Annotated in this window: 54 protein-coding genes (2 of these 54 running past the window's edge); 33 read left to right on the top strand and 21 right to left on the bottom strand. The window is 67.4% G+C overall.

What is annotated here, in order from left to right; genetic code table 11:
• On the top strand, positions 1–618 hold the 3' portion of the coding sequence (locus IHQ52_RS00520) for a GntR family transcriptional regulator (RefSeq protein WP_024499681.1). It extends 126 nt beyond the left edge of the window; 618 of the gene's 744 nt are visible here — the last part of the coding sequence; its start codon lies beyond the left edge, outside the window; its stop codon occupies positions 616–618.
• A 63-nt stretch (positions 619–681) separates the two neighbouring features.
• Here the strand turns inward: IHQ52_RS00520 and IHQ52_RS00515 are convergent, their stop codons facing one another.
• The gene (locus IHQ52_RS00515; protein ID WP_024499682.1) at positions 682–2,145 is read right to left on the bottom strand and encodes an MFS transporter; all 1,464 of its coding nucleotides are present in this window, start codon (positions 2,143–2,145) and stop codon (positions 682–684) included.
• A 95-nt stretch (positions 2,146–2,240) separates the two neighbouring features.
• On the opposite strand from IHQ52_RS00515, the gene IHQ52_RS00510 reads away from it, so the two are divergent.
• Together IHQ52_RS00510 and IHQ52_RS00505 are read left to right on the top strand one after the other, a co-directional pair.
• Positions 2,241–2,744 carry a MarR family winged helix-turn-helix transcriptional regulator gene (locus tag IHQ52_RS00510; protein WP_024499683.1) on the top strand — a complete coding sequence of 168 codons (504 nt, stop codon included), beginning with the start codon at positions 2,241–2,243 and terminating at the stop codon, positions 2,742–2,744.
• Positions 2,741–3,613 (top strand): SDR family oxidoreductase, encoded by an 873-nt coding sequence (locus tag IHQ52_RS00505; RefSeq protein WP_024499684.1) that lies wholly within the window; start codon positions 2,741–2,743, stop codon positions 3,611–3,613. Before IHQ52_RS00510 ends, IHQ52_RS00505 begins: the two co-directional genes overlap by 4 nt.
• 22 nt (positions 3,614–3,635) lie before the next feature.
• Here the strand turns inward: IHQ52_RS00505 and IHQ52_RS00500 are convergent, their stop codons facing one another.
• Positions 3,636–5,057 (bottom strand): FUSC family protein, encoded by a 1,422-nt coding sequence (locus tag IHQ52_RS00500; RefSeq protein ID WP_024499685.1) that lies wholly within the window; start codon positions 5,055–5,057, stop codon positions 3,636–3,638.
• A gap of 71 nt (positions 5,058–5,128) precedes the next feature.
• Here IHQ52_RS00500 and IHQ52_RS00495 point away from each other — a divergent pair, with 71 nt between their 5' ends.
• Positions 5,129–5,680, top strand: coding sequence for a MarR family winged helix-turn-helix transcriptional regulator (locus IHQ52_RS00495; protein WP_024499686.1), 552 nt, complete (start codon positions 5,129–5,131; stop codon positions 5,678–5,680).
• Positions 5,681–5,711: 31 nt separating this feature from the next.
• Here the strand turns inward: IHQ52_RS00495 and IHQ52_RS00490 are convergent, their stop codons facing one another.
• Positions 5,712–6,593 carry a siderophore-interacting protein gene (locus tag IHQ52_RS00490; RefSeq protein ID WP_024499687.1) on the bottom strand — a complete coding sequence of 294 codons (882 nt, stop codon included), beginning with the start codon at positions 6,591–6,593 and terminating at the stop codon, positions 5,712–5,714.
• A gap of 106 nt (positions 6,594–6,699) precedes the next feature.
• On the opposite strand from IHQ52_RS00490, the gene IHQ52_RS00485 reads away from it, so the two are divergent.
• Both IHQ52_RS00485 and IHQ52_RS00480 read left to right on the top strand, forming a co-directional pair.
• Positions 6,700–7,773: an enoyl-CoA hydratase/isomerase family protein gene (locus IHQ52_RS00485; RefSeq protein WP_024499688.1), complete on the top strand. Its 1,074-nt coding sequence runs from the start codon at positions 6,700–6,702 to the stop codon at positions 7,771–7,773.
• Between the two features lie 43 nt (positions 7,774–7,816).
• On the top strand, positions 7,817–8,593 hold the full coding sequence (locus IHQ52_RS00480) for an enoyl-CoA hydratase (RefSeq protein ID WP_006438037.1): 777 nt from the start codon (positions 7,817–7,819) through the stop codon (positions 8,591–8,593).
• A 407-nt stretch (positions 8,594–9,000) separates the two neighbouring features.
• On the opposite strand, the gene IHQ52_RS00475 is transcribed toward IHQ52_RS00480, so the two are convergent.
• Entirely contained in the window at positions 9,001–9,891 is an 891-nt protein-coding gene (locus IHQ52_RS00475; protein ID WP_096274696.1) for a LysR substrate-binding domain-containing protein, read from the bottom strand.
• A 91-nt stretch (positions 9,892–9,982) separates the two neighbouring features.
• On the opposite strand from IHQ52_RS00475, the gene IHQ52_RS00470 reads away from it, so the two are divergent.
• Genes IHQ52_RS00470 through IHQ52_RS00455 form a run of 4 tightly spaced genes read left to right on the top strand, consistent with a single transcriptional unit; the run spans position 9,983 to position 13,473 of the window.
• Entirely contained in the window at positions 9,983–11,218 is a 1,236-nt protein-coding gene (locus tag IHQ52_RS00470) for an acetyl-CoA C-acetyltransferase (RefSeq protein ID WP_096274695.1), read from the top strand.
• Positions 11,215–12,000, top strand: coding sequence for a 3-oxoadipate enol-lactonase (pcaD, locus tag IHQ52_RS00465; RefSeq protein ID WP_096274694.1), 786 nt, complete (start codon positions 11,215–11,217; stop codon positions 11,998–12,000). The genes IHQ52_RS00470 and pcaD overlap by 4 nt, the downstream gene beginning before the upstream one ends.
• Positions 11,997–12,803: a CoA transferase subunit A gene (locus IHQ52_RS00460; RefSeq protein ID WP_096274693.1), complete on the top strand. Its 807-nt coding sequence runs from the start codon at positions 11,997–11,999 to the stop codon at positions 12,801–12,803. Before pcaD ends, IHQ52_RS00460 begins: the two co-directional genes overlap by 4 nt.
• A 16-nt stretch (positions 12,804–12,819) precedes the next feature.
• The gene (locus tag IHQ52_RS00455) at positions 12,820–13,473 is read left to right on the top strand and encodes a 3-oxoacid CoA-transferase subunit B (protein WP_096274692.1); all 654 of its coding nucleotides are present in this window, start codon (positions 12,820–12,822) and stop codon (positions 13,471–13,473) included.
• 12 nt (positions 13,474–13,485) lie between these two features.
• Here IHQ52_RS00455 and IHQ52_RS00450 read toward each other — a convergent pair whose 3' ends face one another.
• The 4 genes from IHQ52_RS00450 to benA all read right to left on the bottom strand — a co-directional run bounded on the left by IHQ52_RS00450 (position 13,486) and on the right by benA (position 21,108).
• Positions 13,486–16,191 (bottom strand): helix-turn-helix transcriptional regulator, encoded by a 2,706-nt coding sequence (locus tag IHQ52_RS00450; RefSeq protein ID WP_096274691.1) that lies wholly within the window; start codon positions 16,189–16,191, stop codon positions 13,486–13,488.
• A 72-nt stretch (positions 16,192–16,263) separates the two neighbouring features.
• Positions 16,264–19,083: a benzoate 1,2-dioxygenase electron transfer component BenC gene (gene benC, locus IHQ52_RS00445; protein ID WP_096274690.1), complete on the bottom strand. Its 2,820-nt coding sequence runs from the start codon at positions 19,081–19,083 to the stop codon at positions 16,264–16,266.
• 44 nt (positions 19,084–19,127) lie between these two features.
• On the bottom strand, positions 19,128–19,685 hold the full coding sequence (gene benB, locus IHQ52_RS00440; protein ID WP_096274689.1) for a benzoate 1,2-dioxygenase small subunit: 558 nt from the start codon (positions 19,683–19,685) through the stop codon (positions 19,128–19,130).
• 31 nt (positions 19,686–19,716) lie between these two features.
• Entirely contained in the window at positions 19,717–21,108 is a 1,392-nt protein-coding gene (gene benA, locus IHQ52_RS00435) for a benzoate 1,2-dioxygenase large subunit (protein WP_096274688.1), read from the bottom strand.
• A 226-nt stretch (positions 21,109–21,334) separates the two neighbouring features.
• Between benA and IHQ52_RS00430 the strand changes: the two genes are divergently transcribed.
• From IHQ52_RS00430 to catC, 4 genes are all read left to right on the top strand, one after another.
• Positions 21,335–22,267, top strand: coding sequence for a LysR family transcriptional regulator (locus IHQ52_RS00430; RefSeq protein WP_096274687.1), 933 nt, complete (start codon positions 21,335–21,337; stop codon positions 22,265–22,267).
• A complete protein-coding gene (locus tag IHQ52_RS00425; protein ID WP_096274686.1) occupies positions 22,264–23,367 on the top strand; it encodes a mandelate racemase/muconate lactonizing enzyme family protein in 1,104 nt (367 codons plus the stop codon). The genes IHQ52_RS00430 and IHQ52_RS00425 overlap by 4 nt, the downstream gene beginning before the upstream one ends.
• A 62-nt stretch (positions 23,368–23,429) precedes the next feature.
• Complete coding sequence (gene catA / locus IHQ52_RS00420; RefSeq protein ID WP_096274685.1) at positions 23,430–24,296, top strand: catechol 1,2-dioxygenase; 867 nt, start codon at positions 23,430–23,432, stop codon at positions 24,294–24,296.
• On the top strand, positions 24,296–24,577 hold the full coding sequence (catC, locus tag IHQ52_RS00415; RefSeq protein ID WP_096274684.1) for a muconolactone Delta-isomerase: 282 nt from the start codon (positions 24,296–24,298) through the stop codon (positions 24,575–24,577). Before catA ends, catC begins: the two co-directional genes overlap by 1 nt.
• Positions 24,578–24,645: 68 nt before the next feature.
• Here catC and IHQ52_RS00410 read toward each other — a convergent pair whose 3' ends face one another.
• Both IHQ52_RS00410 and IHQ52_RS00405 read right to left on the bottom strand, forming a co-directional pair.
• A complete protein-coding gene (locus IHQ52_RS00410; protein WP_096274683.1) occupies positions 24,646–25,521 on the bottom strand; it encodes an alpha/beta fold hydrolase in 876 nt (291 codons plus the stop codon).
• Between the two features lie 23 nt (positions 25,522–25,544).
• Positions 25,545–26,705, bottom strand: coding sequence for a metallophosphoesterase (locus tag IHQ52_RS00405; RefSeq protein ID WP_096274682.1), 1,161 nt, complete (start codon positions 26,703–26,705; stop codon positions 25,545–25,547).
• Between the two features lie 32 nt (positions 26,706–26,737).
• Here IHQ52_RS00405 and IHQ52_RS00400 point away from each other — a divergent pair, with 32 nt between their 5' ends.
• A complete protein-coding gene (locus IHQ52_RS00400) occupies positions 26,738–27,580 on the top strand; it encodes a sulfurtransferase (protein ID WP_096274681.1) in 843 nt (280 codons plus the stop codon).
• A gap of 26 nt (positions 27,581–27,606) precedes the next feature.
• Here the strand turns inward: IHQ52_RS00400 and IHQ52_RS00395 are convergent, their stop codons facing one another.
• From IHQ52_RS00395 to IHQ52_RS00385, 3 genes are read right to left on the bottom strand one after another with little or no spacing between them, the layout of a single operon-like run.
• The gene (locus IHQ52_RS00395; protein ID WP_096274680.1) at positions 27,607–28,650 is read right to left on the bottom strand and encodes a spirocyclase AveC family protein; all 1,044 of its coding nucleotides are present in this window, start codon (positions 28,648–28,650) and stop codon (positions 27,607–27,609) included.
• 35 nt (positions 28,651–28,685) lie between these two features.
• A complete protein-coding gene (locus IHQ52_RS00390; protein ID WP_096275019.1) occupies positions 28,686–28,874 on the bottom strand; it encodes a ferredoxin in 189 nt (62 codons plus the stop codon).
• Positions 28,871–30,355: an aldehyde dehydrogenase family protein gene (locus IHQ52_RS00385; RefSeq protein ID WP_096275020.1), complete on the bottom strand. Its 1,485-nt coding sequence runs from the start codon at positions 30,353–30,355 to the stop codon at positions 28,871–28,873. Before IHQ52_RS00385 ends, IHQ52_RS00390 begins: the two co-directional genes overlap by 4 nt.
• 164 nt (positions 30,356–30,519) lie before the next feature.
• Between IHQ52_RS00385 and IHQ52_RS00380 the strand changes: the two genes are divergently transcribed.
• The 7 genes from IHQ52_RS00380 (at position 30,520) to IHQ52_RS00350 (ending at position 37,236) form a co-directional block, all read left to right on the top strand.
• Positions 30,520–31,326, top strand: a complete 807-nt coding sequence (locus tag IHQ52_RS00380) for a FadR/GntR family transcriptional regulator (protein ID WP_198362475.1) — start codon at positions 30,520–30,522, stop codon at positions 31,324–31,326.
• A 133-nt stretch (positions 31,327–31,459) separates the two neighbouring features.
• A complete protein-coding gene (locus IHQ52_RS00375; protein WP_024499695.1) occupies positions 31,460–32,959 on the top strand; it encodes a class I adenylate-forming enzyme family protein in 1,500 nt (499 codons plus the stop codon).
• Positions 32,956–33,264, top strand: a complete 309-nt coding sequence (locus IHQ52_RS00370) for a hypothetical protein (protein ID WP_024499696.1) — start codon at positions 32,956–32,958, stop codon at positions 33,262–33,264. Before IHQ52_RS00375 ends, IHQ52_RS00370 begins: the two co-directional genes overlap by 4 nt.
• Before the next feature lie 11 nt (positions 33,265–33,275).
• Positions 33,276–34,445, top strand: a complete 1,170-nt coding sequence (locus IHQ52_RS00365) for a thiolase family protein (protein ID WP_035760771.1) — start codon at positions 33,276–33,278, stop codon at positions 34,443–34,445.
• Between the two features lie 51 nt (positions 34,446–34,496).
• On the top strand, positions 34,497–35,675 hold the full coding sequence (locus IHQ52_RS00360) for an acyl-CoA dehydrogenase family protein (protein WP_024499698.1): 1,179 nt from the start codon (positions 34,497–34,499) through the stop codon (positions 35,673–35,675).
• Positions 35,672–36,448 (top strand): SDR family oxidoreductase, encoded by a 777-nt coding sequence (locus IHQ52_RS00355; RefSeq protein ID WP_024499699.1) that lies wholly within the window; start codon positions 35,672–35,674, stop codon positions 36,446–36,448. Before IHQ52_RS00360 ends, IHQ52_RS00355 begins: the two co-directional genes overlap by 4 nt.
• Complete coding sequence (locus IHQ52_RS00350; protein WP_024499700.1) at positions 36,445–37,236, top strand: crotonase/enoyl-CoA hydratase family protein; 792 nt, start codon at positions 36,445–36,447, stop codon at positions 37,234–37,236. The genes IHQ52_RS00355 and IHQ52_RS00350 overlap by 4 nt, the downstream gene beginning before the upstream one ends.
• A gap of 2 nt (positions 37,237–37,238) precedes the next feature.
• On the opposite strand, the gene IHQ52_RS00345 is transcribed toward IHQ52_RS00350, so the two are convergent.
• Complete coding sequence (locus IHQ52_RS00345; RefSeq protein WP_024499701.1) at positions 37,239–38,468, bottom strand: CaiB/BaiF CoA transferase family protein; 1,230 nt, start codon at positions 38,466–38,468, stop codon at positions 37,239–37,241.
• A 2-nt stretch (positions 38,469–38,470) separates the two neighbouring features.
• Positions 38,471–39,568 carry a DUF7065 domain-containing protein gene (locus tag IHQ52_RS00340; RefSeq protein ID WP_024499702.1) on the bottom strand — a complete coding sequence of 366 codons (1,098 nt, stop codon included), beginning with the start codon at positions 39,566–39,568 and terminating at the stop codon, positions 38,471–38,473.
• Positions 39,569–39,761: 193 nt separating this feature from the next.
• On the opposite strand from IHQ52_RS00340, the gene IHQ52_RS00335 reads away from it, so the two are divergent.
• Genes IHQ52_RS00335 through IHQ52_RS00325 form a run of 3 tightly spaced genes read left to right on the top strand, consistent with a single transcriptional unit; the run spans position 39,762 to position 42,401 of the window.
• Positions 39,762–40,916 (top strand): amidohydrolase family protein, encoded by a 1,155-nt coding sequence (locus IHQ52_RS00335; protein ID WP_024499703.1) that lies wholly within the window; start codon positions 39,762–39,764, stop codon positions 40,914–40,916.
• Positions 40,917–40,920: 4 nt separating this feature from the next.
• Positions 40,921–41,160: a hypothetical protein gene (locus tag IHQ52_RS00330; protein ID WP_024499704.1), complete on the top strand. Its 240-nt coding sequence runs from the start codon at positions 40,921–40,923 to the stop codon at positions 41,158–41,160.
• Complete coding sequence (locus IHQ52_RS00325) at positions 41,157–42,401, top strand: FAS1-like dehydratase domain-containing protein (protein ID WP_024499705.1); 1,245 nt, start codon at positions 41,157–41,159, stop codon at positions 42,399–42,401. Before IHQ52_RS00330 ends, IHQ52_RS00325 begins: the two co-directional genes overlap by 4 nt.
• Positions 42,402–42,470: 69 nt before the next feature.
• Here IHQ52_RS00325 and IHQ52_RS00320 read toward each other — a convergent pair whose 3' ends face one another.
• The 6 genes from IHQ52_RS00320 to IHQ52_RS00295 all read right to left on the bottom strand — a co-directional run bounded on the left by IHQ52_RS00320 (position 42,471) and on the right by IHQ52_RS00295 (position 48,553).
• Entirely contained in the window at positions 42,471–43,397 is a 927-nt protein-coding gene (locus IHQ52_RS00320; RefSeq protein ID WP_024499706.1) for an acyl-CoA thioesterase, read from the bottom strand.
• Positions 43,398–43,448: 51 nt separating this feature from the next.
• On the bottom strand, positions 43,449–44,300 hold the full coding sequence (locus IHQ52_RS00315) for a mycofactocin-coupled SDR family oxidoreductase (protein WP_024499707.1): 852 nt from the start codon (positions 44,298–44,300) through the stop codon (positions 43,449–43,451).
• A gap of 112 nt (positions 44,301–44,412) precedes the next feature.
• Positions 44,413–45,618, bottom strand: coding sequence for a thiolase family protein (locus tag IHQ52_RS00310; RefSeq protein ID WP_024499708.1), 1,206 nt, complete (start codon positions 45,616–45,618; stop codon positions 44,413–44,415).
• On the bottom strand, positions 45,618–46,085 hold the full coding sequence (locus IHQ52_RS00305; RefSeq protein ID WP_024499709.1) for a Zn-ribbon domain-containing OB-fold protein: 468 nt from the start codon (positions 46,083–46,085) through the stop codon (positions 45,618–45,620). Before IHQ52_RS00305 ends, IHQ52_RS00310 begins: the two co-directional genes overlap by 1 nt.
• Before the next feature lie 36 nt (positions 46,086–46,121).
• Positions 46,122–47,684, bottom strand: a complete 1,563-nt coding sequence (locus IHQ52_RS00300) for an AMP-binding protein (RefSeq protein WP_024499710.1) — start codon at positions 47,682–47,684, stop codon at positions 46,122–46,124.
• A gap of 74 nt (positions 47,685–47,758) precedes the next feature.
• On the bottom strand, positions 47,759–48,553 hold the full coding sequence (locus IHQ52_RS00295) for an enoyl-CoA hydratase/isomerase family protein (protein WP_024499711.1): 795 nt from the start codon (positions 48,551–48,553) through the stop codon (positions 47,759–47,761).
• A gap of 166 nt (positions 48,554–48,719) precedes the next feature.
• Between IHQ52_RS00295 and IHQ52_RS00290 the strand changes: the two genes are divergently transcribed.
• The 8 genes in view from IHQ52_RS00290 to IHQ52_RS00250 are tightly spaced (at most 7 nt apart) and all read left to right on the top strand, a layout consistent with a single transcriptional unit that may run on beyond the window.
• Positions 48,720–49,622 (top strand): SDR family oxidoreductase, encoded by a 903-nt coding sequence (locus IHQ52_RS00290; RefSeq protein ID WP_024499712.1) that lies wholly within the window; start codon positions 48,720–48,722, stop codon positions 49,620–49,622.
• 1 nt (position 49,623) lies between these two features.
• Complete coding sequence (locus IHQ52_RS00285; protein WP_024499713.1) at positions 49,624–50,154, top strand: FAS1-like dehydratase domain-containing protein; 531 nt, start codon at positions 49,624–49,626, stop codon at positions 50,152–50,154.
• Complete coding sequence (locus IHQ52_RS23560; RefSeq protein WP_024499714.1) at positions 50,151–50,627, top strand: MaoC/PaaZ C-terminal domain-containing protein; 477 nt, start codon at positions 50,151–50,153, stop codon at positions 50,625–50,627. Before IHQ52_RS00285 ends, IHQ52_RS23560 begins: the two co-directional genes overlap by 4 nt.
• A 7-nt stretch (positions 50,628–50,634) precedes the next feature.
• Positions 50,635–51,873 (top strand): cytochrome P450 family protein, encoded by a 1,239-nt coding sequence (locus tag IHQ52_RS00270; RefSeq protein WP_024499715.1) that lies wholly within the window; start codon positions 50,635–50,637, stop codon positions 51,871–51,873.
• A 7-nt stretch (positions 51,874–51,880) separates the two neighbouring features.
• The gene (locus IHQ52_RS00265) at positions 51,881–53,188 is read left to right on the top strand and encodes an FAS1-like dehydratase domain-containing protein (protein ID WP_024499716.1); all 1,308 of its coding nucleotides are present in this window, start codon (positions 51,881–51,883) and stop codon (positions 53,186–53,188) included.
• Positions 53,185–54,060 (top strand): enoyl-CoA hydratase/isomerase family protein, encoded by an 876-nt coding sequence (locus IHQ52_RS00260; RefSeq protein ID WP_193748687.1) that lies wholly within the window; start codon positions 53,185–53,187, stop codon positions 54,058–54,060. Before IHQ52_RS00265 ends, IHQ52_RS00260 begins: the two co-directional genes overlap by 4 nt.
• Positions 54,057–55,526 (top strand): phosphotransferase family protein, encoded by a 1,470-nt coding sequence (locus tag IHQ52_RS00255; RefSeq protein ID WP_051349654.1) that lies wholly within the window; start codon positions 54,057–54,059, stop codon positions 55,524–55,526. Before IHQ52_RS00260 ends, IHQ52_RS00255 begins: the two co-directional genes overlap by 4 nt.
• Positions 55,523–56,910, top strand: partial view of an acyl-CoA dehydrogenase family protein gene (locus IHQ52_RS00250; RefSeq protein WP_024499719.1) — the 5' portion only. The gene runs 769 nt beyond the window's last position; the window shows 1,388 of its 2,157 coding nt (coding positions 1–1,388); it begins with the start codon at positions 55,523–55,525; its stop codon lies off the right edge, out of view. Before IHQ52_RS00255 ends, IHQ52_RS00250 begins: the two co-directional genes overlap by 4 nt.

Raw genomic sequence — 56,910 nt, 5'->3', positions numbered from 1 at the left:
TACGGCCTGAGCAGGCAGACGGTACGCCGCGCCTTTCTCGAGCTGGTCACCGAGGGCTCGGTGTATCGCGTACCCGGCCGTGGGACCTTCGCGACCGAGAACGCCGGTCAGTACCTGCGGCAACTGGGCTCGATCGACGACCTGATGAACCTCTCGACCGACACCGAGATGCAGGTCCTCGAATCACCCTCGCGCCGAGTCGATCTCGAGGCTGCCGGACGCCTGCGGCTCGACACCGACGTCGTCTACCGGATCGTGTTCCAGCGATTCCACGACGGGGTGCCGTTCGTGGTCACGACCGTGTCATGGCCGGAGTCGGTGGCTCGGCTCGTGATCGGTGCGCCCGAGGTGAAGGCCGGTGCGACGAGCGAGCACACGATGATCGGTCTGCTCGAACCGCACCTGCAGTATCCGATCGAGGAATGCGCGCAATCGATCACGGCCACCACCGCCGATGCCGAGACCGCAAGGCGGCTCGGCTGTCCGGTGGGTCACGCCGTGTTGCGCGTCGACCGGCTCTACACCGATTCACGCGGGCGGGCCGTCGAACTCGCGATCAGCTACTTCCTGCCCGAGCACTACACGTACCGCGTGACGCTGCGACGTAGCGGCATGTGAAGCAGACGCGAAGCGGCCCGGTGATCACGAGGACCACCGGGCCGCTTGGCATCTCGGGGAGGGTCAGTGACGGGCGCGTACCGGTTGCTCCTCGACGATGCCCGATGTTCTTCCCTTGGAGGGGATGAGCAGGGTGATCGCCACGCCGACGAAGGCGGCGGCGGCCGCGATCAGGAAGCACCAGGTGAACGTCGACTCGTCGGGGACCTCGGTGCCGCCCAGCGAGATGGTCGCGCTGGCCAGGATGAGGGCCATGACGGCGGAGGCGACGGTGGTGCCCAGCGAGCGCATCAGGCCGTTCAGTCCGACCGCGGCGCCGGCTTCGGTGGCCGGCACCGAACCCATGATCAGGGTCGGCATGGCGGCGTATCCGACGCCCACGCCGATGGCGCAGATGATCGAGGCCAGCATCAGCTTCCACGCCGCGTCCATGAGGAAGAAGGCGAAGAGGTAGCCGCAGCCGAGGATGCCGGCGCCGATGGCGAGGGTGTACTTCGCGCCGATCTTGTTGATCAGCAGGCCCGACAGCGGTGCGAAGAACATCATCATCAGACCGCCGGGCGCCATCCACAGACCCGCAGCCAAAATCGACTGGCCCAGGCCGTAACCGGTCGCCTCGGGCAGCCGCAGCAGCATCGGCAGGATGATCGACTGCGCCATCATGCCGAAACCGATGGCGGCCGCGGCGATGTTCGTCAGCAGGACGGCCGGCCGGGCCGTCGTCCGAAGATCGACCAGGGGCTCCTTCTGGCGGAGCTCGAAGATTCCCCAGACGACGAGGACGGCGATGCCGCCGAGGCCCAGGCCGAGGGTCTTGCCCGAGGTCCAGCCCCAGTCATTGGCCTTCGACACCGCGATCAGGAAGGCCGAGAGGCCGATGGCCAAACCGACGGCACCGGGGATGTCGAGGCGGCCGCCGGCGGAGGTGTTGACCCGCGGGACGAGGAGCAGGACCGCGGCGATGATGAGCACACCGAGGCCGGTCGCGACGTAGAACAGGGCATGCCAGTCCCACGTCTCGACGATCCACGCCGACAGGGGCAGACCGATCGCACCGCCGACGCCGAGCGTCGCACTCATCGCGGCGACGGCCATCGACGTGATGTGGGGCGGGGTGATCTCGCGGATCAAGCTCATGCCGACCGGAATGAAACCCATCGCGAGGCCCTGGACGCCACGACCGATGATCAGCGGAACGAGTGAGTCGCCCACTGCGCACAGCAGCGATCCGAGGGTCAGCAGGACGGCGCTGGCGAGCAGGACGCGCTGCTTGCCGAACATGTCGCCGAGGCGGCCGGCGATGGGCATGGCGACCGCCGCGGCGAGCAGGGTGGCGGTGATGATCCACGACGCATTGCCGATCGAGGTTCCGAGCAGACGCGGAAGATCCGGCTGGATCGGGATGATCAAGGTCTGCATCAGTGACGCGACGAGTCCGCCGAAGCAGAGCGCCACGACGCTGCCGACGGCGCCGGCGGGGGCCTGTTCGGTTCCCTCCTGGGGTAACTGGCCTTGTGTTTCGCTCATATGCGAGACCTCCTTCGAGGTATGCAGCATACATATGTAACGTACATAGGCAAACCGGACAGTAGATTTGTCCTGGTCGATGCGATGGAGGGGCAATGTCCGAGGACCACGAGCCGTGGCAATCGCCGGTACACCGAGACCTGGTGGCCGAGTTGCTGCGTATGTCCCGGCGCAAGGGGCTGCTCCCGCCGTCGGTCGGGCTGGAGAAGTCCGCCTTCGCCATCCTGTGGGTTCTGTCCGACGGTCGGCCGCGCACGCTTCGCCAGCTGACCGAAGAACTCGAACTCGAGCAGTCGACCGTCAATCGGCAGGTCAATGCCGCGATCAAACACGGTTACCTCGAGCGTTTCGAGGTCGAGGACTCGCTCTCCAAGCTGATCCGTCCCACCGATGCGGGACGCGAGGCCTTCCGGCGGGACGGATTGCTTCGTGCCGAGCGACTCGAGCAGGTCTTTGCCGATCTCGCACCGGGCAGCCCGGAGGCGTTGCTCCACGAGTTGCGGGCGTTCAACGACGCCTATGAACGGACGCAGGACCGGCACGGCGCCGGCCAGCGTGACAGCAAGAGCGATCAGAGATTCAAGAGAGGGATGGTATGACCACTGGAGGCGGCACGTACGCGGTGACCGGGTCGGCGTCGGGGATGGGCGCGGCTGTGGCCGAATCCCTACGCGCGGAAGGGCACACGGTGATCGGCGTCGATCTGCGCGATGCCGACGTCGTCGCCGACCTGTCGACCGCGCACGGTCGGCAGAAGGCCGCCGAGGAGGTCCTCGCCAAGGCCGGCGGCACGCTCGACGGGGCGGTCCTCGCCGCCGGGATGGGGCCGAGCAAGGGGCGCGAGCGGATGATCACCGAGGTCAACGTCCTCGGCGTCACCGATCTGCTGACTGCCTGGCGCCCGGCCCTCGCTGCTGCGGACAAGGCGAAAGTGGTTGTCTTCGGCTCCAATTCGACGACCGTGACACCGCTGGTGCCGCGCGGTGCCATCCGGCGGCTCATCAACGGCGACACCGCCGGGGCGACCCGGCAGATCCTGCGACGTCGCGGCGTCACCGCGCCGGTCGCGTACGCGGCATCGAAGATCGCGGTCACCCAGTGGTCACGCTGGCAGGGCACCAAGCCGGAGTGGGCCGGGGAGGGCATCCGGATCAACGTGATCGCGCCCGGCCCGGTGATGACGCCCCTGCTGCGATCCCAGCTCGACAGCCCGCAGGCCAAGAGCGTGAAGTCGTTCCCGGTTCCGGTGCGCGAGTACGGAACCCCGGAGCAGCTCGCCGCGTGGGTGATGATCATGCTGTCGCCGGCCGCCGACTTCATGGCCGGCGCCGTCATCACCGTCGACGGCGGGACCGAGGCTCTGATGCGCACGCGGGACTGGCCGAAGCCGCTGCCGGTACGCGGGATTCCGAAGCTGGTGTGGAAGATGTACCGCGCACCCAAGGACGGGCAGGTCGCACGGTACTAGACCCGCAGTTGTCCGGGGAGCATCACGTGGTGTCGAGGTGGTGCCGGTCGTCGAGGCGGATCGTGACGGCCGCGACCACGACACCGATCATCACGCCCAGGAGGGTGTCGAACACCCGGGTCGCGCCGATGTCGGCACCCACCGGGTTGCCGATGCTGGTGACCAGCAACGCCATTGCCGTGATGGGAACCGAGGCGAGGGCGTAATTGCGGGTCACGACCATCTCGGCGGCACCCTGGCATACGACGATCACCACGACGAGCGGCCAGTATCCGAGTCCGGCGGCGATGATGATCGCCGCGAGTACCGCGCCACCGACATTGCCGACGAGGCGCTGGATGGCTCGCTGAACCGTGTGTCGATAGTTGACTCCCTGCAGCGCGGCGAGCGCACCGATCGACGCCCAAAGCGGGTGGGTGAGACCGGCCGCGGTGGCGAGCCCACCGGCCAGCAGGGACGCGGTGGTCACCCGGGCGACGTTCACTCCGATCTCCCGGTCGGACAATCCCCGGAGTGATTCGCGCAGAGTGTTCTTCGGCGCGGTTCCGGGCATGGTCACGTCGGTGCGCTCGCGCGGGGGAGTGAGGTTCGGCCGCACCTTGCGCAGTTCCGCTTCGAGGTGGGAGAAGTCCTCGCGCCGAGCGGTCAGGGAGTCGTGAGAACCGCTGTCGAGCACCGACTCCGCGGCGTCGAGGAATGAGATCAATTCGGCGACATGGGCGTCGACGCGTCGTGCCGGGGTCCGGGCGATCACCTCGCGTGCCTGCCCGATCGACGCTCGAGCCGCGGCCACCGAGCCCGGACCGTAGTGCTCGATCCCCGACACGGCGGCGAGTGCCCGGGCGACGGCCACCCGCGACGGGCCGTGCGGATGGGACAGTGCGGGCGCCATGGCCACGAGCCAGCCCACGAGCCCGCCGAATGCCGCCGCGACCGTGGCCGTCACGGCGTCGGCTGCGGTGTGGGCGAATCCGGCGGCGCCGGCGGCGGCGAAGATCATGATGGCCGGGCCCGGTCCGGTGATGCGGAACGCCGCGCACAACCAGAAGGCGAGTCCGGCGCCCCCGGAGACGAGCAGGATCTGCGCCCAGATCGACACGCCCAGCACGCCCAGGAGGGCACCCAGAGCGGTGTAGGCGACTATCAGCGACGCCACCCCGGCCAGCCTGCCCGCCATGCGCGGATACGGCTCGTAACGGAGATAGGCCGACGACAGGGTCCCCAGAGCGGCGAAGCCCGCGACCTCGGTATGGCCGATGAGTCCTCCGACGACGAGCGCGATGGCACCGGCGAGGCCGACGCGGAAGCCGATCGCGATCGTCGGGTCCGCCCGCCGGATCTCGAGCGTGCTGCGCCATGCGGACGGCGACACCGAATGGGCGAGCGCCCTCCTCGAGTGCTGCAGGCGACTGCGGCGGGTGGTGCCGCTGAAGGTGGATGGCATTCGACCACCATAATAGTTCTCAAGTAAAATATCTATAAAACAGTTGGAAATGATCGAGTACGATGTGTCACGTGCCAACTCCTTCCGCTGCATCCGGACCCGGTGACCAAGTCCTCCCGGACGCCGTCGACCGGGCCCGCACGGAGTGGGAGGCCCGGTATCCCGAGGTCGACGGCAGGCCCATCGACGTCATCGGTCGCATCACGCGGATCAGTGCCCTCGCGCTGGCGCGTTTCGAGCGCGAACTCGACCCGCGTGGGGTCACCCGCGTCGAATACGACGTCCTGAGTGCGATCGCGCGCGCCGATCACCCGTTGCGCGCCAGCGAGGTCACCTCGGTCACCGGGATCTCCGGGGCGTCGACGACGAAGAACGTGGAGCGCCTGGTCAAGATGGGTTTGGTCGAACGCGAGCGGCTCGAACGTGACGGGCGGGTGGTCCTGCTGTCACTCACCCCCGAAGGACGGGAGCTGGTGGAAGAGCAGTTCCCGCGTCGTCTCGAGTCGGAACGGCAGATGCTCGACGGCCTCGACGACGAGGAGATCGAAACCCTCATCGAGCTGTTGCGGCGGATCACCCGCAACGTGGAGCGCGGTCCCCGAACTCGGGCAGACCGGACCTGAGCAGTGCCGGTTGCGCGGTCCGGATCGTCGGTTACAGGCCGACGCGCTCGAGCGCCTCGTCGAACTCCTCGGACGCCTCTTTCTCGGTCTTGCCGTCGGCGAGCGCCTGCCGGTACACCGCGAACAGTTCGGTGCTGCGCTCGGTATAGCGTCGGGTCCAGCGTTCGCTGTCCGCTCGCCAGTAGCCGATCACGTCGTAGGAATCACGGCCCCATCGCAGCTCGCTGCGCAGATGCTTACGGACGGAACGTGACTCGGCGGCCTCGCCGGCGAACCAGCAGTACGCGGAGGTGTCAGTTGGTGCCGGAAGGTCGAGTTCGGCGACCGTCTGCGCGAGCCGGCTCGGCGTCCGTCCATTGCCGCCGACCAGCGTGATCGTCTCGACCTCCCGCTCGGGTAGGTAGGCGAGGTCGGTCGGCGCCGGCACCTCGACCACCACCGTCACGCCGACGGTCGACGAGAGTTCCTCGAGAATCCGGGCGAGGGCGGGGAGTCCGGCGAGGTCGGCGGCCAGGACGAGTCGGCTCGTACCGGCCGGTGGCGTGAACCAACTACGCGCGTGCGTCAGAACCACCTCATGACCCGGCTCGGCCCGCTGGGCCCACGTGGTCGCCGGTCCCGCGGCGTGGATGACGAAATCGACGACGACGGTGCCGGCCGTGGGGTCGGCTGCGCGGATCGAGTAGTTGCGCCCGGCCGGCGCGGGGTCGGTGTCGTAGTAGGCCCAGGTCCCGTCCCGGCACTCCATGTCCGGGGTCGAGCGGTGCGACTCGAAGGGGAAGTAGATGCCCACCGCCTCGTCGGCGACGCCGGGCAGTCCCAGGCCGGTCAGGTCATCGACGTCGAACGTCAGGCGGCGCAGGTTGGGCGTCAGGTCGTCGACCCCGCGGACGCGTGCTCTCGAGTAGCCCATGAGGCCACCCTAACCTCGTAATGGAGGGGCACCCGGGGTCTGGCCTCTGTTACTAGGATATGCAACCATCTGTGGAGGCCTGTCGGTGTGGAGAGGAGTTTCGGTCGTGTCGGAACAATCAGTGCTGGTCCCGTCTGTCCTGACGGAGGAGAACGGGTCGGCGCGGTCGCTGATCCTCAACCGTCCGAAGTCGATCAACGCGATCGACCACGAGATGGTCACCGAGATCGCGGAACGCCTCGACGCCTGGTCCGGTGACGACGCCGTCGAGGCCGTCGTTCTCTACGGTGCCGGCGAGCGCGGCCTGTGTGCGGGTGGCGACATCGTCGCGATCCATCGCGACGCCTCCGCTCTCAGCGGGAACCCGGACTCGACCGATGTCGACGCGGAGAACTCGCCGTCGGCGAAGTTCTGGTTCGACGAGTACCGGCTCAACGCCGCGATCTCCCGCTACCCGAAGAGCTACGTCGCGATCATGGACGGCATCGTCATGGGCGGCGGCGTCGGCGTCTCCGCACACGGCAACATCCGCATCGTGACCGACCGCACCCGCCTCGCCATGCCCGAGGTCGGCATCGGATTCGTCCCCGATGTCGGTGGCACACACCTGCTCTCGCGTGTTCCCGACGGGCTCGGCCTCTACGCCGGCCTCACCGCGGCTCACCTCCGCGGCGCCGACGCGCTGGCCATGGGTCTCGCCGACCACTTCGTCCCCTCGGACTCGCTGCCCGCGTTCATCGAGGCCATCGGGACCTCCGGGGTCGACGCGGCGATCGAGCAGTACGCCACCGACGCTCCCGCGTCGGAGCTCGCCGCGCAGCGTGACTGGATCGCCGAAGCCTTTGCTGCCGAAACGATCTCGGAGATCATCGACCGTTGCCGCGCAGTCGGCACCGAGGCGGCGGCCAAGACTGCCGACACCATCGCGGCCAAGAGCCCCACCGCACTCGCGGTCACGCTGCGCTCGCTGCGCGAGGCCGCGGCCGACGCGACCCTGGAGGACACATTGGTGCGCGAATACCGCGTATCCCTCCGGTGCCTCCTGCATCCCGACATGGCCGAGGGCATCCGCGCACAGGTCATCGACAAGGACCGCAACCCGAGTTGGGCAGAATTCTCGGAGGCGGGCGTCGACGCGTTCTTCGCGCCGCTGCCGCACGACCTGACGTTCCCTGCCTGACGTCACTGCCTGACCGACCACCACAACCGGAAGAAGGAATCACGTGACCGAATACCAGACCATCCTCGTCGAACGCCGCGGCCGCGTCGGCATCATCACCCTCAACCGCCCGAAGGCGCTCAACGCCCTCAACTCCGAGCTCATGAACGAAGTCGTCGGCGTCGTGAAGGAACTCGACGTCGACCAGGGCATCGGTGCCATCGTGATCACCGGCTCGGAGAAGGCCTTCGCTGCCGGCGCCGACATCAAGGAGATGTCCTCCAAGACCTACGCCGACGTCGTCAACGAGCAGTTCTTCGGCGCCTGGGACGAGCTGGCGCGTGCGCGCACCCCGATCATCGCCGCGGTCACCGGCTACGCGCTCGGCGGCGGCTGTGAGCTCGCGATGCTGTGCGACACCATCATCGCCGGCGACAACGCCGTCTTCGGTCAGCCGGAGATCAACCTCGGTGTCATCCCCGGCATCGGCGGCTCGCAGCGCCTGACCCGCGCCGTCGGCAAGGCCAAGGCGATGGACATGGTCCTGACCGGTCGTCAGATGAAGGTCGACGAGGCCGAGCGTGCGGGCCTGGTCTCGCGTGTCGTGCCCAAGGAGGACGCCCTGGCCACCGCGATCGAGGTGGCCGAGGTCATCGCCTCCAAGTCGCTCATCGCCTCCGCGCTCGCCAAGGACGCGGTCAACCGCGCCTTCGAGTCGAGCCTGGCCGAGGGTGTCCACGCAGAGCGGGTCCTGTTCTACTCGACCTTCGCCACGGACGATCAGACCGAGGGCATGGCCGCCTTCGTCGAGAAGCGGGACCCGAACTTCACGCACCGCTGATAGTTCGCGAACATCGCTGCGTCGCAACCGATCTCTCGCTCCCTGAGGTGCGAGGAGCGATAGCGACGAGCCTCGAAGGGCATGGTGAGAGATTCTCGCCAGGCCCTTCGAGACGCTCGCAAGCTCGCTCCTCAGGGAGCGGGGGTTGCGCTCGCAAGCTCGCTCCTCAGGGAGCACGGGGCGGACGCTCGCAAGCTCGCTCCTCAGGGAGCACGGGGCGGACGCTCGCAAGCTCGCTCCTCAGGGAGCACGGGGCGGACGCTCGCAAGCTCGCTCCTCAGGGAGCACGGGGCGGACGCTCGCAAGCTCGCTCCTCAGGGAGCACGGGGCGGACGCTCGCAAGCTCGCTCCTCAGGGAGTGGGGGTTGCGCTGCGCTGGCTCGCTCGGCAGCGGCTAGATGCGGCGTTCAGGAGAGGCTGCGCAGGACCGCCACGGCCCGGTCGACCAGCGGGGTGCGCCGCGCGGCCGCATATGCCGCCACCAGGTCGACGTGGGCGATCGGTGCGGCCAACGGCCGGTAGACGACGCCGGCCACCCCGAGTGCGGAGGTCGGCTCGGGCACGATGGCCACTCCGAGCCCGGCCGCGACCAGCGTCACCAGCGTCGACGTCTCCTCGACCTCGTGACGGATTCGCGGCACGAAGCCGGCGCGCTCCGCTGCAGCGGCGAGAACCGCGCTGAGGACCGATCTTCCGCCGCCCACATGGGAGATGAAGTCCTCGCTGCGAAGTGCGGCGAGTTCCACGAACTGCTCCTCGGGGGTATCGGCGAGCGGATGATCGGCGGGGAGTGCGACGATCAGCCGGTCCTTCCGGATCGATTCGACGATGAGACCGCGTGTCTCCACGGGCATGCGCAGCAACGCCAGATCGATGTCGCCCGACGCCAGCGCGCCGATCTGTTCGGGTGCCAGCATCTCGCCGCGGACGCTCACGTCCACGTCGGGCAACTCGTCGCGCAGCGCGCGCACGAAACGGGGCAGCAGTGAGTAGGTCGCCGACCCCACGCAGCCGATCGCCAGGTTGCCCTGCCGGCCGTCGGCGATGCGCTGTGCACGACGGGCCGCGGCGTCCACGGAGTCGAGGATCGCCTCGACCTGACGCAGATAGTCCTCACCCGCGGCGGTCAGCTCGACGCGCCGCGTCGACCGGACCAGCAGGGGGACCCCGAGTTCGTCCTCGAGTTGCCGGATCTGCTGGGACAGCGGCGGCTGGGCGATGTGGAGCCGTTGGGCCGCACGGCCGAAGTGCAGTTCCTCGGCGACCGCGCGGAAGTACCGCAGGTGGCGCAGTTCCATGCACCCCACTCTACCGATTGATATGTGTGACATATCAAAAGCCAGCAAATGGATACTTCTCCATATCGCTGCAGCTCACTACCCTTGTGGCATGGCATCCTCTGGCACCTCGGACTCCGACATCGTGATCTGTTCGCCGCTGCGTACGCCCGTCGGCCGCATGGGCGGGGCGCTGTCCACCGTGCCGGTGACCCGATTGGCGACCGATCTGCTGCGGGAACTGACCGCGCGCACCGGGCTGGGTGAGGGAGACATCGACGACGTGATCCTCGGGCAGGGTTACGCGAGCGGGGAGTCGCCGGCGATCGGCCGGATCGCCGCTCTCGACGCCGGGCTCGGTGTCGGCGTCCCGGGCATGCAGGTCGACCGCCGGTGCGGATCGGGTCTGCAGGCCGTCCTCACCGCCGCGTCCTCGGTGGCGACCGGCGGAGCGCGACTCGTGGTCGCCGGCGGCGCCGAATCGATGTCGACGGTCGAACACTACGCACTCGGACTCCGCTCGGGGATCAAGCAGGGCGGCGTCGAGTTGATGGACCGGCTCGACCGCGGTCGTCTCACCGCCGGTGGGGAATCCCACCCCGTCCCCGGCGGGATGATCGAGACCGCCGAGAACCTGCGCGCGAAGTACGGAATCTCCCGTGCCGACCAGGACGAATACGCCGCACGGTCGCACCACCGTGCCGTCGCCGCCCATGAGGAAGGCCGCTTCGCCGACGAACTCGTCGCGGTCACGATTCCCGGACGCCGCGGAAAGCCTGACACCGTCGTCGACCGCGACGAGCATCCGCGCGCCGATGCCACCGCGGACTCGCTCGGGAAGCTGCGTCCCATCCGGCTCAAGGTCGACGCGGAGTCCACGGTCACCGCCGGCAATGCCTCCGGCCAGAACGACGGCGCGGCCATGTGCGTGGTGACCACCCGCTCCCAGGCGCGTCGCCGTGGACTGGAACCCCTTCTCGCACTGCGCTCCTGGGCGGTCACCGGGTGCGCGCCGGAGACCATGGGTCTCGGCCCGGTCGGCGCCACGGCCGCCGCACTCGGCCGCGCCGGGCTCACCCTCGACGAGATCGACCTGATCGAACTCAACGAGGCCTTTGCCGCGCAGGTCCTCGCCTGCCTGGACGAGTGGAAGATCGACGCGAGCGATGAACGCGTGAACCCCAACGGTTCCGGCATCTCCCTGGGTCATCCGATCGGCGCGACTGGCGGCCGCATTCTCGCCACGGCTGCGTACGAGGCCCGACGCCGGGAGGCGCGCTACGTCCTCGAGACCATGTGCATCGGCGGCGGCCAGGGACTCGCCGCGATCTTCGAGGCGACCCGATGAGCGGGCGCGAGACCGGGGCGGTCGAGGTGCACGCCGTCGTCACCGGTCGCGAGAACGGCCCCGCGGTGATCCTCTCGAATTCGCTGGGTTCGACGTACCGGATGTGGGACGCGCAGCTCGCCGCACTCGAGGAACGTTTCCGCGTCGTCCGGTACGACACCCGCGGGCACGGCGAATCCCCGGTTCCCCAGGGGCCGTACACGATCGACGATCTGGCCGACGACGTGATCGCCCTCCTCGATCGACTCGAGATAACGCAGGCACATCTCGTCGGCCTCTCGCTCGGCGGAATGACCATGATGCGGGTCGCCGCACGCAATCCCGAACGGGTACGGCGTCTCGCCGTCCTCTGCACCGGCGCGCAACTCCCCCCGGCCCAGGCCTGGATCGACCGGGCCGCGACGGTCCGGGCACAAGGCACCGGGGCAGTTGCCGAAGCCGTCGTGCAGCGCTGGTTCACCGACGAGTACCGGAGCACATACGAGGCGTCGAGGAAGTATCACGAGGACATGGTGGCCTCGACCCCCGCCGAGGGATACGCCGCGTGCTGCGAGGTGATCGCGGCCATGGATCTGCGGGGTGACCTGCCGTCCATCGTCGCGCCGACTCTTGCCATCGCCGGCGCCGACGACCCGGCCACCCCACCGGCGAAACTCGAGGAGATCGCCGACAACGTGCAGCAGGGCCGTCTGCTCGTGGTGCCGGCCTCGGCGCACCTGGCCAACGCTCAGCGGCCCGACATCATCAACCCCGCACTGATCGAACACCTGGAGCAGCCATGACCATCGACAAGACCGCCGCCACCGGTGCGGTGAGCAAACTGGCCGCGTCGCCGGCGGATGCGGTCGCCGACATCCCCGATGGCGCGAGCCTCGCAGTCGGCGGTTTCGGCCTGGCCGGCATCCCCGGGTTCCTGATCGACGCCCTCCTCGAGCAGGGTGCGAAGAACCTGACGATCGTCTCCAACAACTGCGGTGTCGACGGCGCCGGCCTCGGTCTGCTGCTCGAGGCCCGGCGGATCGACAAGGTGATCGCCTCCTACATCGGCGAGAACAAGGAATTCGGCCGCCAGTTCCTCGCGGGCGAGGTCACCGTGGAACTCACCCCGCAGGGCACTCTGGCCGAGCGTATGCGCGCCGGCGGCAGCGGAATCGGTGCGTTCTTCACCCCGACCGGGGTGGGCACCCTCGTCGAAGAGGGTGGTCTGCCGTGGCGGTACAACCCCGACGGTTCGGTGGCCGAAGCGTCCCCGCCCAAGGAGGTCCGCACCTTCAACGGGGTGGATATGGTCCTCGAGGAGGCCATCGTCACCGACTACGCCCTGATCCGCGCGGCGGTCGTCGACACCGCCGGCAACTGCCGATTCCACGCGGCCGCACGCAACTTCAACCCGCCCGCGGCGATGTCGGGCCGGATCACGATCGTCGAGGCGGAACGGGTCGTCGAGGTCGGCGAGCTCGGTCCCGACGAGATCCACCTGCCGGGGATCTTCGTGAAGCGGATCGTCGAGCTGACCCCCGAACAGGCCGCTCGCAAGGGCATCGAGAAGCGCACCGTCCGCGAGCGTCCCGTCGCGGCGCACTGAGCCAGGAGAATTTCAGATGACTTGGACCCGTACCGAGATGGCCGCCCGCGCGGCCCGGGAACTGACCCGCGGTGACTACGTCAACCTGGGGATCGGTCTGCCGACGATGATCCCCGACCAGATGCCGGACGACTCGGGGATCTACCTGCACGCCGAGAACGGCATCCTCGGCGTCGGGCCTTTCCCGTACGACGACGAGGTCGATCCCGATCTGATCAACGCGGGCAAGCAGACCGTGTCGGTGTTGCCGGGGGCGTCGTACTTCGACTCGGCGACCAGCTTCGCGATGATCCGCGGCGGGCACGTGGACGTCGCCGTCCTCGGCGGCATGCAGGTTGCGATGAACGGCGACCTCGCGAACTGGATGGTTCCCGGCGCACTCGTCAAGGGGATCGGCGGTGCCATGGACCTCGTCAACGGCGCGGGCAAGGTCATCGTCCTGATGGAGCACGTCACCAAGAAGGGTGAGCCCAAGCTCCTCGAGGCGTGCTCGTTACCTCTCACCGGTCGTGGCGTGGTGAGCCGGGTGATCACCGATCTCGGTGTATTCGATGTCGCGGGAACAGGTTTCGAGGTCGTGGAGTTTGCTCCCGGTGTCGATCTCTCGATCGTCGAGGCCAAGACCGGTGCGCCGGTCACCGATCGCACCGCGGTGCACGCCGCGGTCTGAGACGGCGGCCTCTCAACGGCGCGAGGCCGCCAGCTCCGACCGCGACCGCAGTCCGAGTTTCGCGTAGATCCGGGTCAGGTGGTACTGCACGGTCTTCGGCGAGATGAACAGCTCCGCCGCCACCTCGCGGTTGGACAGCCCGCGCGCCACCAGTGCGGTGACGGCCTCCTCCTGCGGGGTGAGTTCGCCGGCGTCTCTCGACGAGCCCCGGTTCTCGGTTCGCGTCCCGGCCAGTCCGCCTGCCTTGAGTTCACGGTCGCAACGGTCGACGTAACTGGCCGCTCCGAGCGAGAGGTAAAGGTCCCGCGCGGTACCGATGACGGCATCGGCGGCGCGGCGTTTACCCGCGCGTCGGAGTGTCTGTCCGTAGGCGAAGTTCACCCGTGCCTGGTCGTAACGCAACCCCAGTCCGTCGAGGAGTTCGAGTCCTTCCTCGAACGTCCTCTTGGCCCCGTGGATGTCTCCGGTGGCACCGAGATGGCGGCCCCGCGCGTACTTCATCCGGGCGGCCGACGACCGGTGGCCGCGTTCGGCGGAACGGGATTCGTAGGTGCGCAGCAACCGGTCGGCATCGTCGAACTGACCCTCGAGAACCTGGGCGTTGGCCAGGACGTCGACCCACGGCCACAGTCCGGGTTCGGAGAGGGCGGGGACGGATTCGGCCATCGTCACCAGCGGTGTGAGAATTCGACGCACCTTGCCGTAATCGGCTGCGGCCTCGGCGAGTTGCGCACGCGCCAGTAAGTCCGGTATCCGCATGATCTCGTAGTCACCGATCGACGTGGCCGATGCGGCGATGCTGCGGTGCGCCTCCTCCCAGTCGCCGCGAAGCGAATGAATCTGCGTCGCAGTCCAGTTCAGCAGCGGTGTGGTGAGTGCGATTCCGCTGCTACGGGCGAGCGCCCGGCCGGCCTCGACGCTGCGCATCGCATCGTCCCAGTCCCCGGTGAGGAACTGCACGCGCGCCAGCCAGGCCAGCGCCCACAACGAGATCCGCGTCGAACCGCCCAGCTGCGCCATCGAGACCGCGGCCTCGAGATTCGTACGCGCGGCGTCGATCTCGTCGAGCCCGAGCTGTAACCAGCCGCGACCCATGACGGCTCGCTGTGCCTGCGCGCCGTAGCGGATGGTCGCCGAGACCGACTCGTACTCGGCGCGTGCGGCCTCCGGCTGACCCGACCACGCCAGGCCGAGACCACGGATGACGGCCGCCTCGACCCGTGCCGCCGATTGGCTCCCGGCCATCTCCATCGCACGATCTGCCCAGGCGACGAGCTCGGATCCCTGGCAGCGCACCAGATTGTGCAGCACGTGGCGTTGCGCGATGAGGGCCGCGACGTCGGGTTCTCGTTCGACGTTGACGATTCCCCAGGCACGGTCGAGGCGGAGCTGTGCCTCCGCGGAACGCCCGCGCAGGATCGCCAGGTAGGCGAGGGTTGCGTTGCGCAGCGGTGTCTCCCGCAGGCTCTCGACGGTCGGGACCAGTGCACCGGCGCCTGTGCAATCGCCTGCGGCCAGAAGCGAATCCACCGCGAGTGTCACCCGCGTGTCGCGTTCGAGCGGGTCGGGGGTCAGCCGACCGGACTGGCGGTAGAGGCCGGCCGCCTCGGCCCAGGCCCCGTCGGCGCCGCGGGCGCGCGCGAGTTCGGCGAGGTCGTCGGCGAGTGCGGCATCGGCGGTCGGCGTCGCGGCAACTCGATGGTGGAGTCGTCGGGCGGGGTCGGCGACGATCTGCGCGGCACGACGATGGGCCTCGCCGACCGCTCCCATCCCGAGGACCTCGAGCACTGCCGCACGGACGAGGGGCGTGACGATCCGAGGTCGTGCCTCGGCCGGTGTCAGCGCCCCGTCACAGGTGACGAGTCCGGTGCGTCGCGCCTCGTCGATGGCGTCGAGCGGGTCGGTGATCCCGGCGAGTTCCACTGCGGTGGAGAGCGGTTCGGCGTCGTCGAGGATGGCGAGCGCCTCGATGAGCGAGCGCGCGGGTACGCCGATGTCGGGCAACCGGTCGCGGACCTGCGCGACGACGTATCGGGGGGCCGGTAGCTGGGCGCCGCTGCGCGACCACGTCCCGGCGGGCACCTCGTCGAGGAGAGCGACGATGTCGCGCGGCTTGCCCGCGGTGTGGCGGGTCAGCTCCTCCCGCATCGCGGGGTGCAGCACGATGCCCCGCCGGCCCGCGATCTCGGCGGTGCCCTGTGGGTCGATGCTCTCGAGCCGCAACTCGTCGAGGGGTTGACCCACCAGACGCGCCCCGGGCCGGGATGTCGTGGCGACGACGAGGACCCGGCAGGCGCGATGGTCGCGGGTGAGCGTGAGCAATGCCTGTAGCGACACCTCGTCCGCGAGATCGGCGTCGTCGATGGCGATGAGCGACGGGGTGTCCGCGGACGGGCCGAGTGCGGCGAGCAGGCCGCCGACCAGAGTTTCGACATCGGTTGTGCCATCGGGTGAGTGATCCTGCAGCAGTTGCCGGACCAGGGCACCCGGCGTCGACGCCTGCCACGGTGACACGCGCGCCCACAGGGTCGCCCCGGTGTCGTCGGTACCGTGCGACTCGGCGCGATGTCGCGCGACCAGATGGGCGAGCAGGGTCGACTTCCCGCTCCCGGGGTCACCGGAGACGGCGAGGAACTCCGCGCCCGTCACGTGCCGCAGCCGCGACCACAGCGCATCGACCTCACGGTCCCGCCCGACGCACACGGCAGTGACCATCATCGCTCCATACTAGGACCCAGGTCACAGACCCCGGGTCGTACCGACTCGCCCTCGTCTTCCCGGCGTGGGTGGTCAGCCCTGGTCGCCGCCGGCGACCGGCAGGACGCTGCCCGTGATGTAGGCCGCCTCCTCCGAGGCGAGGAAGCAGATCGCCGCGGCCTGTTCGTCGAGCGTCCCGTACCGGTTCAGCAGCGACGACGACAACGTCTGATCGATGTGGGCCCGGAACCACCCGGCCTCCACCTCGTTGCGGGGTTCGGGGGTACCGCGGGAGATCCGACGCGGCGGGGCCTCCGTCCCACCCGGGGCGGTCGCGACCACGCGGATGCCGTCCTCGGCGTACTCCATGGCCAGCGAGGCGGTCATCGCGTTGACGGCGCCCTTGGCCGCCGAGTACGGGATGCGGTGGATGCCACGAGTCGCCGCGGAGGAGACGTTGACGATGACCCCGCCGCCGCGTTCGACCATCGACGGAAGCACCGCGCGGCACGAGTAGAGCGCCGTCATCAGTGAGCGGTCGATCTCGGCCCGGATCTGTTCGTGGGTGAACTCGATGAACGGTTTGAAGTTGATCGCCCCGCCGACGTTGTTGATGAGCACGTCCACCCGGCCGTAGGTGCCGATCGCGCGCCGGATCACCGATTCGGCGCCGTCGTAGGTCTCGAGGTCGGCGATCGCCGCCACCGCACCGGGACCGGCGGTCTCGAGGTCGCGGACGACCTCCTCCACCAGTTCCGAACGATCGGCGAGGACGACCCGACCGCCTTCCGCACTGATCCGTCGAGCCGTCTGCTCGCCGATCCCCTGTGCGGCACCGGTGATCACGACGACCTTGTTCGCGAAGCGGCCCGGGGTGACGAAACGCGGCCGGCGCGAGGCCATCTCGTCGGCCATCGCCCGGCGCATCGTCTGCTTGGACCGGTCGGCGTGAGCCGAGATGAGCGCGCGGGCGGCGTCGTGGTCGCCGGACTCGAAGGCCGAGACGATGTCGAGGTGGTCCTGCGCGCACAGCGGGTGGCACCATGTCGCGTTGCGCAGCACCTCGGTCATGCGGCCCTTCACGCCGAGGGCCTTGTAGGCCTCGAGGAGATGGTCGTTGCCGGTCTGGCTGAACAGATAGTCATGGAAGGCCGCGTTTGTCTCGGTGTACTGCGCGGCGTCGACGAAGCGGTCGCCGTCCACGTAGGGGACCGTGGCCTCGGCGAGCAGCCGATAGCCGGTGAGCTGCTGATGGGTCATCCGGCCGAAGGTGAGCTCCAGAGCGCCGAGCTCGAGCGCGGCGCGTGCCTCGAAAAGTGCGTCGGACTCGTGGATCTCGGGGTGTTCCTCGCCGATCTGATAACCCTGTGAGCCGACGACGGTGGGCAGGGGCGGTGCCTCGACGGAGTCGGGTTCGGGTGTGCTGGGCGCGCTCTCGTGGAGTTGTGAGGTGTCGCCGGGCGCGAACAGTTCCTGCCCGGCGATCGACCGTGCGGTCCCGGCGGGACGCAGGGCACCCGCGTCGACGTCGAGTCCGGCATCGCCGGTCTGTCCGTCCCACATCCGTTGCCCACCGATGCGGGCCAGCGAGTCATCTTCGCGCGGTGCGGGTCTCGAGCCGGACCAGGTGTCCAGACCGGTCGGCGGGAAGGCGATCCGGCCGGCGATGGCGCGGGCGTCGGCGACCTCGAGGATGGGGTCGTCACCGTCTCGACCGACCGGGGTCGGGGCAGCAGGAGCGGCGGCCTCGTCGCTGATCGCCTCGGTTTCGGTGACGCTGCCCGCCTCCGGTTCGGGCTCGACCGCCGGCTTCGCCGTGCGATCACGGTCAGTCGCCGGCTTCGCGGCGAGCGCGAACTTCTCGTAGTAGAAGCCGGTGGGTTCGATCCCGACCTCTGCCACGTGCTTGCGCACGGCCTCGACCATGGGCGGCGGGCCGCAGAGGTAGATGGCGACGTCGCCGTCGTAGAGGTGTTCGGGCCGGATCAGGCTCATCACATAGCCCTTGTTCGCCGCGGTGCTGGCCGGATCGGAGACGCAATGGTCCCAGGTGAAGCCCGGCAGCTTGTCGGCGAAGTACTCGATCTCGTCGGTGGCGACCAGGTCGGTATCGCTGGACACGCCGTAGATCAGGTGGACCTTGCGAAGGCTCTTGTCGGCGTGCATCTTCCGCAACATCGACAGGATCGGCGCCAGCCCGGTGCCACCGGCGAGCAGCAGTACCGGACGGGTGGCCTCCCGCAGGAAGAACGACCCGTGCGGACCGGTGAAGGAGATCTCTTCACCGCGTGTCGCACGGTCGGTGAGATAGGTCGACATCGCGCCGCCGGGGGTGAGCTTGATCAGGAAGATCAGGCGGTCCTCGTGAGGGCCGTTGGCGAACGAGTACGAGCGGCTGACCGGTTCACCGTCGCCACGATCGCTGCCGGGGATCTCGATGTTCACATACTGGCCCGGCAGGAACGCCAGCTCGCCGCGGTTCTCGATGCGGATCTCCAGGCGCATCGTCGACTCGGAGAGCCGGTCGAGCCCGACGACCGTCCCGGTGAACCTCGCCGCCTGGGTCTTCGCCACATCCGACGTGGACGCGATCTGCAGCACGAGGTCGGATTTCGGCTTCATGCAGCAGGGGAGTGCATAACCCTCCGACGACTCGGCGTCGGACAGCGCGTCCTCGATGTAGATGCCACCGTCGTAATCTCCGGACTCGCAGAACGCCTTACACGTTCCGCATGCACCATCGCGGCAGTCGAGAGGGATGTTGATGCGCTGCCGGTACGACGCGTCGGCGACGGTCTGGTCCTCGCGGCAGGTGATGAAGCGCGTGACCCCGTCCTCGAAGGACAGCGCCACCTGGTGGCTGGTGGCGGTGCCGGTGGCAGTGCCGGTGTCCGCGTCGGTGGTGACAGTCATGGAGAGGTTCCTCGAAGTGGGGTCGGGTCAGAAGTGGGCTCGGGTCAGAAGTGATACACGTCGACCACGTGGTGGATGTAGTCGTTCTTCAGCACGATCGTCTTGCGCCGGATGAGCGGCTGTCCCCCGGAGAAGTCGATCGTGTAGAACGAGGTCCCGTAGTACGGATCGACGGTGTTGTACCGGAAATACATCGTGTGCCAGTTGAACCGGACGTCCACGAGGTCGCCGCGCCGTTCGATGACCTCGACGTTGGAGATGTTGTGACTGGTCCGCGGTTCGGGTAGCGACGTCGCCGACGAGCGTTCGGTCCGGATCCGGAAGACCCGGTCCTCCAGGCCGCCCTTGTTGGCGTAGTAGATCAGCGAGATCTCTCGTTGCGGGTCCTCGGTGAGCCGGTCGGCGTCGTCCCACGACGGCATCCAGTAGACGACGTCGTCGGCATAGCAGCCGAGCCATTTCTCGAACTCGCGGTCGTCGAGGTAGCGCGCCTCGCGATAGAGGAACTGTTCGATCATGTTCTGGGTGATCAGTTTTCCGCCGTCCGCCCGGCTGCTCGCGGGTGTGCCGGTGGCGCCGGATGTGGTCTCTGAGGTGGTCATCGTGTGTTCCCCGTAATCGCTTGTGGCCGGTTCACCGTCGGCCGTTGGTCCGGGCGGCTGCTGCCTCTTCGGCGGCGACTGCGGCGCGCATGGTCTCGAGCCAGTAGCCGTGCTGGACGGGGTAGAGACCCTCGTCCTCGTTCTTCACGCCGGCCGAGATGACGCCGGTCATGCCGAGTGATTCGGCGACCTCGTCGGGACCCGTCAGCCAGTGCTGCGCACCGCGACTCATGTCGTTCCACGGTGCGGCCTGGGCCCGGAAGGTGAGCTGGCAGCTGCGGAACTCCTCGAGGTCGTCCGGCGTCGCCATCCCGGATGCGTTGAAGAAGTCCTCGTACTGGCGGATGCGGTGCGCGCGTGCGGCATCGCTCTCACCCTTGGGGGCGATGCAGTAGATGGTCACCTCGGTCTTGTCCGGGGCGATCGGCCGGAAGTGGCGGATCTGCGTCGAGAACTGGTCCATGAGATAGACATTCGGGTACAGGCAGAGGTTGCGCGAACCCTTCACCATGAACTCGCCCTTGGCGTCGCCGTGGGTCTTCTTCAGGTCGTCCATCTTGTCCCACAGCGGGCGGTCCTGCGGATTGGCCGCCCAGGTCCAGAGGCACAGGTGGCCGTTGGGGTAGGACCAGTAGCCGCCCCCGGACTTGCCCCAGCCGCCGGCGTCGAGCGCCTTGGTGTCGTTCTTGGACTCGCCGGTGCCGCGGCGGGAAGTGGTTGCGGCATAGTTCCAGTGCGTCGCGGTGACGTGGTAGCCGTCGGCACCGTTCTCGGCCTGGACCTTCCAGTTGCCGTCGTAGGTGTAGGTCGACGCACCGCGAAGGACCTCGAGGCCGTCGGGGGACTGGTCGACGAGCATGTCGATGACCAGGCGCGTGTCGCCGAGGTGATCGTCGAGCGAGGCCACGTCGTCGTTGAGGCTGCCGAACAGGAATCCGCGGTAGGAGTCGAAACGTGCGACTTTGGTCAGGTTGTGGGAACCGTCGACGTCGAAGGTGTCCGGGTATCCGGCGCCCTCGGGATCCTTGACCTTGAGCAGGGTGCCGTCGTTGCGGAACGTCCACCCGTGGAACGGGCACGTGAGCGTCATCCGGTTGTCGGTCTTGCGGCGGCAGATCATCGCGCCGCGGTGGGCGCAGGCGTTGATCAGGCAGTGCAGCTCACCGCTCTTGTCTCGGGTGATCACGACCGGCTGACGTCCGATGTAGGTGGTGAAGTAGTCACCGGGGTTCGCCACCTGGCTCTCGTGGGCGAGGTAGATCCAGTTGCCCTCGAAGATGTGCTTCATCTCCAGTTCGAAGATGTCCTCGTCGGTGAAGATCCGCCGGTTGGCCCGGTAGATGCCGGCCTCGCGGTCGTCGACGACCGCGTCGCCGAGAACCGAGTTCACGTGGTGCAGGTGTTCCGTTACGGACGCGGTCATATCGTGTTCCTCCAGATGTGGGCTGTATGTGCACTGTGGCACCACGTGGTGCCGATCACACTGGGGTAATGACCAGTCCTGACCTAGGCCCAGAGTGATAAAGAGAAGGCATTAATAGACGGAAAATGGGTCATTGTCTGTATCTATGCGAAGCCCTACCGTGGAGACGTGTTCCCGGTCACAGCACCGGGGCCGACATCCACCGAGATCGAGATAAGGCCAGGTCATGGAGCTACGGCACTTGCGCTACTTCGCCGCCGTGGCCGACACCTGTCACTTCGGTCAGGCCGCTGCGTCGCTGCACGTCGCGCAGCCGGCCCTCTCCTACGCCATCCGTCAGCTCGAGAACGAACTCGACGTCACGCTCTTCACCAGGACCACCCGCCAGGTGGCGCTGACCCCGGCCGGGGCCTACCTGAAGGGTCAGGCAGAGCGAATCCTCGCGGGCGTGGACGATGCGGTCGACGGCGTGCGTCGGATCGCTGCCGGGCGGAGCGGTCTGGTTCGGGTGGGACTGACCGGTATCGCCGCGTTCTCGCATCTGCCACGGATCGCGCGGGTGGTCAAGCGTGAGCTGCCAGACGTCGACCTGCACATCCAGTCGGACATGCTCACCCCGAGCCAGTGCGACGCGTTACGTGCCGGCGCACTCGACCTCGGCGTCCTGCGACCGCCGGCGGTCGGCGAGGACATCGAGACACGGGTCATCGACGTCGAGCCGATGGTGCTCGCCGTGTCGATCGACCACCGCCTGGCGGTCGAGCCGGTCGTCTCGGTCACCGACCTGCGCAACGAACCCTTCGTGATGTACGACAGCCGCGACTCCGCCGTCAACGACGCGGCGATGAGGACCTGCCGCGCAGCCGGTTTCGTGCCCCATCGCGCCCATTCGGCGCCGGGAACCGCGGTACTCCTCGCGCTCGTCGCGGCCGGTCTGGGTGTCTCGGTGCTGCCGGCGTCCGTGCGCTCGCTGCCGCTCGACGGACTCGTCGTCCGGGACCTGGTCGACGCCGACACCGTCGAGGTCGCACTGGCCTGGCGCGCCGGCAACGACGACCCCGTCACGGCCGCGGTGGCCGACGTCATCGCCGCCGCCTTCGCCGTCGAACCAACCCAAGCCGGCGCTCACGCGAGCGCTCGATACGGAGATGAACCATGAAGATCACTCGGGTGGAAGCGATTCCATTCGCGATTCCCTACGTGAAGCCGCTGAAGTTCGCGTCGGGTGAGGTGCAGGTCGCCAATCACGTGCTCGTGCGCGTGCACACCGACGCCGGAGCCATCGGGGTGGCCGAGGCCCCACCACGCCCGTTCACCTACGGTGAGACGCAGGACGGCATCATCGCCGTGATCAACACGATCTTCGCGCCGGCGGTCGTCGGTCTCACCTTGCTCGAACGTGAGGTCGTGGCGGCGCGCCTGGCCAAGACGATCGGCAACCCGGCCGCCAAATCCGCAGTGGACATGGCGATCTGGGATGCCTTGGGAAAGATCCAGGGACTTCCCGTCGGCGACATGCTCGGCGGCTTCACCGACCGTATGCGGGTCAGCCACATGCTCGGTTTCGCCGAACCGGCGGCGATGGTCGCCGAGGCCGAGAAGATGGTCGACACGTACGGCATCCGGACCTTCAAGGTGAAGGTCGGCCGCCATCCGGTGACCCTCGACACGGCGGTCGTGCGTGCCTTGCGGGAGCGGTTCGGCGACGAGATCGAACTGTATGTCGACGGCAACCGCGGCTGGACCGCCGCCGAGTCGGCGCGGGCCATGAAGGAGATGGCCGATCTCGATCTGCTGTTCGCCGAAGAGCTCTGCGACGCAGCGGATGTGCTCGGTCGCCGATGGCTCGTCGAGCAGCTCGACGTACCGTTCATCGCCGACGAGTCGGTGCCCACTCCCGCCGACGTGACCCGGGAGATCCTCGGCCGTTCGGCCACCGCGATCAGTATCAAGACCGCCCGAACCGGCTTCACCACCTCACGCCGGACACATCACCTCGCCGAGGGACTCGGCGTCCCGGTGGTCATGGGCAACCAGATCGACGGCCAGGTCGGCACCGCCTGCGCGCTCGCCTTCGGCAGTGCCTTCGAGCTGACGTCGCGGTACGCGGGCGAACTGTCGAACTTCCTCGACATGAGCGACGACCTGCTCGCCGAACCGCTCCAGATCCGCGACGGCCATCTGCATCGGTCGACCGCACCCGGCATCGGCTTCGAGATCGATCCGGCCAAACTCGACCGCTACCGCACCGACAACTGAAAAGGCTTTCCCGCAAAGCGTTTCGTGGCAGCCCCACGAGCAGTGAGTACAAGGAGAAAATCATGACCACCACCGAGCACCCGAACGAGGTCGCGACCGCAGCAGCCTCCGGAGCCTCCGCAACCGAACGATTCCACGCCGACAAGTCGCCCTTCGAGGCCGTCAAGGACACCCCGCCGGAGCGCGTGGCCACGCTGATCAACGAGGTCCTCGCGGGCGTGCACGCGACGATCCGCAAGCACAAGGTCACCTACGACGAGTACAACGCCCTCAAGGCGTGGCTCATCAACGTCGGTGAAGACGGTGAGTGGCCGCTGTTCCTCGACGTCTGGGTCGAGCACGTCGTCGAAGATGTGGCCACCGAGCACCGCGAGGGCAACAAGGGCAGCATCGAGGGCCCGTACTACGTGCCGAATGCGCCGGACCAGGGCTCCAAGGGTGCGGTGCCCATGCGCGAGGACGAGAAGGGCGATCCGCTGCTGTGGAACGGTCAGGTCCGTTCGTGCGACGGCACCCCGCTCGCCGGTGCCAAGGTCGAGCTGTGGCACGCCGACGACGACGGCTTCTACTCGCAGTTCGCGCCCGGTATCCCGGAGTGGAACCTGCGCGCCACCTTCACCACCGACGACGAGGGTCGCTTCGAGATCACCACGATCCGCCCGGCGCCGTACATGATTCCGACGGACGGTTCATGCGGGAAGATGATCGCCGCCGCCGGCTGGCACCCGTGGCGTCCCGCGCACCTGCACCTCAAGGTGTCGGCGCCCGGTCACGAGCAGCTGACCGCGCAACTCTACTTCCCTGGTGACCCGCACAACGACGACGACGTCGCCAGCGCGGTCAAGCCCGAGCTCGTGCTCGACCCGAAGGAAGACGGCAAGGGCGGCTTCACGGTGGCCTACGACTTCGTGCTCGATCCGGAGAAGTGATGCTGTTCCACGTTCGGATGGACGTCAACATCCCCGACGATCTCGACCCGGACGTCCGGGCCGAGACCGTCGCCCGGGAGAAGGCGTACTCGCAGGATCTCCAGCGATCCGGCAAATGGCCGCACATCTGGCGGATCGTCGGCGAATACTCCAACTACTCGATCTTCGACGTCGACTCGAACGATGAGCTGCACACGCTGCTGTCGGGTCTGCCACTGTTCCCGTACATGGACATCAAGGTGACCCCGCTCGCGACGCATCCGTCGGACGTCAACGCCTGACAACACCGCACGCCGCCCCGGAGACCGTCGTCGCCGGGGCGGTGTCGTGTCGCGTTCCCGGGTGCGGATCACCCGTCGATCAACGTGGACAGCATCGCGTCCCAGTGCCGGAACGGGAGCAGGTGCCCCTCACCGGGTAAGACGGTGAGCTCCGCGTCGGGGAGATGTCCGGCGAGCCACTCACCGGTGGCGGGTACGGCCATCGCATCGTCGGCGCCGTACCAGAGATGCACCGGTGCGGACACCGCGTCGAGCCGGAAGTCCCAGGGGCCGACGAATGCGACGTTGTCCCACGCGATCGCGTCCGGGCCCTGTCTCAGCGCCTCGGCAAAGGATTCGTGGAGGGCACGACGGACGGAGGGGTCGGTGATGACCGCGGGGTCGCTGGCACCCCACATCCACTCGATCCAGGGCGCCTCGGGATCGGCTCGCACGGACATCATGGCGTCGAGCAGCTCCCGGTTGCCGGCGAGGAAGATCTCGGCAGCCCGCGCCGGGTCTTCCGGTAGATGTGACAGCGCCTGGAGGTCGTTGTCTGTGAGTTGTTCACGCGCGCCGGGGACTTCGAGGGCGGGTCCGGCACCGCCGGACACTCCGACGCGGCGCACCCGATCGGGTAGCGCAGCCGCGGTTGCCAGTGCGAACGGTCCGCCGCCTGACCAGCCGAAGACCGCGAACCGATCCAGCCGGAGGCGATCGGCCAGTGCCTCGACATCGGCGGCGACCGCGGTGAGACCGATGGGTGCCGGATCGGACAGCCCGTAGCCGGGACGATCGAAGCTGACCACTCGGACGCCCGACCGTAGGGCGATCTCATCTCCGAACGCGAGCTCGAGTCGTGAGCCGGGTGTTCCGTGGAAGTGCACGATTGTCGGCGCGGACTCCTCGCCCACAGCCCGTGCACGGACCCGTCGTCCGCCGACATCCACCGTGAACTCGGTCATCGTGGGTGAGCCTACCCGCATGGTCACGGGGTCGTCCGCAACGTGAACATCGTGATCTCCGGCGGAGCGAGCACACAAACGGGCGGCCCCCAGGCGCCGGCGCCTTGCGTCGTGTAGAGCACGGTGTCTCCGACCCGATCCAGCCCGACGACCGACGGCTGTTGCAGCGGAACGAGATATCGGATCGGCCACATCTGCCCACCATGGGTGTGGCCCGAGAACTGCAGTTCGACGCCGAGTTCGGAGGCCTCGACGGCCTGCTTGGGTTGATGGGCGAGGAGCAGCACGAAATCGTCGGACGACGAACCCTGCAAAGCAGCAGCGAGATCCGGCTCGTACGGTTCGGGGGCGGTGGCATCGTGGACGCCCGCAAGCTGGATCGTGCCGCCGTCGACCGTCAGCGGGACCCGCGAATTCCGCAGCGTCCGCACGCCGTACTCCTCCCAGACGTCCAGCCAGCGCCCCCCGTCGTCGGAGTAGTATTCGTGATTGCCGCTGGAGCCGTACACCCCGAGCGGCGCCCGCAGATCGGCGAGCGGTTCCAGGGTGTCGCGGACATAGGGGATCGTGCCGTCGGTGAGGTCTCCGACGAGAAGCACCAGTTCGGGATTCTGCGCATTGATCTCGTCGACGATGCGACGGGTGAACGAGGCGTCCCGAGCGGGTCCGACGTGGAGGTCGGAGACCACGGCGATCCGGAGTCCGTCGAACTGCGGGGGCAGGTTGTCGAAGGTGGCGCTGACCTCGGTCACCTGTGGCCGGGACGCCTCGAACACGCCGTACCCGGTGACCCCGAGCGCCACCACGACCACGGTTGCCGTCGCGATCCGCATCCGGCGCAACCGGCGCGCGGCCGACTGCGGGGTGTCCGGTGCACCCGCGAGACGGCGTCGCGCCCACCGGATGACGCGCGCCCCGAACGAGAGCAGGCCGATGATCGTCAGGCCGAGGAACAGGTAGAAGAAGGTCGCGAGCCAGATCAGCCCGATCGTGCCGATGGGACGCGCCCACGAGGGGTCCAGTGATCGTCCGCTCTCGAACCCGACGACCGCCAGCGCCCACAGCACCACCAGCGCACCATCGGCGACGATCGACCAGGGCCGGGCAAGTGCGGTCGCGCGGACGATCCGGCGGTGTAGCCAGAAGGTGAGCAGGCCGAACAAGACCGCGGGGATGAGCGCCACCGGACCATTCTGCCGATCGGTATCCTCGCGCCATGCACGAGTACCTCATCACCCCGCTCGACCTGGCCGAACATCTTCTGAGCACGCCCCCGGTCGTCCTCGACGTGCGCTGGCGGCTCGGCGATCCCGACGGTCGCGAACACTACCGGCAGGGCCACATTCCGGGCGCGGTGTACGTCGACCTCGACACCGAGTTGGCCGCCCCGCCGTCCGGGCCGGTCGGCGGCCGGCATCCGCTCCCCGCGATCGAGGATCTGCAGGCAGCCGCTCGTCGGTGGGGGATCAACGACGGCGTGCCCGTGGTCGTCTACGACGATTCGGGCAACCTCGCGGCCGCGCGGGCATGGTGGTTGCTCCGCTGGGCGGGGCACGCCGACGTCCGCCTGCTCGACGGTGGTCTCGCCGCCTGGCGTGCCGAGGGTCTGCGCACGACGACGGGAGAGGGCGGGCGACCGCGCGCCGGCACGGTCACGCTGACCGCCGGGAACCTCCCGGTCGCCACGATCGACGACGTAGCGGACGGTGACGCGCTGCTCGTCGATGCTCGTGCGGGAGAACGGTATCGCGGTGACGTCGAGCCGGTCGATCCACGGGCCGGACACATCCCGGGCGCGGTCAACGCCCCGACGGTCGACAACATCGACGAGACGGGGCGCTTCCGTTCGGCCGACGAACTGCGGCGCCGATTCGCCGAGGTCGGCATCGTACCGGGTGACGAGCGCGAGGTGGTGGTCTACTGCGGCTCCGGGGTCAACGCGGCCCACGGGATCGCCGCCCTGGCGGTCGCCGGCATCGACGCGACCCTGTTTCCCGGGTCGTTCTCGCAGTGGTCGTCGGACCCGGATCGTCCGGTCGCGCCGGGCGTGCAGCGCTGACGGTCATCCCGTGATTCGGCGTTCGGCTACTCGAGGTGCGGACAGGGCGGGTTCTCGGCCAGTCCGCACATGTTCTGGTGCAGGTAGCTCGGTACGTCGGTGGGCGCGACGTCGGCGTGCATGTTGACCAGGTTGAAGCCGAGGAAGAAGACCGCGAGGATCACGTTCATCACCGCCGAGAACGCGAGGATGCGCACGACGGCGACGCCGCGGGTGATCTTGAGCCGTTCGATGCCGGCGTCGGTGATCAGCCGGTCACCGTCGCGGCGGAACAGGTAGAAGCACATCGACGCCACCATGACGACCGAACCGAAGACGATGCCCTCGTACAGCGGGAACTGGTTGAGCGTGCCGGTGAAGATGGACCAGGTCTCGTTCACCCGCAGGTACGACCACAGCCCTTGGCGCTGCAGGATCTGCTCGCTCATGGTGTCCAGCACGAGGAAGATCAGCAGCAGGGCCGCGATGATGCCGGCCTTGTTGAGCCGCGGCCATCGCGCACGCGCGGACGTCACAAGCTTGTCGATGCCGACAACGGCCAGCGGGAGGAACAGCATGTAGTCGGCCAGCTCGTACAGGATCGGCGCGGGGGTCTCGGGTCCCTTGCTGACCCAACCCGGGACGAACTCGCCCCATGTGCCCATGTTGAGGAAGGCCGAGTTGTAGGAGAAGACGGGTACCACCGCGTTGACGCCGACGTCCTGCCAGCAGGTGAGCAGCCAGCCCATCATGAAGACACCGATGGTCGGGAACTGTCCGTCGCGTCGTGTCCGGCGCACCAGCCAGATGATCGAGGCGATCACGCCGACGACGCAGATGACCTCCGACGCCCGGATGATGACGAGTGTGTGGGTCGGTACATCGTCGGGGCCGGTCGGAATGGGCGTGAAGGAGTCGGAGAAGATCCACCGGATGTAGACGTAGGCCTGGATGGCGACGAAGACCGCCCCCAGCCGGGCGAGCCACACGATCGGCGGTGACTCCTTGGCCACCGGTGCGGCGACCGGGTCATCCGGTGAGGTCTGCCCGACCGGACCCGAATCGGGTTTCTCCCCAAGTGAACTCGACATTGCTTATTCAGTCCTCCCGATGACCGGCAAAGGTCTCATTCGATGCGGATCGCGCTCTGCGGACAGTTGGCGACGGCCTCCTTGGCCGCTGCTTCCTGATCGGTCCCGATCACTTCGGTGATCGGAAAACTCACTCCGTCGTCGTCGAGGTCGAAGAGATCAGGTGCGACGGCGATGCAGCGACCGTGGCCGCCGCACTTGTCCTGGTCGACGACGACCCTCACCGTGCCGCCGCCCACTGGATCGTCTTGTGCTGCAGGTATTCGGACAGCCCGTGTGCGCCGAACTCGCGTCCGATGCCGCTGTGTTTGTATCCGCCGAACGGTCCGTCGGGCATCAATCCGCCGCCACCGCCGTTGACGACGACCATGCCGGTGCGGAGTTTGCGCGCAATGCCATGTGCGCGTACGGGGTCGGCCGACCAGACGCCGCCGGAGAGTCCGTAGGGACTGTCGTTGGCGATCCGGACGGCCTCGGCATCGTCCGAGAAGGGGATGACCACTCCGACTGGTCCGAAGATCTCGCTCTGGGCGATCTTCATACCGTTGTCCACACCCACGAAGAGGGTGGGCTCGACGAAGAACCCCTTGTCGAGTCCGGCGGGTCGGCCACCGCCGTAGGCGATCTGGGCGCCTTCCTGCTGGCCGACCCGGATCAGTTCCTCCACCCGGGCGCGCTGGGCCTCACGGATGAGCGGACCCATCACCACGTTGGGATCGGCCGGATCGCCCACCGGGACGTAGTCGAGCGCCATCTTGACGCGGCCGACGAGCTCGTCGTGCAGCGATTCGTGCACGAGGATGCGGGTCATCAGCGCGCATCCCTGTCCGGCATGGGTGATGAAGCCCCCGAGCACGCTCTGCATCACCTTGTCCAGATCGGTGTCCTCGAGGAGGATGTTTGCCGACTTGCCGCCGAGCTCGAGCACCACCTTCTTCAGCGACTGTGCCCCCTGCCCATACACTTTCGTGCCCACCGTGTCGCTGCCGGTGAAGCTGATGAGGTCGACGCCGGGGTGGGTGGTCAGCGCTTCGCCCGCCTCGACGTCGCCGGTGATGACGTTCAGGACGCCCGGCGGCAGTCCCGCGGCCTCGGCGATCTCGCCGACCACGAGGGCCTCGAACGGCGTGTACGGCGAGCATTTGAGAACAACCGTGCAGCCCGCGGCCAGTGCCGGCGCGACCTTGCAGAGGTTCAGGAACAGCGGGAAGTTGAACGGCGTGATCAGGGCGGCGACACCGAAGGGCTCGCGGACCACCACCCCCTGACCGATGCCGTTGCCGATCATCGGCGGCAGCGGGGTCTCGAACTCGAAGCTGGGGAGTACGCGGTCGACGAGGTCGAAGAAGTGGTCGATCGGGGTGCCGACCTGCAGGAACTCCGCCAGCGCACGGGTGGATCCCGCCTCGGCGACGGAGAGGTCCACCAGCTCGGCGCGGCGGTCGGCGAAACCCTCGGCCATCCGGCGTAACACCGCGCCACGTTCGCGCACCGACATCTGCGGCCACGGGCCCTCGTCGAATGCGGAGCGTGCTGCGGCGACCGCATCGTCGACGTCGGCGACGGTCGCCTGCGGGACCGTTCCGATCACCGCCTCGGTGGCGGGATTGATCACGGTGATCGTCTCATCGCCCCGACCGTCGACCCACTTGCCGTTGATGAAGAGTTGACCAGTACGCGTGCTCTGAGTTGATGCATCCGACATCGCGTCGGCTCCTCCCTTGCGCCCCACGGCGGATCACTAGATGAGTTATATGATTCAACCGTACAATGGGTGTGTTCATTTTCATATCGGTTTCGCCAAAACGAGGGGCCGATCAGTTCGGGTGTTAGGCTGAACCCCGCTCGGCGGTCGCCGGCGTTCGGAAGGTGTGGGAATTGGCCAACAACTCGTTCGACGAGAACGGACTGCCCCAGCGGATTCAGGTCCCGAAGACCGCTGAACTCATCGCTCAACAACTCCGCGGTCAGATCGTGCGCGGAGTGTTGAAGCCGGGTGACATGTTGCCGCCGGAAACGGTACTGGGACAACGATTCGACGTCTCGCGGCCCACGCTGCGCGAGGCGTTCCGCATCCTGGAGAACGAGTCCCTCATCGTCGTCCGCCGCGGTTCGCGCGGCGGCGTGCAGGTGGTCTCGCCCGATGTCTCGGTCGCCGCGCGCTACTTCGGCCTGTTGCTGCAGATCCAGAACACGACGCTGTCCGACCTGTACGAGGCTCGGATGGTCCTCGAACCCGCTGCGGTGCGGATGTTGGCCGCACGTCGGACCGATGACGACATCAAGGCCCTCGTCGCAGTGATCGACGAGCTCGCCGACCGCGTCGACGCCGGTGCCGAGTCCGCGGATCTCGACACCTGGTCGACGACGGCGTTCCGCTTCCACGACCTCATCCTCGAGCGCGCTGGCAACCAGACGATCGGCCTGCTTGGACATGTCCTCGCCGACGTCGTCGCCACGCACATGTCGCGTGTGGTCTCCCGGACGACGGACATCGACGAGGTCGCCACCCAGTTCAAGAAGTCGATCCGGGCGTATCGCAAACTGGTCGGCCTGGTGGAGGCCGGTGACGCCGACGCTGCCGAGGCGCATTGGCGCCGGCACATGAATCTGGTCGCGAAGAAGATGTTGTGGGGGCGGTTCGCCACCGAATCCGTGGTGGATCTCTTCAACTGAGATGCAGATGGTCGCCGTGAGCGCAACCACTTGTCCCGAATAGTGTAACTGATTGCACTGAATCATCTACGATGAGCGGTGTGCGGCTCTACGCTGCGTACCAACTGTGACCTCACGTGGATTGGCGGGAAACATGGGCGTCGGCCTTCTCCTGGACATGGTGGAATCCGGGCTCGGTGATCGTGTTGCGCTCGGTGACCGCGCATCGGGCCTCACTCATGCCGACGTGGTCGCCACCGCGCGCGGGGGGGCCTCGGTCATCTCCGGGTTCGGACCCTCCGAAGTGATCTATCTCGGCCGTAACGGTCCCGGCTATCCCCAGGTCTTCTTCGCGGCCGCGCTGGCCGGGGTGCCCTTCGTCCCGATCAACTACCGGCTGGGCGACGAGGTGCTCGGCGAACTGATCGACGACTTCGAGCGTCCGCTGATCGTCGTGGAAGAGCGGTACCGCGACCGGGTCGCCGGACGTGCGCAGGTGATCGGTCTCGACGACTTCCTCGCGGCCGCTCGGGAGTCGGAACCGTTGCCGCCCAACGATGTTCCCGATCACGCTCCTGCCGTTCTACTGCACACGAGCGGTACGACGTCGAAACCCAAGGTCGTCCCGCTCCGGCACGAGAACCTCCAGGCCTATGTCTTCGCCACCGTCGACTTCGCCGGGGCCGGCGAGGACGAGGCGGCCCTCATCACGGTGCCGCCCTATCACGTGGCGGCAGTGGGGGCGACGCTCACCAACTTTTACGGCGGGCGTCGCGTCGTGCACCTACCCGACTTCGACGCCCATGACTGGCTGGAACTCGTTGCCCGCGAATCGATCTCTTCGGCAACCGTGGTCCCCACCATGCTCGCCCGCATCGTCGATGCGCTCGGCGGTGGCCTCGCCGAGGCGCCGGCACTGCGTCTGATGTCCTACGGCGGTGCGCGACTGCCGCTCCCGGTTCTCGAACGTGCGATGCGTGCCTTCCCCGACGCCGGTTTCTGCAACGCCTACGGACTGACGGAGACGAGCTCGACGCTCGCACTGTTGGGTCCGGATGATCACGCTGCCGCCATGACCTCCGACGACCCGAGGATCCGACGACGACTCGAGAGCGTCGGTCGGCCGGTGCCCGGCATGGAGATCGAGATCCGCGACGCCGACGGGCAACCCGTCGGGCCGGGCGAGACCGGCTCGCTGTTCGTCCGCGGCGCCCAGGTCTCGGGTTCCTATCTGGGCAAGGGTTCGGTGCTCGACGACGCCGGCTGGTTCCCCACCAACGACCAGGCCTGGACCGACGACGACGGCTACCTCTTCATCGCGGGACGCGCCGACGACACAATCATCCGCGGCGGCGAGAACATCGGGCCCGCCGAGATCGAGGATGTGCTGCTGACCCACCCGGCCGTGCGCGAGACGGCGGTGATCGGTCTGCCCGACGAGGAGTGGGGCCAGCGGCTGGTGGCGGTCATCGTGCCCGATCCGGAGGCCGACCTCTCCGAGGAGGACGTGCGATCCCATGTCCGCGCCCGGCTTCGGGGCTCCCGGACACCCGACGAGGTGATCTGGGTCGATGAACTGCCACAGACCGCCACCGGGAAGGTGTTGCGCCGCAAACTGGTGGCGCAATTCGAACGAGTACAGGAGAAGTCATGACGCTGAAGCCAGGAGCCCGACTCCGCAGCCAGGTCTGCGACACCGAGATCATCGTCGTGAGCCCGCCGGCGGGCGACGTGGACCTCACGTGCGGTGGCGCACCGGTGGTCCCGATCGGATCGGACATCGAGAACTACTCGGTCACAGCGGGTCTCGACGAGGGAAACCAACTGGGGAAGCGGTACACCGCCGAGGACGCGCCGGGCCTGGAGGTGCTGGTCACCAAGGCCGGCGCGGGAACCCTCGCCATCGGTACCGTTCCCCTCGTCCTCAAGGACGCCAAGCCGCTGCCGGCCAGCGACTAGGGGAGCACGGGATGAGGTACGGCGAGACGAGTTCTCCCCGCGATGCGGTGATCGTCGAGGCGGTTCGGACACCGATCGGCAAGCGCAACGGCTCGCTCGCCGGCGTGCACGCCGCCGATCTGTCTGCGGTGGTGCTGAACGAACTGGTGTCCCGCGCCGGGATCGACCCGGCGATCGTCGACGACGTCATGTGGGGTTGCGTGACGCAGCTCGGCGATCAGTCCAGCAACATCGGCCGGTTCGCGGTGCTCGCGGCGGGCTGGCCCGATTCGGTGCCGGCGGTGACGGTCAACCGCGCGTGCGGGTCCGGGCAGCAGGCAATCGAATCGGCGGCACATGCGGTGATCGCGGGAGCACATGAGATCGTCGTGGCCGGCGGGGTCGAGACCATGTCGCGGGTGCCGCTCGGTGCGGCACGGCAGACCGGCTTCCCCTATGGGCAAACGGTTCTCGACCGCTACGAAACCGATGAACTGAATCAGGGCAAGGGTGCCGAACTGATCGCCGAGAAGTGGGGCCTTTCGCGGCAGGCGCTCGACGAATACGCGTCGCGCTCCCACGAACTCGCCGCCGCCGCGATCGACAGCGGCGCCTTCGACACCCAGGTCGTTCCGGTGCAGACCTCCGACGGGACGTTCTCCGTCGACGAAGGTCTGCGCCGCGGGACGACACCGGAGAAGCTCGCCGCGCTCAAGCCGTCGTTCCGTGAGGACGGGGTCATCCACGCGGGCAACGCCTCCCAGATCTCCGACGGTGCTGCCGGTGTGATCATCATGACGTCGGCGAAGGCAGCGGAACTCGGACTCACCCCGCTCGCCCGGATCGCGGCGGAATCGGTGGTGGGCGACGACCCGGTCCTGATGCTGACCGGACCCATCCCGGCGACGCAGAAACTGCTCAGCCGCACCGGACTGTCGATCGACGACATCGGCGCGGTCGAGATCAACGAGGCCTTCGCCCCGGTGCCCCTCGCGTGGCAGGCCGAACTCGGCGCCGACCTCGACCGGCTCAATCCACTGGGCGGGGCCATAGCGGTGGGTCATCCACTCGGCGCGTCCGGGGCCATCCTGACGACCCGCCTCATCCACCACATGCGCGACAACGGAATCCGCTACGGCCTGCAGGCGATCTGTGAGGGCGGCGGTACCGCCAACGCCACCCTCTACGAACTCGTCGACTGACACCGACCTGGCTACACCGATCTGCTGCATCGACTATTGGGGGACACCGCTGTGCCGACACACTTCTATGAGCCCGACCACGAGGCGTTCCGGGAGGTCGTGCGCGACTTCGTGGCCCGCGACGTCACCCCGAACCTCGACGATTGGGAAGAAGCGCGCGCCACCGGTCGTGAGGTGTGGAAAACCGCCGGGTCCCTCGGCATCCTGGGACTCCGTTTCCCCGAGGAATTCGGCGGCGGCGGTGTCACCGACTACCGGTTCCGGTGCGTCGTCCACGAAGAGCTAGCGAAAGTCGGTGCGGCAGCACTCGGTTCCGGATTGTCGATCAACGAGGACATCGTCGGGTCGTACCTCACCGAACTGGGTACGGAAAACCAGAAGCGCCGCTGGCTGCCGGCGATGGCGCAAGGCGAGGTCGTCGCATCGATAGCGATGTCCGAACCGGCCATCGGCAGCGATCTCCGGGGAATGAAGACCACGGCGGTCCGGGACGGTGACGAGTGGGTCATCAACGGAGCCAAGACCTTCATCACCAGCGGGTTCTCGTCCGACGTGGTACTGACCGCCGCCCGGACGGGAACCAAGGACGGACGACCGCAGCTCTCGCTGATCCTCGTACCCACCGACGTCCCGGGATTCGAGCGCGGCCGCAAACTGCGCAAACTGGGCTTGCATGCGCAGGACACCGCGGAGATCTCGTTCACCGACGTGCGGGTGCCGGCAACGAATCTGGTGGGCGAGGAGGGCAGGGGCTTCGCCCATCTCACCGCCCAGCTTCCGTTGGAGCGGTTGTCCATCGCCTGGCGGGCGCTGAGCGCCGCCGAGGCCGCACTCGAATGGACGGTGCGCTACACCAAGGAACGCAAGGCCTTCGGCCAGCGTGTCATCGACTTCCAGAACACCCGGTTCCGGCTCGCCGAGATGACCACCGAGGTCGAGATCACCCGAGCCTTCCTCGAGCAGGGGATCTTCGCGCTGAACGCCGGAGAGTTCGACGCGACACTCGGCGCCAAGGCGAAGTGGTGGACCACCGAGCTGCAGAACCGGATCATCAACAGCTGCCTGCAAATGCACGGCGGATATGGCTACATGGACGAATACCCGATCTCTCGGGCCTACGCCGACGCACGGGTGCAGACGATCGTCGGTGGCACCACCGAGATCATGAAGGAGATCATCGGCCGGGACATCGCCGGGCCGGTGCCGAGCGCTGGAGGAGCGAAACAGTGAGACTGTCCGACAACGTATTTCTCGTCACGGGCGGCGCTTCGGGGCTGGGGGAGGCGACGGCGACGGCCATCGTCGGGGCCGGTGGACGAGTCGTCATCGCCGATCTACCGTCCTCGGACGGCAAGATCGTGGCCGAACGACTCGGCAGTGCAGCCGCTTTCGTCCCGGCCGACATCACCGACGAGGACAGTCTGCGTGAGGCGTTCACGCTGAGCGCATCCCATGGACAGCTGCGCGGAGTGGTGCATTGCGCCGGCCGTGGGGGCGATCGCCTTCGCATCCTCGACAGGCAGGGCGCGGCCGCGCCGTTGCAGAGCTTCCGGGATGTCCTGGAGATCAACCTCATCGGTACCTACAACGTGCTTCGTCTCGGCGCCGAGCAGATCGCGCAGGCCGAGCCCGTGGACACGGAGTCCGGCGAGCGGGGCGCGATCGTGCTCACCGCGTCCGTGGCGGCCTTCGACGGACAGATCGGCCAGACGTCGTACACGGCGTCGAAGGCGGCGATCCACGGCATCACCCTCGTCGCCGCGCGCGACCTCGCGAGTGTCGGCATCCGGGTGAACACCATCGCCCCCGGCACCTTCGACACCCCGATGCTGGCCCGGCTGCGTTCGGACATCCGCGATGGCCTCGCCGCGTCGGTGCCCTTCCCCAAGCGTCTCGGAAACCCCGATGACTACGCCCAGATGGCGCTCACCCTGCTGCAGAACCCGTACGTGAACGGCGAGACGATCCGGCTCGACGGTGCGATCAGGATGGCACCGAGATGACCGCCGAACTCGAGGTGGCCGGACCGGCCGAGGTGCTGACCGACATCCGCGGAGGTGTCCTCGTCATCACGATCAACCGTCCGGAGCAGCGCAATGCGATGTCGAAGTCCGCGGCCGAGGCGATCGCCGCGGCACTCACCCGGCTGGATGCCGACCCCGACCTCGCGGTCGGCATCCTCACCGGCGGCACCGAGACGTTCTGCGCGGGCATGGACCTCAAGCGGTTTCAGCAACTCGGTGAGCGGCCGGTCGTGGACGGACGCGGATTCGGTGGACTTGTGGAGTCGCCACCGGCCAAGCCACTCATCGCCGCAGTCGAGGGCTGGGCTCTGGGCGGCGGTTTCGAGATGGTTCTCGCCGCCGACCTCGTGGTGGCCGGCGAGGGCGCGAAGTTCGGACTGCCCGAGGTCAAGCGAGGTCTCATCGCCCGGGCCGGCGGTGCCATCCGGATACCTCGCGTGCTGCCGCGTGCGGTTGCCCTCGAACTGCTGCTCACGGGTGAGCCGATGGCGGCGGCAACCGCGAAGCACTTCGGCCTGGTCAACCGGGTCACCGCCGACGGCGCCGCCCTGCAGGCCGCACTCGAACTCGCGTCGGTCGTCGCGGGAAACGCACCCCTCGCGGTCCGCGCGAGCAAGGCACTCGCGGACCGGTCCCGGCTGTGGCCCGACGGCGAGGCCTTCACGCGACAGGTGGAATTCACCGACCCGGTGTTCGCCTCGCAGGACGCGAAAGAGGGGCCCGCGGCCTTCGCCGAACGACGCACGCCCCGCTGGACGGGGCGCTGAGGTCAGCCCAGCACGCCCCGTTCACGGTGGTCGCTGATCTGCTGCGGATCGAGTCCGGCCTCGAGCAGGATCTCCTCGGTGTGCTGGCCGAGCCTCGGAGCCCGCCGTCGCGGCGTCGTGGGCTGGTCGTCGAAGTGATATGGAGGAGCGACCACGCGGAAACCCGCGCCGTCCTCGGTCGGTACCTCGGGCAGGAAACCGTTGTCGAGCACCTGCTTGTCGTCGTGGAGTTCGGCGACGGTCGCGGCGGCCGCCCACACACCGGAGAACTCGGCGAGGATGTGACGCCACTCGTCGAGGGTCTTCTCGGCGAACGCCTTGTCGAGTTCGGCGATGCACTCGTGACGGTTGGTGTAGCGGCCCATGTCGTCGGCGAACCGTTCGTCGACGATCAGGTCCACGCGGTCGACGAGGGCGCACAGCTCACCCCAGAAGCGTTGCGCCTGCAGGCAGACCAGGTTGATCCAGCGGTCGTCCTTGGTGCGGTACGCGTTGACGATGGGGTTGGGGGCGTCGGTGCGATCCTGGCGCGGGATCTCCCCGATGTAAGGGGCCGCGGTCAGATCGGGGCTCAGCGGCCACATGCCGGTGTTGAGTAGCGAGACGTCCACGACGCCGCCCTTGCCGGTGCGTTCGCGGCGGAACAGCGCCATCCCGACGGCACCGGCGATCGCACTGGAGCCCTGGAGGTCGTAGTAGGCCGCCGGTTGCATCGTCGGGCGGTCGGCTCCCGGCGGGGTGAGCTTGTGCATCGTGCCGCCGGCCGACCACGCTGCTGCCGCGTCGAATCCGCCGACATCGACCTTGTCGCCCTTGGAACCCCAGCCCGTTCCCCGGACATAGACCAGCTTCGGGTTGACCGCGAGGAGGTCGTCGACGTCGACGCGGAGCTTGGTCCGCTGCGCCGGGAGGTAACTGGTGAGAACGACGTCGGCCTTTTCCACCAGTTTGAGGAGGAGGTCGTGGCCGTCGTCGGTGGTGAGATCGAGTGTGATGCTCCGCTTTCCGCGGTTGGGGACCTCGAGGAAGGGGTTCGGGGCACCCTCTTTGCGGTTGAGGGCGTTCTGCAGATTGCGCTGGGGATCGCCGGACGGCGGTTCGACCTTGATCACGTCGGCACCGAGATCGGCCAGGATGGCGCCCGCCCCGGGGACGAAGGTCCAGGCGGCGATCTCGACGACCCGCACACCGTCGAAAGGAGCTGCTGCCGCTGAATTCTCGGTGGGTGTCATGCTCACGCCTCCTCCTTGTGGTTGCCGGTGGCGCGCAGGGCGTTCATCATCTTGATCCAGTGTGAACGCTTCCAGCCGTCCTGGTCCTCACCCCAGCCGATCTCACCGTCGAACTCCCAGCGCATCAGCGCATTACTGCCGAGTCCGCCCTCGCACATGTGACTCACCGAGAAACCCTCGGCGGACATGGTCCGGCCGGTGAGGTCGGTCAGGTCGACCTGCATGTGGGCGCTCCACCCGGTCTGCGGGTCGCGGAAGTTGCGCATCCGGGACTGCGTCTTGTCGAGGCGCTCGAACTTCCCGTCCCGGAGCAGCCATCCGTGATTGAGGGGTGACCAGCCCTCGGCGTCGCCGTCCTGGGGACGCACGAAGCCGAGGAATCCGGTCTCCGGACCGGAATGACCGAAGATGTACTGGATACGGCCGCGGCCGCGTTCACGTTCGATCTCGCGCCACCGCGGCCCACCGGGATGGAGCACCTTGTGTTCGCCGCGGAGGTACTCGGGCTTCTTGGACTGCATGTGGTGCCCACCGCGGGGGCCCCAGGTGCGGTCGCGGATGGAGTACGAATCGATCGGGATCGACTCGCCGCGCAGCACGAGCTCGCCCACTTGGTGACCGAGCTGGTCGAGGTGGGGGCTGTACATCGCCGGCGGCTCGCCGGGTGTGAAGCGGCGTGGAGGATGGACTGCGGTGTGTTCGAACGAGATCGAGAAGTCGTTGGCCGGGTCGGAGTAGGCGATCTGGTAGCGCGTGAGCGGCTCGATCATCTTCACCGAGAAACCGCCGTGCGGGAAGGTGATGTCGCGCAGGTCGGGGTTCTCGGGCATCGGCTTGTCGGTCGCGTTGCGGTAGTAGGCGATGCGACCGAGGTCGGCGCCGCTGGGATCCCACACGAAGACCCGCCAGGTCACCGTGCCGCGATTGACGTCGTAGCGGGCATGAAGCCAGCCGCCTATGTGCCGTGCGGGGATGTTGAACGACCACCAGTTGGTCTCCACCCAGTACGGGTCGTCGGTGGGTGGTACGTGGTACGTGTCATCCGCCGGCGCGAACGGGGTGTCGGCGGTGATCTCGCCGGCATTGTCCTCAACAGTCACACCCCGGACGCTAGCATAGAGTTAACTCATTTAGTGAGGATTCGGGAAGGAAAAGCAGATAACTCATTGATCTGATTCTCTTGTGGAGCGACGTTTCGACGTGCCACGATGGATTCGTGGCCCAGTGCGTCGTCACGCGCTGCCGGCAGTCCGATCTGCCCGGACGAACACGGGCGAAACGCGAGGAGATGCAATGCCACTGCAGGACTACATGCAACTGATCTCGACCGACGACCACTTGATCGAACACCCGAAGCTGTGGACCGATCGCCTTCCGCGGAAGTATCTGGAGGCGGGGCCGAACATCATCGAGAAGGAGCTGCGGCCGGGCCGGCCGCCGGCGCAGGTCTGGCGCTATGAGGATCGGATCTACCCCTATATCGGGCTCAACGCGGTGGCCGGGAAGAAGCCGCAGGAGTACGGCGCCGAACCCGTCCGCTACGACGACATGCTGCCCGGCTGCTACGACCCGAAGGCTCGCCTGGCGGATATGGATGTCGACGGCGTCCATGCGGCGCTGTGCTTTCCGTCGTTCCCTCGGTTCGCCGGCACGGTGTTCCTCGAGGGCGAGGACAAGGAGTTGGCGCACGCGTGTGTGCAGGCATGGAACGACTACCTGCTCGACGAGTGGTGTCCGACCGCGCCGGACCGTTACATCCCGATGGTGATCCTGCCGCTGTGGGACACCGAACTGGCGATCGCCGAGATCCATCGGACCGCCCAGAAGGGTTCGCGCGCCATCGCTTTCGTGGAGAACCCGGTGCCACTCGGGTTGCCGTCGTTCCACACCGATCACTGGGACGGGGTCTTCTCGGCCTGTGAGGAGACGGGACAGGTTCTGTCGATCCACTTCGGCACGTCGGGCAAGCCGCCGATCACAGCACCCGAGGCACCGATGGCGGTGATGATCGCACTGTTCGGCTGCAACTCGATGTATGCGACGGCGGATCTGCTCTTCTCGCCGGTGTTCCACAAGCATCCGAAGCTCAAGTTCGCGCTGTCCGAGGGCGGCATCGGCTGGGTGCCCTACATGCTCGAGCGGATCGACCTGACCTGGGAGAAGCATCGCTACTACCAGAACATCAATCAGACGGTCCGACCGTCGGATCTGTTCCGCGAGCACATCTTCGGATGCTTCATCGAAGACCAGCACGGCATCGACAACCGGCATGCGGTCGGCATCGACAACATCACCTGGGAATGCGACTACCCGCATTCCGACTCCAACTGGCCGAACAGCCGCAAGGTGGTGGCCGAGTCGATGCGCAACGTGCCCGACGAGGAGGTCCACAAGATGGTGGAACTCAACGCCCGCAAGCTGTTCGACTTCCCGCGGGCCGAGGGCTGAGGCCGTGGGAGACCGGCAGAGCCCGGAACCCGTCGAGCAGATCCCGGCGGCGGACTGGACCGACCAGGACCTCCTCACCCGCGACGGTGCCGGCCTGCTCCTCGACGAGGAGATCGAGGCCGAGCGTGCGCGCGTCGAGTCGGCGAAGGATGCCGGCGACGACGCCGCGACCACCGAGGGCGAACGAAGGCTCAACCGGCTCATCGAGATCCGGCGATCGTTGACAGAGCGGAGTGATTCATGACGGTGACCGACAGCGGTTTCGGTGTGCTGACCGACGAGAAGATCGAACGCAGCCGACTGCGAAACGGTGTGCCCGAACGTATTCCGCATGCGCCGCACAACTATGAAGTGACCTGGGACGGAGTGCGACACTTCGCCCAGGCCTACGGCGACGACAACCCGCTGTTCTGCGACCGCGAGTACGGCGCGACGACCCGCTGGGGCGGATTGATCGCTCCGCCGGCCTTCCACTACACGATGGGTGAGGATGCCGCGCCGAAGCCGGATGCGGAGACCAAGGCGTTGTTCCGCGGCGATCCCTTCGCTGGCCTTGGGTCGTATCAGGCGGTCATGGAATTCGAGTGGTGGCGACCGCTCCACATCGGGGACCGGTTGAACTGCCTGCGTTCCCAGGTCGGTGTGGTCCCCAAGACGAGCAGCTTCGGCGGCCGGTCGGCGCACGTGACCCGGGCTTTCATCTACGACAACGCACGCGGTGAGCCCTGCGTGATCCGACGCGGAACCTGGATCAACGCCGAGCGTACGGCGTCGAAGAAGCGTAAGAAGGAGACCCTCGAACCGGAGCCGTACACGCCCGAACAGCTCGCCGAGATCGACGCGGCGTACGAGGCCGAGGAGCGTCGGGGTGCGGTGCCGCGGTACTGGGAGGACGTCGAGGTCGGTGATCCGCTGCCGACGAAGGTCAAGGGCCCGCTGGTCACGACGGACGTCGTCGTGTGGCACGTCGGCTGGGGTATGCAGCTGACCCCGAACGGAGCGTTCGGGCACGCGTACAAGATCCGGAAGAAGGCTCCCGGTCTGTATCCCCCGAACTCGCTGAACATCCCGGACACTGTGCAACGCCTGCACTGGGAACCCGAACGCGCACGCGAACTGGGGATCCCGACGTCGTATGACTACGGCGCCATGCGCGAGACCTGGCTGACGCACCTGCTGAGTGACTGGGTCGGCGACGACGGCTGGTTGTGGAAGCTGTCGGTGCAGCACCGGGGTTTCAACTACATGGGCGACACCACGTGGCTCAAGGGGCAGGTCGTCGACAAGCGTCAGGTCGACGGTCGCAACGAGGTCGACATCGAGCTCTGGTGCGAGAACCAGCGCGGTGCCATCACCTCGCCGGCAACCGCGACCGTCCTGTTGCCCACCCGGTCGGCGCCGGTCGAGCTGCCCGACCCGCCCGCCGACACTCGCGACGGCATCCTGCGGTACGAGATGGACCGGATCGCCGCCTCCGCTCCCTGAGCAGCTTCTACACAAAGTGCGGGATGAGTGTCGGAAATCGGCACTCATCCCGCACTCTGTTGTGATGCTCTAGCTGGCGTGGCCGTTGCGGCCGGCGGTGTGAGAACCGTTGCGCTTCTCGCGGTTACGGAACAGCGACTCCTGCGCGAGGCTTGCGAGCAATACTTCGTCCTCGTTGTAGATGCGGCCGGTGTACATGCCGCGGCCGCTCGAGGTCGACTCAGGTGCGAGGTCCATCAGCATCCACTGGTTGGGGTCGCACGGACGGTGGACCCAGACGGTGTGGTCGATACTGGGCAGGATGCCGACGTGCTTGACCATGGGCGCCTTGGAGAGTCCGGTGCACATGTCGGAGATGAAGACCAGGCCGCACGCCCGGAGGTTCGGGTCCGGGTTGTTCGGGTCCGTGTCGAGGGGTTCGGTGATGCGGATCCACAGACGCGTCGGCCACCGGTGGTATTGGTCGCCGTCGTCGGGGATGCGGACGTCGAGGTCGAGCATCCGGGGGTCCTGGGGGACCGAGGTCAGCTCAGTGGGAGCAACCGTGGCCGGCATGTCCTGCGCCTGGTAGTCGGCGCCCGGTTGCTCCCGCTGGAAGGAAGCGGCGAGATGGAGGATGTCCACGCCGTCCTGGCTGGCGACGACGCGCCGCACCGAGTACCGGCCGCCGTCACGTTCGCGGGTGACGGTGAAGGTGATCGGTTTGGTCGCATCACCCGGGACCAGGAAGTAGCAGTGCATCGAGTGGGCGAGCCGGTTGTCCGGCAGGGTGAGTGAGGCGGCGCGCAGGGATTGGGCGGTCAGACGACCCCCGTAGAGGCCACGCGGATCGTCGGCACTGGCGGGCCCTGCGATGAACACGTCGTTACCGACGTCGGCGAGCGAGAGGGCCCCGGAGACGGTCGAGGCGACCTCCCCGTTGTGGAATCCCGGTGGTGTCCCGTTGACCGAATCGACGGCCACGTCGTCGGCCTCGCTCGTGTTGCGTGCTGTCATGTTCCCTCGCTCCCGTGCTTCCCCACCTCACTGTTCCCGCGCTGCGGGAGGTCAGAGGGGAACCGCCTTGGCGATCGCGCCGGCGTCCACCTTCAGTTGCGAGCCGGTGACGTATCGGGACTCATCCGACGCCAGGTACACGACGGCGTTACTGACGTCGAGCGGGTCGACCCACGGCACCGGGATCGCGTTCATCACCGGGAAGGACAGGGACGCATCGTCCTTCGTCGGGGATTCGAGGTCGGGCCGGAACATCCGGTACATAGCGTCGTTCTGCAACATGTCGGTGTCGCAGTTGCCGGGATGGACGGCGTTCACGCGGATGCCACGCGGTGCGACGAGGATCGAGAAGTCGTGCACGAGTTGGGCGATGGCCCGCTTGGAGTAGCCGTAACCGGCGCCGCCGGGGCCGGTGGCCGGGTTGTCGACGGCGCCCGGGGTGAGTCCGGCGACCGAGCCGATGCCGATCAGTGACGCCCCATCGCCCAGATGGGGGTACGCGGCGTTGAAGGTGTTGATCAGGCCCACCAGGTTGACGTCGATGACGTCGAGGAAGGTGTTCGGCGGTGTCTGGCCCAGGGGGCAGACACCGGCGTTGGCGACGACGATGTCGAGATGACCGAAGGCCTCGACGCCGGCGGCGACCGCCTCGTCGAGGGCGCTGCGATCGCGGACATCCGCCGCCCGCGTGATGATCGACCGTCCGGTCTTCTCGACCAGCCGCACGGTCTCGTCGAGGTCTTCCTGCGACGCCAGCGGATAGGTCATGTTCTCCACCGGACGGGGGAGATCGACGCCGATGATGTCGGCTCCCTCCTCGGCGAGGCGCAGTGCATGGCTTCGGCCCTGGCCTCGTGCCACGCCGGTGACGAACGCTACTTTTCCTGCTAGTCGAGCTGACATGGTGGCTCCTTGCGTAAACAGACAAACAAGTTAACTCTTTTAGTTATTAGACACCATGCCAGCCGACCGCAGTGGTGTTTCGGCCCGCAGGGGTTCTTCGACGATGTCCGACTCAGGCGACGGACCGCTCCAGGACGTGGATCCCGCAGGCCGAACCGAGCCCGATGACGTGGGCCAAACCGACTCGCGCACCCTCGATCTGGCGATCACCGGCCTCACCGCGAAGGTGGTGGCAGACCTCCCAGACGTTGGCGATACCGGTGGCCGAGATCGGGTGTCCCTTTGATTCCAGGCCGCCGGAGACATTGACCGGCGTCGTGCCGGTGCGCCACGTGGCACCGCTCTCGAAGAAGTCGACCGCATTGCCGGGCTCGCACAGACCGAGGTTGTCGTAGTGGACGAGTTCGGCGGTGGCGAAACAGTCGTGCAGTTCGACCAGATCCAGATCCGACGGTCCGATGCCGGCCAGCTCGTAGGCCTTCTGCGCCGCGTTGCGGGTGAGGGTGTTGACGTCGGGCAGCACCTGGCAGGCTTCCTGCCACGGGTCGGAGGTGAGGACCGAGGCCGAGATCTTGACCGCGCGTCGACGCTGCTCGAGCGAGAGCTTCGACAGTTCGCTGTCGCTGACCAGGACCGCCGCAGCCGCGCCGTCGCAGTTCGCCGAACACATGGACCGGGTGTTCGGGTAGGCGATCATGACGTCGTTCTTGATCTGCTCGGCCGACATGGATTTCGTGTAGGCCGCAAGCGGATTGAGCGTCGAATGCTCGTGGTTCTTCTCGGCGATGCGGGCGAACAGGTCGAGCGGGACGCCGGAGTAGTCGGCCTCGTGGAGGTATTCCATGCCGACCTGGGCGAACACGCCCGGCATCGCCTCGGTGCCGACGCGTCCGTCGAGTCCGGTCACGGCACCGAACCGGCCCTGCGGTGTCCACTCGTTGCCGGCCGAGGGCTTCGCCCGCCCGCCCAGGAGTCCGGCGCCGGCCAGCTTTTCGACGCCGACGGCGAGAGCGTAGCGGGCCTCACCGGCCTTGATGGCCATCACCGCGGTGCGCAGCGCGGTGGCGCCGGTGGCGCACGCGTTGCTCACGTTGTAGACGGGAATGCCGGTCTGGCCGATCTGCTTCTGCAGGGCCTGACCGAATCCCGGCGGTGCCATGATGTTCCCGGCGGCCAGCACGTCGATGTCCGACATGGTGATCCCGGCGTCGGCGATCGCGGCCAGAGAGGCCTCGGCGCCCAGGTCGACCACGTCGCGATCGAGGTGCTTGCCGAACTTGGTCATGTAGATACCCAGAATCCACACGTTCTCCGACATCAGACTGCCTCCCCATTTCCGGATGTATCCGGTTCGAATCCGAAACCGATTGCCTCGACGCCGTTGTCATCGGTCCCGACCACATAGGTCGCCAGGCGCAGCGGCATGCCCAGGGTGATGTTCTCGGGAGTCGGGTCGGTGTTGATGACGTTCCCGCGGACATGGGTTCCGTCGCAATCGATCACGCCGGCGACGAAGGGTACCGGGACGCCGGGGGCCGCGAAGGACACGATCGTGTAGGTGCGTAACGTCCCGGTGGTCGGGACGTCGACATCGGTGAACTCGGTACCGAAGCACGATGCGCACGCGTTCCGGTGGTCGAAGTACCGCGCCGAACACTTGGTGCACTCGTGCGCGATGAGGTGAGGTTGATCGCCGAGGACGAGGTAGTCGACGATGGGCACCGCACCGGGCTGGGTGTCCGCCGAATCCGGCGGTGCCGCGGTGGATGTGGACGTGTCGGTCATGTGGAGTCGTTCCCTTTCGTGTGCGGGTATGTGCCGTCAGACGTGCCGGCCGCTGGCGGTCCAGAACTCGTCGCGAAGAGTGCGTTTCAGGAGCTTCCCGGTCTCGGTGCGCGGCAGCGTCTCCCGGAACTCGACGCTGCGCGGGCACTTGTAGCGGGCGAGCCGTTCTTTGCTCCAGGCGATGAGCTCGTCGGCGAGGCCGTCGGTGTCGGTCGCCGAATCTGCGGTCACCACCAGGGCTTTGACCTGTTCGCCCCATTCGGGATCGGGGATTCCGATGACCGCGACGTCGGCGACGGCGGGATGCGCCGACAGGACACCCTCGATCTCCGCCGGGTATATGTTCACGCCGCCGCTGATGATCATGTCCTTGGCGCGGTCGCAGATGAACAGATAACCGTCGTCGTCGAGGTATCCGATGTCGCCGATGGTGAACGACCGTCCGCGGAAAGCCGACCTGGTGGTCTCGGGGTCGCCGCGGTACTCGAAGGTCGAGGTCGCCGACTCCAGGTAGACATTGCCGATCTCGCCGGCCGGCAGTTCGTTACCGTCGTCATCGAGGATGCGCACCGCCATACCCGCAACAGCACGGCCGACGGTGCCCGGCTTCTCCAGCCAGCGGTGGGGTTTCGCGATCGTCGCGGCCCCCTCCATCCCGCCGTAGGTCTCCCAGATCACCGGACCCCACCAGTCGAACATCTGCTTCTTGACCTCGAGCGGGCACGGCGCCGCAGAGTGGGCGACGACCTTCAGGCTCGAGTGGTCGTAGCGGTTGCGGACCTCCTCGGGGAGTCGGAGCAGGCGGACGAACTGGGTCGGCACCATGTAGGCGGTCGTCACCCGATGCTCGTCGATCATCCGCAGCGTGTCCTCGGGGTCGAACTTCCCGCCGATGGCGAGTGCCTGGCCGACGTTCAGGGCGCCGAGGTAGAAGCCTTGACAGCCACCATGATTCATTCCTGTCGAAACGAGGTGGACGCCGTCGAAGGGCAGGAACTGGAAGGCGCGACCGAAGGTGGACATGGCATTTGCCGCAGCCGACGGTTCGAGCGCGGGGAGCGGACGCATGACGCCCTTCGGCTTGCCGGTGGTGCCCGACGAGTAGGAGATCGCACCGCCGAGGACCCGATTCTCCGGAAGGGTGTCGGGATGCGAGGCGATCAGTTCCTCGTACGGCAGGAAGCCCGGGATGTCACCGCCGACGGCCACCGCGAGTTTCAGCGTGTCCGTGTTGCCGACGTCGCTCATCCGGTCGGCGAAGTCGGGGTGGACCGCCACGGCCACCGCACCCGAGTGTTCGAGGATGTCGATGAACTCGGCCGCTGACAGCGCGGGATTCAATGCGAGATAACGGATTCCCATCTCCGCGCAGGCGAGCTGCCAGATCACCGGATAGACGTCGTTGGGCAGCGCGTAGGCGACGATGTCGCCGGCACCGAGGCCCTGTGCGCGCAATGCGTGTACAAGTCGATGCGCGCTGCCGGTCAGCTCGTCGTACGTCATCGTGCGTCCGCTCGGGGAGGCGACGATCGCCGGTCGGTCGGGATGATCCTCGGCGATCCACCAGACGCCGAGTCGACGGTCCCAGGGGTGTTTCACGTCTACCTCCGTCAGTCTCCGCCGCACGGCGGAGGCCAAATAGTTGTATCAGTTATCTGTTTCCCGAGCCAGGGTCATCGGTAGGTGGGCGGATCGTTCCGTCGCGGCTGCGCCCGCCGGACCTCGGCGGGCTGGTTGCCGATGTGGGTGTAGGCCATGCCGTTCTGCAGCGCGGCGCTGCGGGTCATGTCGAGGGATTCCCAGATGGCGCGCACTGTGCCCTGCACCGCGACCGGGTTGCGGGCGGCGATCGACGCGGCGATCTCGTGGGCACGCGACCGCAGGTTCTCGCGCTCCACCACCTCGGTGACCAGGCCCAGGCGCAGTGCGGTGTCGGCGGTGATCCGCTCCTCGGTGCCCATCAGTGCCCAGCGCAGGACGTCACCCAGGGGCACGCCGCGGTTGAGCATCCCGATCGGTTCGAGGGCCGAGACGATGCCGCCGTTGGCGTGCGGGTCGAAGAACTCCGCATCGGCCGAGGCGATGATGATGTCGGATTCGTTGAGGAAGTACTGGGCGCCGCCGGCGGCCATGCCGTGCACGGCGGCGACCACCGGCTTCCACACGCGGTGATGGATCTTCGGCGACAGCGTGACGCCGGGATCGAAGGTGTTCCAGACGTTGTCCTTGGCGAACCAGGACGTACCACCCTTGATGTCGGCGCCGGTGGAGAAGGCTCGGTCGCCGTTCGCCTGGATGACCACGGCGTGGACGTCGGCGTCCTCGCGGATGGTCGTCCATGCCCACTCCATCTCCGCCGCCATCGTGTCGTCGAAGGAGTTCAGGGCCTCCGGACGGTCGAGCGTGATGGTCGCGACGTGGTCGTCGGAGACCTCGTATTCGATGGTCGTGAGGGTGTCGGCGGTGATCGAGGAGGGGGCCTCGGAGTGCTTCTCGTCAGTGAGTTCCGTAGTCACAGAACAACTCCCGGGGTGTCGACGGCGCTCTTGGCCGAAACTGTGAATGTGGTGACAATCATGCAAATCAGTGTACTATTACAACCTGGATCGAGAAGCCGATTACTGGGAGCGATGCATGGGGAGTCTGGACGGCCGCGTGGCCATCATCACCGGGGCTGGGCGCGGAATCGGACGGGAGCATGCGCTGCTGTTCGCCCGCGAGGGAGCGGAGGTCGTGGTCAACGATCTCGGGGGCTCGCGTGACGGCAGCGGTGCCGACGCCTCTGCCGCGGAGCAGGTGGTCGAGGAGATCAAGGCCCTCGGCGGCAAGGCCGTCGCCAACCACGACGACGTCGCCTCCTGGGAGGGGGCGCAGTCGCTGATCAACACCGCGGTCGAGTCCTTCGGGGACCTTCACGTGCTGGTCAACAATGCCGGCATCCTTCGCGACCGGACCGTCGTCAACATGTCCGAGGACGAATGGGACGCGGTCATCAAGGTTCATCTCAAGGGGCACTTCGCGCCGCTGCAGAACGCTGCGGCGTACTGGCGCGAACGGTCCAAGATCGAGCCCGGCGTCAAGCGCGCGGTCATCAACACCAGCTCCACCTCGGGTCTCTTCGGCCAGCCCGGTCAGGTCAACTACGGTGCGGCCAAGATGGGCATCGCCGCGATGACCATGATCGCCGCCGGCGAGCTGGCCCGGTACGACGTCCGGGTCAACGCCATCGCGCCCGCTGCGTTGACACGCCTGACCGCCGGGCTGCCCGGCGTGCCGGACCCGGAGAAGGGTGAGCAGGCCGGGCCGATGGACCCGGCGAACGTCTCCCCGTTCGTCGGTTACCTGGGGACGGAGAACTGCCCGATCACCGGTCGGGTCTTCTTCGTCATGGGCAACAAGGTCAAGCTGTTCCAGCCGTGGGCGATCATCGACTCCATCGAGAAGCCCGGCGACGAGCGCTGGACGATCGCCGAGCTCGAGACCGAGGCCGCACGTCTGGCAACCGTTCCCTTCGACCTCGGCAACTGGCGGGACTGACATGGCCGTTCGGCGATTCCCGATCGAGTCCGGCCACGTTCAGCAGTTCGCTCGTGCGATCGGGGACACCGCCGAGGTGTACTCCGATGCGACCGCCGACGCCGGCGGGCTCGACGGCGCGGTCATCCCGCCGACGTTTCTGCAGGCGAGTGCCCAGTTCGATGCGGACTATCAGCTGCGCCCGAAACCAGGGAAGGCGTGGATCGGGTCCGGGGCCGACCCCACCGGCGCCGGAGCACCGCGGACAGGAGCACAGAACGCGACGCCTCGCGACGCCGCATCGCCCGACGCGAAGCACACCAGCAATGTGCTGCACGCCGAACAACGCTTTCACTTCGTTCGACCGGTGCGGGTGGGTGAGATCCTGCGCACGTCGGTGCGGACCGGTGACACCTGGGAGAAGAAGGGGCGCAAAGGGGGAGCGATGGTCTTCACCGAATCCGTCACCGACTACCTCGACGAGTCCGGCGAGGTGGTGGCGACCGCCACCGCCGTCGCCGTGAGCACCGCCCCCGCGGAGAAGACGTCATGAGCGTGGACACGTCCACGCCGACCGCCCAGCCCGTCGTCGGCGACACCCGCGAGGCCATCCTCGTCGAGGACCTCTCCCGGACCCAGATCGTGCAGTACGCGGGTGCGTCCGGCGACTACAACCCGCTGCACACCGACGAGCTGTTCGCGCGCGAGGTCGCGGGGGTACCAACGGTTTTCGCGCACGGGATGTTGACGATGGGGATGACCGGCCGGCTGGTGACCGACTGGTTCGGTGCCGCCGCGGTCGAGGACTACTCGGCGCGGTTCGTCGCGCAGGTGTGGCCCGGCGACACCCTCGTGGGACGCGCCACCGTCACCGAGGTCGAGGCGATCGAGCGAACCGAGACCACGCGGGTGCAACTGGTGCTCGAGACAACCAATCAGCGCGACGAGACCGTCCTGAAGGGCACGGCGACCGTGTTGCTCGACCGTGAGGTCGATCTGATGCCAACCGATGGCAACGAAAGGTGAACCTCCCATGACCAGCGTCGCAACCCCGACCATGTCGGTGACCAACCTGGCCGATCCGGTGATGTACTACAACCCGTATCCGCGGTACGCCTACCTCCGCGAGAATGAACCCGTCTCCCGCCTGAAGGCCCCGATGATGGTGCGCGGCACCGGATATATGGTGACCCGGCACGCCGATGTCCAGGCACTGCACACCGACGAACGCTTCTCCACCGACTCCATGCGCTACGGCGGTGCGGCGCGATTCAACTGGATGCTCCCGCAGACCATCAAGCTGCTCAGCGAGACGATGGTGTTCAAAGACGACCCGGAACACAAGCGTCTTCGTACCCTGGTGCACAAGGCGTTCACCCCGAAACTGATTGCGGGGATGAGCGATCAGGTCACCGACATCGCCAACGAACTGGTCGACGAGTTGGCCCGCAAGAAGGACGTCGACCTGGTCAACGACTACGCGGTCGAGCTCCCGCTCCGGGTGATCTCCTCGATGCTCGGCGTCAACGACGCCGACCGCGCGGAGTTCCACCACCTGGTCAACAAGATGACCGAGGACTCCGGCGCCGGTCCGATCGGCATGGTCCGCCGGATGCCCGTCGCGAACAAACTGCTCAAGTTCATCCAGCATCTCGCCGACGAGGCCCGCGCGCATCCGGACGAGAACCTGATCTCGGCGATCGTCGAGGCCCGCGAGGACGGCGACCGTCTGACCGATCGCGAAGTGCTCGGCATGATCTTTCTGTTGCTGCTCGCCGGCCACGACACGACGTCGAACCTGATCGGCAGCAGCACATTGGCTTTGGTGCGCAACCCCGAACAACTGCAGGCGCTCCGCGAGGACGAGGCGCTGTGGCCCACCGCCATCGAGGAGTTGCTGCGGTACACGACCCCGGTGGCGTGTGCGGCCCCGCGTATCGCCATCGAGGATGTCGAGTTCGCCGGCACCCACATCCCGCAGGGCAGCCAGGTGGTCGGCATGATCATCTCCGCCAACCGCGACAAGGAGGTGTACGACGATCCGGAGTCACTGGACCTGGCGCGCTTCCCGAACAAGCACATGTCCTTCGCGTTCGGCGCGCACTACTGCCTCGGCCATCACCTGGCCCGCCTCGAAGGCCGTGTCGCGTTGCGCACCCTGATCGAGCGGTTCCCCTCCCTCGAGGTGAGAGTGCCCGACACCGACCTGCGATACAAGGCGACCCTGTCGCTGCGCGGTCTGAAGTCGTTGCCGATGCGCGTCGGTGGGTGACACGACCATGAGCCAGACCTCCACGAAGAACGACTCTTCGGCAGATGCCGACTTCGATCACCCGATCAGAGATGAGGACATCGAGAAGGCCAAACTCCTCCTCGGCCTCGAGGCGCCCAAGAGCATCGACGAGTTCTATTCCGTCGCAACACCTGACGCGCTGCGAAACTTCACCCGCGCCTATGGTGACGACAACCCGCTGTTCACCGATCCCGCGTACGGCGCACGGACACGGTGGGGAAGCCAGATCGCGCCGCCGATGATGCCGATCGCGCTGTCGCGCAAGATGCTCGGCGACCCGATCCCCGAGGACATCCGCCAGGCCACCAAACGTCTCTTCTCCGGCGTACACCTGTTCGTGTCCGGGCAGACCAGCGAGTGGTTTCGTCCGGTGCTGCCGGGTGACGAGCTCTACGGCTTCGGCGGACTCGAGTCGATCGAGGAGAAGACCAGCGAGTTCGCCGGTCGCTCGGTGATCCGTGTGCTCCGGACGGTTCGGGTCAACCAACGGGCCGAGGTCGTCTCCATCGACCGTGTCATCCTCATCGCCACCGAACGCAAGAAGTCACGCGAGCGCGGCAAGAACATGAGCATCGAAGCCGCGTCGTACACCGACGATCAGATCGCCGAGATCGACGAGATCTACGCGGCGGAGGGTCCTCGCGGTGCGCAGAAGCGCTGGTTCGAGGACGTCGAGATCGGGGAGAAGCTGCGGCCGATGGCCAAGGGTCCGCTCACTCTGACCGACATCATCTGTTTCCACTCGGGCGGTTACGGTTTCGCGCCCTACGGGATCGCCCACGGGCGTCTCGGTTACGAGAACCGGCAACGAAAGCCCAAGTTCTACATCAAGAACCAGGCCGGTATCCCCGATGTGGCGCAGCGTCTGCACTGGGAGAACGAGTGGTCGCAGTCCATCGGCAACCCGATGGCCTACGACTACGGCGTGACCCGCGAATGCTGGCTGACCCACTTCGTCACCGACTGGATGGGCGACGACGCCTGGCTCGTCCGCCAGCACGACGAGATGCGCAAGTTCAACTACATCGGCGACACCCAGATCATCACCGGCGAGGTCGTCGGCAAGCGGGTCGTCGACGGTGTCGGCCACGTCGACCTCGAGTTCCGCGCCACCAACCAGCGGGGTGAGGTCACCGCGCCGGCGACCGCGACCGTCGCGCTGCCGAGCCGCGAACACGGACCGGTGCTGCTGCCGAAACCCGCGGAGGAGTTGGAGCGCACCGCGATCGAGATGATGGGGCGCCATCGGGAACTCCTCTACAGCGCCGGTTCGGAGCGGAAGGCAGGCAGGTGACCGCATCGGTGAACGGCACCGTGGGGATCGCCGAACTCGCCGCACGACGCGGCGGCTCGGTGATCGACACCGGCACCGACGTCGTCGCGGCCTCGGTCGTCGACCGCGTGGGCCTCGTGGTCCTCAACCGTCCGGAGCGGCGAAACGCGCTGCACCCGGGTATGTACGAGGCGGTACCGCGTCTGCTGATGGAGTTCGCCGCAGATCCCGAGATCGGGTCCGTGCTGATCACCGGGGCCGGCACCACGTTCTGCGCCGGCGGGGACGTGCGCCGCAAGGTGGAGAACGCCGGCGGCAGCATCGAGGAGCGGGCCGCCGGCCTCACCCACAACGCACGGATCTCCACGCTCCTGCACGACATGCCCAAGGTGACGATCGCGGCTCTTCCCGGCGCCGCTGTGGGTGCGGGTCTGTCCATTGCGCTCGCGACGGATCTGCGGATCGCCGCGTCGTCGGCGAAGCTGGTCGCCGGCTGGGGCGACCTCGGATTCTCCGGTGACTTCGGCGGGACCTGGTTCCTCACCCGGCTGCTCGGTCCGTCGCGGGCGATGGAGTTCCTGGTGTCCGGCGAGCCGATGTCGGCGCCGCAGGCCCAGGACTGGGGTCTGGTCAACCGGGTGGTCTCCGACGCAGAGCTCGCCGAGGCAGCCCTCGACTGGGCCACCGCCGTCGCGGCCGGTCCGCGCCAGGCCTGGGCGGCGACGAAGGGCAACGTGCTGCGCGCTGCCGAGATGAGTTTGTCCGAAGCGCTCCCGCTGGAGAGCGAACAGATGGTGAGATCGGGTATGACCGACGAGCACAAGGCTGCCGTCCGCGCCTGGATGGAACGCGCGCAGATGGACCGGGCGGCGCGCAGCCGGGAGGGCCGATGACGGCAGCCGAGGTGACCGACAAGAAGTCCACCGGTCCGGCGAGGCGGGCTCCGAAGGGCCTGCCCGACGAATTGCGGTCCTGGATCGTCGACGTGACCGGTGCAGAGGACGTCACGGCTCGGCAGGTGCCGGGTGGTGCGAGCCGTCAGGCATGGTTCGTCGACGCCCACGGTGGCCGGGCCGGCAGCGGCGAGCTGTTCCTCCGCTATGATCCGCGGGAACCGAAGCCGGGCAGTGCGTTTCATCCGCTGTCGGTGGAGGCCGAGATCATGGCGGCGCTCAACCGGGCCGGTGCCTGCATACCACGCGTCGTCGCCGCTCACCCGACGCTGCAGGCGGTGCTGCTCGAGCGCGTCGGCGGCGAGACGTGGTTCTACCTCATCAAGGACCCGGACGAGCAGGTCACCGTCGCCCGCGACTTCATCGGCAAACTGGCCGCGATCCACCGCATCGACCCACGTGAACTCGACATCGCCTCACTCGGCCCGGTGAAGACGGTGCCGGAACACCTCGACGACGAACTCGCCGGCATCCGTGCACGAATGGGACGGAAGTCGGCGCCGGCGCCGCTGCTCGCGTTCTGCGTCGACTGGCTCGAACGCAACAAGCCCGACTACGACGGTCCGCCGGTCCTCGTCCAGGGCGACACCGGTCCCGGCAACTTCATGTACGCCGACGGTGAGGTCACCGCGATCGTCGACTGGGAACTGGCACACCTCGGGGACCCGATGGACGACATCGCGTGGCTCTCCCTACGCAGTGCGCAGGACCCGTTCACGCACTTCCCCGATCGTCTCGCCGACTACGAGCAGCTCACCGGGAACCGCATCGACGTCCAGCGAGTCTGGTACTACCGGCTTCTCGCCGAAGCGAAGATGTCGACGTTCCACGATGGCGTCGATGACCGACGCGGCGCCCTCGTCGTCGGTTCTCCCGACGCCGGGAACAGCATGATCTACGGGATGCTGCACCGCAGGCTACAGATCGAGGCGCTCGGACATGCTGCGGGACTGGACATGTCACGACTCGACTTCGCACCCGAACCAGGAGATGACGCGAATCAGCATGTCTTCGAGGCCACGCTCGAGGTGTTGCGCGCCGCCGCCCGCACGGCCGGTGACCCACTCGCTGCACGCTGGACCAAGGGGGCGGCGAGACTGGTGAAGTACCTCAAGGAATGCGACCGGGTCGGCGACGACCTCGACGCCGACGAACGTGCCGAACTCGCCGCGCTCCTCGGGGAGGAGCCATCGAGTATCGAGACCGGTCGCGCCGAACTCGCGCGTCGCACCATCGAGGGGACGATCGACGTCGGTGACTACGTCGCGCAGATGTGGCGATCGGTCCAGCGCGACGACTACCTGATGCGGACCGCCTCCGGTGCGCTCTACGAACGCACCTGGCCTCCGCTCACCGACGACCATCCACATCCAGACCCCCAGAAGACCTCCCGGGAGCAGCAATGAGCATCGCCCTGACCGAAGACCACGTCGAACTGGGTTCGGTGGTCCGAGACTTCACCATCGAGCGCAAGGTGCGCGCCGAGGCCCGTGCACTTCTCGACGCCTCCGAGGAGCAGCGGCCCACGTTCTGGAAAGAACTGGCCGAGGTCGGTTGGCTCGGACTGCACGTCGCCGACGAGTACGGCGGTTCGGGATACGGCATCGCCGAACTCGTCGTCGTCGTGGAGGAACTGGGCCGCGCCGTCGCTCCGGGTCCGTTCCTGCCCACCGTCATCGCCTCATCTGTCCTCGGTCACGCCGACGAGGAGCTGCGCGGTCGATGGCTCCCCGAATTGGTCGACGGATCGCTCACCGCCGGTGTCGGACTCGCGTCGTCTCTGGAGGCCTCCGGCGATGCCGTCTCCGGCAAGGTCGGCGCGGTGCTCGGTGCGCCTCTCGCCGACATCCTGATGCTCATCGACGGCGATGACGTGCTGATCGTCGAGTCCTCCGCGAACGGGCTGAGCGTCGAGACGAAGGCCGATCTCGACCCGACCCGCCGTTCCGGCAAGGTCACGCTGACCGACACGCCGGTCACCCGGATCTCCGGGATCGGCTCGACCGCATTGGCTCTCACGAGAACACTGGTCGCCGCGGAAGCCGTGGGTGGTGCGCAGGACACGCTCGAGTCGGCCGTGGCGTATGCGAAGGTGCGCGAACAGTTCGGCCGGACCATCGGATCGTTCCAGGCGGTCAAACATCATTGTGCGAACATGCTCGTCGGTGCCGAGGCCGCGACCGCGGCCGTGTGGGATGCCGCCCGCGCCGCCGACGAAGGGGTCGAGGCCTTCGGTCTCACCGCCGCCTCGGCCGCCACGCTGGCGCTGCCCGCGTATTCGACCAACGCGGAACTGAACATCCAGGTCCACGGCGGAATCGGCTTCACCTGGGAACACGATGCGCACCTCCACCTGCGCCGGGCGACGGTGCTCAAGGGATTGTTCGGCGGGCAGGAACCGGCCCGGGACGTGTTCACGTTCGCGGCGTCGGGGATCGCCCGCGCCAACAGCCTCGATCTGCCGCCCGAGGCGGAGGAACTACGGGTCCGCGTGCGGGCCGACATCGCCGACATCGCCGCTGCCGAAGGTGAGGCGGCGCAACGCGAGAAGCTCATCGAGACCGGGTACGTGATGCCGCACTGGCCCAAGCCGTGGGGCCGTGCCGCCGACGCCGTCGAGCAGCTCGTGATCGAGGAGGAGTTGGCCGCGGCGGGTGTGAAGCGTCCCGAGTACAGCATCACCGGCTGGGTCATCCTCACCCTCATCCAGCACGGAACCCAGGATCAGATCGACCGGTTCGTGAAGCCGGCCCTGCTCGGCGACGAGATCTGGTGCCAGCTGTTCTCCGA

It is taken from the genome of Gordonia amicalis (genome assembly GCF_022059885.1).
GTDB classification, from domain to species: domain Bacteria; phylum Actinomycetota; class Actinomycetes; order Mycobacteriales; family Mycobacteriaceae; genus Gordonia; species Gordonia amicalis.
This window is presented reverse-complemented; position numbering and strand designations above follow the sequence as displayed.

Coding starts and splice junctions, on each gene's coding strand:
- benA (WP_096274688.1), bottom strand. CDS start 21,108: ATGACCGCGTCCGTAACGGAACACCTGCACCACGTGAACTCGGTTCTC.
- IHQ52_RS00370 (WP_024499696.1), top strand. CDS start 32,956: ATGACGCTGAAGCCAGGAGCCCGACTCCGCAGCCAGGTCTGCGACACC.
- IHQ52_RS00270 (WP_024499715.1), top strand. CDS start 50,635: ATGACCAGCGTCGCAACCCCGACCATGTCGGTGACCAACCTGGCCGAT.
- IHQ52_RS00475 (WP_096274696.1), bottom strand. CDS start 9,891: ATGGAACTGCGCCACCTGCGGTACTTCCGCGCGGTCGCCGAGGAACTG.
- IHQ52_RS00265 (WP_024499716.1), top strand. CDS start 51,881: ATGAGCCAGACCTCCACGAAGAACGACTCTTCGGCAGATGCCGACTTC.
- benC (WP_096274690.1), bottom strand. CDS start 19,083: ATGACTGTCACCACCGACGCGGACACCGGCACTGCCACCGGCACCGCC.
- IHQ52_RS00255 (WP_051349654.1), top strand. CDS start 54,057: ATGACGGCAGCCGAGGTGACCGACAAGAAGTCCACCGGTCCGGCGAGG.
- IHQ52_RS00385 (WP_096275020.1), bottom strand. CDS start 30,355: ATGTCGGATGCATCAACTCAGAGCACGCGTACTGGTCAACTCTTCATC.
- IHQ52_RS00455 (WP_096274692.1), top strand. CDS start 12,820: ATGACTTGGACCCGTACCGAGATGGCCGCCCGCGCGGCCCGGGAACTG.
- IHQ52_RS00460 (WP_096274693.1), top strand. CDS start 11,997: ATGACCATCGACAAGACCGCCGCCACCGGTGCGGTGAGCAAACTGGCC.
- IHQ52_RS00410 (WP_096274683.1), bottom strand. CDS start 25,521: ATGACCGAGTTCACGGTGGATGTCGGCGGACGACGGGTCCGTGCACGG.
- catC (WP_096274684.1), top strand. CDS start 24,296: ATGCTGTTCCACGTTCGGATGGACGTCAACATCCCCGACGATCTCGAC.
- IHQ52_RS00320 (WP_024499706.1), bottom strand. CDS start 43,397: ATGACAGCACGCAACACGAGCGAGGCCGACGACGTGGCCGTCGATTCG.
- IHQ52_RS00285 (WP_024499713.1), top strand. CDS start 49,624: ATGGCCGTTCGGCGATTCCCGATCGAGTCCGGCCACGTTCAGCAGTTC.
- IHQ52_RS00305 (WP_024499709.1), bottom strand. CDS start 46,085: ATGACCGACACGTCCACATCCACCGCGGCACCGCCGGATTCGGCGGAC.
- IHQ52_RS00315 (WP_024499707.1), bottom strand. CDS start 44,300: ATGTCAGCTCGACTAGCAGGAAAAGTAGCGTTCGTCACCGGCGTGGCA.
- IHQ52_RS00515 (WP_024499682.1), bottom strand. CDS start 2,145: ATGAGCGAAACACAAGGCCAGTTACCCCAGGAGGGAACCGAACAGGCC.
- pcaD (WP_096274694.1), top strand. CDS start 11,215: ATGAGCGGGCGCGAGACCGGGGCGGTCGAGGTGCACGCCGTCGTCACC.
- IHQ52_RS23560 (WP_024499714.1), top strand. CDS start 50,151: ATGAGCGTGGACACGTCCACGCCGACCGCCCAGCCCGTCGTCGGCGAC.
- catA (WP_096274685.1), top strand. CDS start 23,430: ATGACCACCACCGAGCACCCGAACGAGGTCGCGACCGCAGCAGCCTCC.
- IHQ52_RS00425 (WP_096274686.1), top strand. CDS start 22,264: ATGAAGATCACTCGGGTGGAAGCGATTCCATTCGCGATTCCCTACGTG.
- IHQ52_RS00500 (WP_024499685.1), bottom strand. CDS start 5,057: ATGCCATCCACCTTCAGCGGCACCACCCGCCGCAGTCGCCTGCAGCAC.
- IHQ52_RS00345 (WP_024499701.1), bottom strand. CDS start 38,468: ATGACACCCACCGAGAATTCAGCGGCAGCAGCTCCTTTCGACGGTGTG.
- IHQ52_RS00335 (WP_024499703.1), top strand. CDS start 39,762: ATGCCACTGCAGGACTACATGCAACTGATCTCGACCGACGACCACTTG.
- IHQ52_RS00310 (WP_024499708.1), bottom strand. CDS start 45,618: ATGTCGGAGAACGTGTGGATTCTGGGTATCTACATGACCAAGTTCGGC.
- IHQ52_RS00430 (WP_096274687.1), top strand. CDS start 21,335: ATGGAGCTACGGCACTTGCGCTACTTCGCCGCCGTGGCCGACACCTGT.
- IHQ52_RS00505 (WP_024499684.1), top strand. CDS start 2,741: ATGACCACTGGAGGCGGCACGTACGCGGTGACCGGGTCGGCGTCGGGG.
- IHQ52_RS00470 (WP_096274695.1), top strand. CDS start 9,983: ATGGCATCCTCTGGCACCTCGGACTCCGACATCGTGATCTGTTCGCCG.
- IHQ52_RS00365 (WP_035760771.1), top strand. CDS start 33,276: ATGAGGTACGGCGAGACGAGTTCTCCCCGCGATGCGGTGATCGTCGAG.
- IHQ52_RS00400 (WP_096274681.1), top strand. CDS start 26,738: ATGCACGAGTACCTCATCACCCCGCTCGACCTGGCCGAACATCTTCTG.
- IHQ52_RS00490 (WP_024499687.1), bottom strand. CDS start 6,593: ATGGGCTACTCGAGAGCACGCGTCCGCGGGGTCGACGACCTGACGCCC.
- IHQ52_RS00290 (WP_024499712.1), top strand. CDS start 48,720: ATGGGGAGTCTGGACGGCCGCGTGGCCATCATCACCGGGGCTGGGCGC.
- benB (WP_096274689.1), bottom strand. CDS start 19,685: ATGACCACCTCAGAGACCACATCCGGCGCCACCGGCACACCCGCGAGC.
- IHQ52_RS00350 (WP_024499700.1), top strand. CDS start 36,445: ATGACCGCCGAACTCGAGGTGGCCGGACCGGCCGAGGTGCTGACCGAC.
- IHQ52_RS00510 (WP_024499683.1), top strand. CDS start 2,241: ATGTCCGAGGACCACGAGCCGTGGCAATCGCCGGTACACCGAGACCTG.
- IHQ52_RS00375 (WP_024499695.1), top strand. CDS start 31,460: ATGGGCGTCGGCCTTCTCCTGGACATGGTGGAATCCGGGCTCGGTGAT.
- IHQ52_RS00395 (WP_096274680.1), bottom strand. CDS start 28,650: ATGTCGAGTTCACTTGGGGAGAAACCCGATTCGGGTCCGGTCGGGCAG.
- IHQ52_RS00450 (WP_096274691.1), bottom strand. CDS start 16,191: ATGATGGTCACTGCCGTGTGCGTCGGGCGGGACCGTGAGGTCGATGCG.
- IHQ52_RS00325 (WP_024499705.1), top strand. CDS start 41,157: ATGACGGTGACCGACAGCGGTTTCGGTGTGCTGACCGACGAGAAGATC.